Below are 57,671 nucleotides of genomic sequence, written 5' to 3'. Positions count from 1 at the left end.
TGATGATGAGACATTATACTCAATATTAAAGGTCTCAGACTTGGCAATATTACCCAGTAGGTATGAACCCTTTGGAATAACGATACTCGAGGCCATGGCTACCGAATTAGCCGTAATAACCACAAGGATTGGTGGGCCTGATGAGATTGTACGCGATTGGTATAACGGCGTTAAAGTAACGCCCAACAATGTTGATGAGATAATTAATGTAGCCAAGATCTTGCTTAGTAATGATGAATTGAGGAGAAGCATAGCAAGGAACGCAAGGGAATCCGTACTTAAGTGGTACACCTGGGATAGGATTGCCCGCTGGACAAAGAAGGTTTACCAAGACGTGCTTGAGGAGTATGAAAATGCGAAGTGGGTATCAATGTGGTGATGATTTGTCAGGAAGGAAGACTTTGGTCGAAATATCTATTAAGGGCTTGAGTTATCCCAAAGACCCCTATTCCTCAGTATGGTTGTGGCGTCTTTATACGTGGTTGGGTCGGAAACCGTTGGTCCACTGGCCACGGTCCTCAAGACCCAGACCCTTAATAGGTACCTCAACGAGGACAGAACTGCCACCACTCTAATTCTGAAATTAATGAGAACTGTGAATCTTTAAACTTACATGGTGGATCCTGGGCGGGCAGTTTAGGTTCGCCATTGCTTTTGTTATCGCCTTCGCCCTCTTTTACACCCCAACCAGGAAATGAATACACACAACAATAACGCCCAGGCCCACCAAACTTACACTGCATAGGAGCCCTTTAAAACCACTAAAAGTACCCAACACAGAACAAAAGCCATCGAACCCCATCACTAAGAAACAAAGCAATAAGCAATTATGTAAAGATATGAATAAGCGCCTATATTATTCAATAAGAAATCAACAACTCTTCACGTATCATAAAACGATTCTTACATCACGGCTCAGCCCTGGCCACATTAATCATCGCAAGCAGTAAATCAGTAAGTCCCTTATAAGGTTTTATGGCTCACCACGACGAAGGAAAAATCTTTATAAGGGATGCGTTAAGCCCATGACTGTGCCAAAGGAGATTAAGGCAAGGGCGCACACGTGGTATGAGGTTGATTATGAGAAGGGTACCATAAAGTTTCTTAGGAGGATTTGTCCAAGGTGCGGTTCAGTAATGGCTTATCACAAGGTCCCAGTGCCGAGATGGACCTGCGGTAAATGTGGATACACAATATTCGAGCAAGCCAGGGCTCGATAAAAACTAACAAATCATATTTATTAAGTTGTTTATACCTTCATTAGGCGTGAAGATTAGGGAGGTTAGGGTTGGGGTTTTTAGGGCTGGTCTTGAGATCCCAGACTTCGGGTCTGCCAATGACATGGTTGTCGTTAAAGTTATTGGTGAGGATGGTAGTGAAGGGATTGGTTATGTGACCGATTATCATCACATCAAGGAGGGCGTATACTTCTCAGACCTACTTGCAGAGTTCATTAGGAGGGTTATTGCAAGGTTTGTTGTTGGTAGGGATACCACGGAGTATGAGGCAATTTGGGATGAGTTGTTCCAGAGGTTGACTAGGTGGGGTAGGAGGGGTTTCGTGATCCATGCAATTAGTGGTGTTGACATAGCCATCTGGGACTTACTGGCTAAGGAGGCTAATAAGCCACTTTGGAGATTGCTCGGTGGTTATAGGAGTGAGGTGACTACATACGCAAACACGGCCCATCAACTACCGCCTAAGGAGCTTGCGGCTAAGGCCCTTGAGTATGTTAAGCAAGGCTTTGATGCTGTTAAGATTAGGGGTTCGTTAACGGCCGTCAGTCCTGAGGAGGCTACTGAGCGTATTAAGGCCGTTAGGGAGGCTGTCGGGCCTGATGTTAAGTTAATGGTTGATCTGAACGGAACCTATGACCTAAACCTGGCAATGAGAATGTGTAGGGGATGGGAGAAGTATGAGCTGTTCTGGATTGAGGAGCCTGTGCACCCTGACAATCTCGAGGGCTATAAAAGATTGAAGAGGGTTTGCGGTATACCAATTGCTGCCGGTGAGCAGCACCACACAATTTACGACTTCAAGCTACTACTCGAGAGTGAGGCCGTGGATATAGTCCAGCCCGACGTAGGCCATGTCGGTGGAATTACTGAGTGGCTCAGGGTTTGGGCCCTCGCCAGGGCTTATGGGATACCTGTCTCACCACACCTAATGCCAATAGTCAGTGCCCACCTCGTTGCCGCTAAGCCAGGTACCATGTGGATTGAGTACACGGCACCCGATAACCCACTTAGGAGCGCCATATTTGATGTGTTTGACGAGCCTAAATCAATAATGTATGCAAAGAATGGTAAGGTCTACGTACCGGAGACACCGGGCATAGGCATAAAACTAAAACCACAACATCAATTCTGAATAGCGCGGTAAAATTATTTTACTAAAAGCCTTAGCGTTAAATTAATGGACTTAAGGAAATACATAGCTGACTTAAGGAGCGCAGGTATGTTAAAACTCATTAACGAGGAATTAAGTATTAACTATGAAATACCTTACGTAATCACGAAGTTCGACAAAGGACCTGCCCTAGAATTTACTAATGTGCGTGAGTTCAGGACTGCCCATGTTGTAGGTAATGTCGTTAATACTAGGGATAAGATATACAGGGCTCTCAATGTGAAAAGTGACGTTGAATTTTATAAGAAACTTCTTTGGGCCGAGGAGGTTGCTTCTTCGTATAAGACCATGGAAACAAACAACGTGGTTTATGAACCATTACCCAATGTTGATTTAACGAGGATACCCATACCTAGGTACTTTGAGTTAGAGCCAGGGCCTTGCTTAACGAGTGCCGTTGTTGTTGGAATGGATGTCAAAGACGGCATTTTAAACGCAAGCATTCATAGACTTACCCCAATAGGGCCTGATAAGTTTGTTATTAGGCTTGTACCTAGGCATTTATACAGAATATACGTGAGGAATAGGGAGCTTGGTAAGGACACGCCCATATCAATTTCATGGGGTTTACACCCAGCCCTACTACTTGCTGCTGCATCATCACCACCCTTTGGAATCTTCGAATTAAATATTGCGAATGCATTGCTAGACGGTTCACTCAGGATCAAGGTCTTAGATAATGGAGTACCTGCGCCTGCGTATGCTGAGGTCGTTATGGAGGGCTACATATCAGCTAGGGAAACAACTAAGGAGGGCCCCTGTATGGACGTACTCGGTACTTATGATGAAGTTAGGGAACAACCTGTTGTTAGAATAACAAGAATCTATATAAGGAGAGACAGCCCATTAATCGCACAGGCATTGGTGGCTGGTTATTCTGAGCATAAACTCTTAATGGGAATTGAGAAGGAGGCAAAGATTTGGCAGTTCGTTAGTAATGTTGTGCCTGAGGTTAAGGCTGTTAGGCTGACCGATGGTGGATGCGGATGGTTACACGCAGTTGTGGCCATTAGGAAGCAGAGCGATGGTGATCCTAAGAACGCAATTATGGCAGCCTTTACTGCGCATCCAAGCCTTAAGCATGTCGTAATTGTTGATGAAGACATAAATGTAGATGACCTAAATGAGATTGAGTGGGCGATTGCAACGAGATTCAGGGCTGATGAGGACTTAGTACTCATTAAGTACGCTAGGGGGTCTACCCTCGATCCTGTGGCTCTTGATCCCGTACAGGGCATAACCACTAAGATGGGTATTGATGCCACAAGACCTCTCAATTCCGATATTAATAGATTTAAGAGAGGCATTATTCCTGCTTCTATTGATTTAAATAAAATAAAATTGGAGTAGGTATACGTTTACTTTACGTATATATCTTATCATTTAATGCATCAATTATTAGTTAGGCTAAATTAATAAAACAGTATTTATTCGCATCACTCCTGTGGACATAGGAATTATTAGGCCTTACGAGGTTGAGTATAACCCTGAAGATGTGGTTGATCTAGAGGATGCCATTAGGTCGTTGGGTCATAGGATTAAGAGGATATACATTGATATGGTTGGGGTTGGTTTTGGTAAAGGTCGTATTAATTATTACCAATTAATTGGTAGGTCTAATTATGAGGAGTTGAACGTATCAGGCGCAATACTTAGGCATATAGGCATAATTAGGGATTTTGAGCAATTCGTGCATAGGCTATGGGTTGTTAGGGCCTTTGAACTTAATGGTGTTTATGTAATGAATCCAGTGATGAATTGGATGATGGCCAGTGATAAGTTCATATCACTAATGCTATTGGCTAAGCATGGCTTACCAGTCCCTGATACCGTGGTTAGTGAGAACATGTTCGTCGCCTATAATACAGTTAAGGAGTTCGGCAGATCCGTTATCAAGCAGATTAGGGGTGCTATGGGTTTCGGTGTTTTTCAGATCGATGATGCTGATGTAGCCATGCACATATTTAGCTATCTAACTAACCTGAATAAGCCAATGTATGTACAGAGGTTTCTTGATAAGGTTGGTAATGGTGATTATAGAGTCGTGGTTGTTGGCAATGAGGTAATAGGTGCTGAATTCAGGAGGGGAATTTCATGGAAGAGCAATATTGCCCAAGGTGCTAATCCCGAGCCAGCTAAGGTTACTGATGAATTAAGTGAGTTGGCGTTGAGGACGATTGAAGTTCTTGGGCTTGATTATGGTGGCGTTGATATTGCGGAAACAAGGAATGGCTACTTCATTTTTGAGGTTAATCCAACCATGTCCTGGCAGGGATTTAAGAAAGCCACAGGTATAAATCCAGCTAAATATATAGTGAATTACTTAATACGTAAGATAAAGGCCTAGGTTGCCCTTGAAGCTATTTTTATCACCTTTAATGCAACATCTATTGAATCTATACCAAACACGTAAGTGACGGGTTCCAGTGCATAGCCTCCAAGGTCTATAATAGCCTCTAATGTGGGATCTTTAACAATTGAGTCAACCACTGCGTTTATTACATCATCCTCATTAGAGCTTTCATGAGGCCCAACTTTAACATAGTGCATACTCAATTCCTTAAGTGCATACTCTACCTTATTATCATACTTAATACTGGCTACGGACCTATACCTCGGATTCACATTCATGCATTTAATGATTAATTTACCCAAGTGCTTACTACCGCCATAAATAGGTTTTGAGCCTATGATAACTCTTCCGTCATGGGCATCAATCCTACCAGGTACACCAACAACATCATCCTCAGTAACGGCACCTGGTTTAGCCTCAACAATGTTCATGAGAACCCTCGGTATTATGGCATGTATTTCAGGATGCATTTCAAGAATTGATAGCGCCCTTTCCATGTTCTTAATTATTGAATCCGTAATGCCGGTCGTTAATATAGAACATACATTGCAGATTGTTGGTAATGAGGGAACAAGTTTTCTGTGTGCATCGCATAGTCTTAAGGAGCCTAATTCCATCACTATCATGTTTGTCAGATATTCAAGTGCTTCATATTCCTTATTGTTCAGTATTAGTTCAACAATATTATTAACAATCCTAGTTACCCAATCCTTATTAATGCCGAGGGACTCTGCCCTGCTTATTAATTCACCGTAATCCTTACTAACGTACCTATTAACAGCTGGTTGCGTTATGCCCAGTATCTTAGCCACCTTAAGTTGGCTATACCCGTTTTCAAGAAGTTTCTTAGCCACTAGGCTTCTTATTATTGGTAATACATTCTCAGATACAAATTCAAGCCCTGTACTTATACTCACGAATTAATGATTAGTAATAGTAATTAATAATTCTTTATTTTTCATTTTATTAAATTAAATGCTCCTCATTTCATTAAGCATTTTCACCACAATATCAGTTGGGTTATCATTCAATGAGTACTTACTAATCACGTTACCACCCTTAGTTAACAAAACTAGGTACTTATTACCCGTAGATGCTTGTCCCTCATTAAGATGCGTCCTAATCAATAAGTACTTATCACCGTTCATCAGAGCTATTTCCAGGGGCATTGAAGGTATTCTGCACATACATGATGCATTTACTCGACCTCTATCCGCATAATTACGTAGAATACCGAGTATAGTCAGCACCACCCTAATACTCCCTGTACTTGTATACCCAGTATTAATGAATAATGTATCACCAACCCTGTATGGGCATATCAATGGGTAGTAATCAGAATAATTGGAATTGGGATCTCCTATTAATATGAAGGCGTTCCTAATTGTAACCCAATCATTGTACTTCCTAAGGTCAATACCACCCCTGCTGGGTATCCTAACCAGTGAATCCTCGCTTAATGTGTATGAGCCATACTTACTACCCATATCCATAGCCTTAATTATGTACTGTCCAAAGGATGCAATGGCAACATGACCCACTATCTGCCTCTCTACCTTAAGCTCATCAACTAACTCAATACCATTAATACTGCCCAGAGTCGTAATAGTACCGTCAATACTCCATACTGCTAATTCCTTACCTACTCGACCGATTACTAATACCGCGGGTGTCCTGGAGATTTTAAAGGTGTACATATGTATTTACCTATTTTAAAGCGATTTTTTGTTTTTAGTCCGGACCCTGTGATAAAGGAATATCAGTGCTAGAAATAGGCTAGCATTTTAATGCTTAAGGAGTGGCCCTTTAGTTTGCTAAGTATGTTAATACCATATGCGTCTGCATCAGAATAAGAATGTATTGGTAGAACTCCATTGATCATACCTTAAAGGTGGTGATCATTGATTGTTCCTTTTTAAATTAATTATTTAAGATTTATATAAGCACGCAATACCTTTCGTATGACATTAGCAGTAAATGACGATATGATAAGAAGATTAATAGGAGTGGTTGATGATAAATGGGTTAGCATTGATGAGATAGAGAATTTACTAAGTATAAAGATTGGTATTGATATGATTAATAAATTGAGTAGATCAGGGCTTTTCGAGGTAATGTACAGTACGTTGGATGGCACATTCTACATAAGGAGGAGGGTCATTAAGGATCTTATAATTAATAATTCTAATAATGATACAAATAATGGCAGGAACAAGCTAAATCTTCAGAGGCTTGTGGATAAGATAAGGAGTGAGATTCAGGGAATTATACCAAAGCCCCAATTTGAGGAGTGGCTTAGTAATAATGTTTCTGAGAATTGGCGGTTAGTCTATAATCAATTACTGAATGATGGCGTCATTGAGGAGGTTATTGTCTCGGGGATGGTTTTTGTTAAGGTTAATAAATGATAAAAATACTACGGTATCGCAATATACACATCACCTCTCTTCTTAAGCATTCCAGCAAATACACCCCATTCGGCCAGCAATATTTCGAGTAGATGCCTAATACCTGGTTCCCTAGCCTCTACGTATCCCTCGTCATTTAGTTCCTCGATGAGGTCATCGATGGTGAATGGTTTACGTAATCCCAAACTATAGGCCGTATGAAATGGTTCAAGGCTAAGTAATTTCTGTCGGAGTATTTTCTTTCTATCGCTAATCTTAGCATTCAGAAACTCCTTACCCTCATCCGTAATCTTAACATCACCACCCTTAACCTCAACAAAACCAAGGTAAACAGCTGCGTTTAGGGCTGGCATTAAATCATCAATGTCAGATTCCATTTCCTTGGCAATCATGAATATGTCGGCCTGTCCCTTAAACTCATTGGCAAGCGTGTCTATAAGTCCCAATACATCGGCAAATCTTGCATCTAATGGCATAAATGGTAAACCAGGCATAAAACCTATTCCATAAGTAGATTCTTTAGTGATTAATAAACATTATTTTCGAGTGAAATCTCGACGTATAATTACTGCCTATGAGAGGATTAATTTATGGGAAACCACTTTACACCTTTCGCAAACCTCGACATACTCATTAACCCATGTTCTCCATCTACGTGAATAATACCTAGAGGAGTACATTATTGTCATGGGTAAGCCGCAGTTAGGGCATGTACTACCCATTAATGCCACATTACTGGCCTCCCTATAGAAGTTTGTTATTACAAGGTTAATACCATCCTCTAAATCTTCCTCTAATCTATCAATATTTATTGCGTATACCTTTATATTCAATTCCTTATTAAACCAATAACGAATCCTGGATAAATTATTAACAACGTAATCACTTATAACGTAGGGTCTCTCAGAAACAACAAATAATGCATTAATATCATTAAGTTCTAATTCATCCACCATATCAAGTAGATTTGACCACCATGGGAAATAATCACTTGGGGTAATCCAAACTCTAACCCTGAGCTTATTAAGGTCTGCCTTAATCGAATCATCATGAATAACCTTGATCCTAAACCCCCTGTTCCTAAATTCCTCAATAATCTTATTAATAATCTTCATGATAAATTCCTCGATTTAGATAACCTATCAATGGGTTAATAAATTATTTATTACTAAAGGAAATAAGATTAATGATGAGGACCGGAGATATGAACAATGAAGAGACCACGCAGGACTGATTATTCTCTCTAATCTAATTGAAATAATGATAATGTGTTCTCAACGATTATATGACTTAATTCCCCTAGGTTAGTATTAAGTATTTTCGATAATTCTGCCAATACGATCTTAATATGAATAGGTCTCGATTCCTCACCAGGCCTAGGCCCTAACTCGGGTGTGTCGCTTTCGAGGAGTAACCGATTAAGCGGAACCATTGTCGCCAGGTCTCTTTTTTGTTGCGATCTAACTATGGTTGGCGGTATAGAAAAGTAACATCCTAAATCCAGTAATTTAGTTACCTGGTTTCTATTACCGCTGAATGCGTGCATTACGCATTTAACGGGTCCGTACTTACTTAGTATTTCTATAATATCATTTTCAGCATCCCTAGAATGAATAATGAGTGGTAGATTAAGGTCCTTAGCAAATAATACCCACTTAGTGAATATGTGTCGTGAAATTTCCCTAAGCACCTTATCCCTAACCTTACTATAGTCTAAACCAACCTCACCAATACCAACGAGTAAATCCCTCTTTTCATTAATAGCTCTCATGATTTCCTGGACCTCCTTAATATCGAAACCACTATAATCATATCCCAATGCAGTATAGACAAAACCTCTATACTTATTTACGAGACTTAATGCATTCCGTACTTCATTAAGTCTCATTGTTACATTGATAATACCAAGTAATCCCTCCTTATGAGCCTCACTTATCAATTCATCTGCATAGCCATACACATCTGACCTACTTAAGTGCGCATGCGTATCTATCAAGGTTCTTTCATGAATTCATAGTGAGCACCCTTAAATTAATTTACTGAGTTGTTAATATCAGAATTTATGTTTAGGTATAGATTTTTAAAGCGCGGTTATTATGCAACTCGATGTCAACACTTAATATAAACCCATTAATATACAGGTTCGTTAGGTATTGCCTAAATAGGGCTTATCTGGAGATAGATGACTCTAAATTATCGGCTGATGAGAGGTATAGCCTAGAAACGATACTATCAATTATTAGGCAGGCTGAGGATAATTGGGAGAACATCAATGATGTTGTGAAATTCATAAGTGAGGAATTACCAAAGATTTATGGGGAAGCCCTTGAGAGACTTCCCGATAAGATGGTTGATGACTTATTCGAGAGGGTATTAAATAATTGTAAGGAGCTTGATGAAGTTAAGTCAGATTCTAAGGTACTCAATGCAATTAATAATGCCCTTGAGAGTATGAAGGGTATAAAGAAGAAGTTCCTTGAAGGTTCTAAGACGAGGATTTACGAACCATCAGCATGATCAAAACCTCCTTATAGTACCTAATTAATTGAATTGAGCATTCTCTATTGAATGGATATTACTGATTACGTATATTCACTATTGAGGGAGAGGGACATAGTATTGCTAAATGCATATCCAGGTTTTGGTAAATCAAGAATTGCAGTGACCATAGCCAGTAAATGGATTAATGAGGACGGCCAGGTGCTCATAATAACAAGGTCTAGGGCCGAGGCATTACAGCTTTGCGAATTCACGAAGCAGGTTGGTATTAGGGATAAAACATCAATCTTCCTCGGTAGAGAATCACTATGTCCATTTAACGCGCATAATTCTAAGCAATGCTTCCTATACAGATTAAGTGGTAGGTGTAGGGTCAGTAAGACTGAGGTACCATTGCCAATTCTAACGTGCAATCCCCCTGAGTTACTCAGTGATGGCTTGTGCCCATATGAAGTGAATGAAGCCCTGGCATACCAGTTACCTATAGTTATATCAACACATGCATATTTATCTAGTCCTGAACTTTACAGTAGATTAATTAATATAATTGATAATTGGAATAAACCCCTTGCAATAATTGATGAATTTCATAATGTCGCCGCAGGTCTTGAGGAGTCAATTAGTATTAGTATTGATGAGTTACGACAATGGGCATTAAACGGTAATGACCTGGCCAATAAATTATTTAATAAGATAAAGAATTACGTACCGCAAAGAGAAACTGTGGTGTTAAGGAGGTTTGATGTTGATGATTTATTAAAGGGGTCCGAGACATTTGACGATAGGGTTATTGAGATGCTTACTCACTTTGGTAATGATCTTTGTGCATTCACGTATGATGGTAAATCAATTAGATTAAGGTGTCTTTCAATTAAGCCTATTTATGATTTAATAACAAAGTCACAAAAGGTCCTTCTTTTAACGGCATCCATTAGTAGGAGGTTCTCGTACATTATAGACGTTTTTTCCAAGTCGTCGTATTACATAGCGATAGACTCCTTACCTAAGGAATATCAAGAGAATCTCGTGGTTTTTTCGGTAATTGATGTCGAGTTTACGCATCGTAATAGGTTACTGAAGGAGTACCTAGATATTGTTAATAAAAGTATTAAAGTGTTTATTCGGTCATCACCACCGGCAGGTGGCTTAGCAGTTTTCTTCCCGAGCATTGAGTACATGAATTCATACATTAATTATTATACACCGCCGGTTTGGGGAATACCAACATTCATACTTAGGGATGGTTCTGAGGCCGTAAGGGTCATTGAGCCATTTAAGGAGAGTGCCAGGGTTACTAAGTCATTAATAATAACGTATGCCCAGAACCCAATTGGTGAAGGCATAAACTTTCTCGAGCAGGAGTTAATCGGCGTTATGATTATTGGATTTCCACTTCCTCAATATAGTCAATGGAGTTTCTTAAAATCCCATTATTATAAGAGATTGGGAATTAGTGGGTTTGCAACCACCTATCTATTTCCAGCGGTATCAACCACCACCCAAATAATCGGTAGGTTATTAAGGGATTTAGATAGGCATAGGAAGGTTGCCGTGTTATTGGACAGCAGGTTTTATCGTTATAGAAAGTATATGCCTAAATGGCTCTCATTGAGGATGAGGCCCATGGGCATTTCTCAATTCTTGAATGCATCATTATGGTAATGCACGTTTAAACGAAGTAGAAATTAAGTGCCTTATAAATTCCAATGGGAATTTCTTTATGATGCATATGGACGTACTAAGCATTGGTGCCATTGCCATACCTGCATCAATAGCCGTGGCATCACTAATGAGAGATTTCTCAACTGATAGTGTTACAGTAGGCACGCGCTTTATATTACCTTACAAAGTACCACTCGATAGGCATTTATGTGTACTCGGTCCCACTAGAGGTGGTAAATCATCTCTTGTTAAGGCTATGATTAAGGGTCTTCGTCGAAAATATGTTGTTACAGTACTTGATTGGCACGGTGAATACACAGGTGTATTACCAACACTACCGACGTCTGCAATAACCATAGATCTTGAGAAAATACCACCAAAGTTATTGACTGAAATATTGGGGTTTGGCTTAGGACTTAATGAACCAAGCATGTACATGCTATATAGAATGATTCGTGACGGGAATTATACCAATTTTAATGACTTAATAAATAAGATAGATAATTACCTGGTCAATACTAGGACGGAGGCTGAGATGAAGGCGGCTATTCTAAGGAGGCTTGAGTATTCGGCTATGAATATTGGTAAGGGTATTGTAGGCATTGATGCACTTATGGAGGGTGATGCTGTTATAGATCTTAGTGACTTAACGATTATTGAAGAAAAGAGACTTGTTTCATCATTAATATTAGCAGCCCTTTACATGCATTATATGAAGATGGGTTTGATAGAAAAGGGTGTTAAGCACGTATTAATAGTTGAGGAGGCTCAGAATCTACTGGATATAAATGGCCCTAGTTATTCCATAGTCGACCATATAATAATGGAATTAGCGAAGTATGGATTAAGGGCAGTCCTAGTTAGTAATGCTGTCCCAAAGTCATCAATACTTAAGCATTGTAATATAGTACTGTTTAAGATAAGTCCTGAAATCCTAGATGGCGAAGTCACGCTTTCCAGGGATTTAATTAATAAAATGAATGAGATATCAATGGAGGAAGCCATAGTGATAACTAATAGGGGTGTTACTAAAATAAGACCATTAAGGGCAATTATTGAGCCCTCGCATGTGGTTATTAGGAGGTTTAATGATGTAAAGAACGAATCTCAGCAGGATATTAATGTACCAGTAAATAATGGGTTCACTGAGAGGATTAGCAATGAAAATAAGTTAAGCATTAATGATAAATTAATCGCAAATGCTAAAACAAGTGAGGACCTAGGTAATAATAGCGATAGAGCGTCGATGAGATTGGTAAATTCCATTAATGATAGTAAGGCCGTATCATCAAGCGGCACGAGATCCAGTGATGATTCCATATTTAGAAAGCAAATAATGGAATTGGAGAGGGAGGTCGTTAATTTACGTGATAAGGTTAGTGAGATAGAACGAATACTAGACGCTGATGAAAAAATCATTGAAAGAATACTAGAGCTTGATGGTAAATTGAAAAATAATATACACAGTTGATTATAAAGAGATTTCATGAAACTCTGACGTTTATTTACTTCAAGAGTGTCTCTAATTCTTAATTTATTTATTTAAGCGGATATATACGAGAACCCTGGTGCCCTAATGACAGCCTCGGAAAATTTAATGATAGATACGAAGAAGGTGAAAATTCTAATACTCCAGATGCTGAAGGACCTTGTTATTAATGCCAAGGGTCAATTAATAACCTTTAGACCTGCAAAGGTTGCCCAGGACATATCCATATGGACTAGGAAAAGCCCACGCTCAGAGTCAGTCATAGTTAGGAATTTCCTTGAGGAGCTTGTGGAGCTTGGGCTCATTAAGGTCATTAAGAGGAGTGCGAGGGGTAAGGTTTACGGTATAATAAGGAATACGGAGTTCTGGTTAATACTTGAGCATAATAATGTTCACGAAATATTGTCTTTCATTGATGGTTATAAATCTACGAAGAGAGGTAATACAAGTATAAATATGTTAAGGGAATTAGCTAATGCCCAAAAAATAAACCTGGCACAGACAGCCACGAATGGTGGGAATAAAAATATATCAAGTAATCCGTGATCTAATAAAAGATCCTCAGTCCCTAATTAATTACGTAGAGAACTATCTGTTAAAAGTTGCTGATTCGTCATATGTGGCTAAGGAGATTGATGATAATACTACGAAATTAATAGTATATGATGACTATGGAAACGCTGAATTAAGTGTTAATCATGAAGTAAGGATAAAAGGTAACGGTAAGATGAGGAACCTACTAAATGCCTTAGTTCTGAGGTACTTAGGTACGGATGGCACGCGCAAAATAACAATACTACTCCTGCAAAGGAATAATAGGATTTATAGGGTTAATGATTTACCGAGGGTTCAATCATTACCCATCGGTTTAATAGGACTTATGTTAATATCAATAATAGCACTATCAATAATCATTGCGGTCTTAAGGATTATAAATATAATACCATCAATACACCTAATAATAATATTACTATTATCACCACTTATCATACCAATAATATACTCATACATCCTTCAGTTAAGGATAAGGCATGGGGATTTGAGGAATTCGCGCATCATAAAGTTCGTACTAGAATATGGGGATCTTGAGGAACAGAAATTTAATGATGCTCTACGGCTTTTATCCAGAATTGAGAATAGTAAATCATTAAATGAAATAAGGAGATTCGTATTATCATTAGTTAATGATATAAGGACAAAGCCCCAGAACTTTTATGAGGAGTATATAGATATTGAGTCAGTAATTAGTAACTCGGGAATTAAGAATTACGGTATTTACCTGGTAAATGTGAATCAATGCAATGCAGCATCCATTGGCTTACCCGGTATTAATTATGTAATTTTAACATCGAGACTTGTTTCCTGCTTAAATAGTAATGAATTAACTGCAGTGGTTATGCATGAAATTGGTCATATAGTTCATGGCGATTCAGCGAAAACATTATTCTTAATATCGCTGGCTCAATTAGATAATATTGCGTTGATAACGTACATAATTCCATTAATGAGCTTACCTGCAATACCTATACTTATTACGGCATTATTTCTTGAATTGTTTGGTATTATCTCGGTTATGAAACTGAGTGAGTACTCAGCGGATAAGTATGCAATGAGGTTCATATCTAGGAAGGACTTGGCAATGGCGTTGATTAAGGTTACCTGGAAGGAGCTACATAGTGAATTAATGAGTAGGAGGTTAAGGATTTTTACATCGCATCCATCAGTATCGAGTAGGTTGGTTAAGATAATACGGTAATTTTGTATTTCGTTAATTATTTAGTGGTTAGTTTAATTTTTGCTTTAAGCCCTGGTGTATACATGGACTTGATTGAAAAAATGAGCGAATTAAGGATATTGATAAGTAGATTGGAGACTAAGTATCCCGAGTTATCGGAATTATCATCGTTAATAAATGACATAATAACTAAATGCGTATCCCTTTCTGATGTGTTACTAAATATATACTCAATCGCAGATTCTGCAATTCATGAATTAATATTTGAAAAAGATCCAATATCAATAAATTTAAATTCAATATTAATAAGGAAATACTTAGATATAATTAACAGTTCTGATGATTTAAATGACGCATTAGCTAGAGTAACGCCTCAGGAGAGACAATTATTAATTGATGCAATTAAGGTTCTTAAGAAGAGGGGTGCAATTGATCTTGATATTAATTATGATAATGAGGGACTCAAGGTAAAAATAATAAATAAGATCAGTAATGAGAATTCGTGAGTGATTTTGATGATTATTATGAAAATGCGCTAGAGAAGGATATTTATAGCCCCAATTTCTTTCCGTATTTCAATATGCCTTACGACGTCCCGTTTGTACCCACACCAGAGATTGTGGTTAGGAGGATGCTTCAATTGGCTAATGTTAAAAGGGATGAGGTTCTTTATGATTTAGGTTGTGGTGATGGAAGGATAGTGATAATGGCCGCTAGGGAATTTGGCGCCCAAGCCGCTTGCATTGAAATTAGGAAGGACCTATACGAACAAACGCTTAGAAGGGTTAAGGATTTAGGGCTTGAGGATAAGATCCGTGTGATTTACGGTAACTTCTTTGAGGAGAACATATCAGAGGCTGATGTGGTTACAATGTACCTACTCACCAGCGTTAACGAAAGAATAAAGCCTAAACTTGAGCGTGAATTAAGACCTAGCACTAGGGTTGTGTCTCATGATTTTGAAGTTCCTGGTTGGAAACCCTTAATTGTGGAAGATCTCTATGAGGAGTGGAGAAGTCATAAGATTTACTTGTATAAAATACCTGGTCTTGAAATACCGATACCCGTTGATGGAATAGAGGAAAAATTAAGGAATATACAACTTAACGAGAAGTACCTAGAAGTTCTGGAATTAATAGATGGTAATAGATCCGTTGAGGATATATCGAATAAGACACAATTAACAATAAGGAGTGTTAGAGGAGTAATAAATGAACTAATGAAGCAAGGCCTAATTAAGGAGGTCAGGATTGTTAAGTGAAGTTAAATAAACATTAAAAATAATAACTTAATATCAGTTTTGATGAATGATTCACCATTCCTGTCGGGTGAGGTTTCTGATCTAGACGTTGGTATAAATACCATTGACGACTTGATAGAGGCTTATAAACGAATTGGTGGTTTTCAAGGTAGGTACATGGCAGATGCAGCGGAGGTTCTCTTAAGCATGTATAACGATTTAAACACGACTGTTTTTCTATCGTTTACTGGTAATTTAATTTCAACAGGTCTTCGGGGCTTAATAGCTAGGTTCATTGAGAGTGGTTTTGTCGATGTTATAATAACTACAGCAGGTACTTTAGACCATGACATTGCCAAATCAATGGGTGGTAAGTATTACCAGAGCTATTTTGATGTTGATGATATTGAGATGAGCAAGGCGGGTATTCATAGGATTGGTAATGTTGCGGTTAGGAAGGAGCATTATGGGCCGTTAATCGAGAAGTTTGTACATTCGTCGCTGGAGGATCTATCAAAAACAAGGGAGGAGTGGGGCGTTAGGGAGTTGCTTTGGGAGTTAGGTAAGAGGATTGATGATGATTATTCAATACTAAGGGCAGTGTCTAAGGCTAAGGTGCCAATTTATGTTCCTGGGTTTGTGGATGGCGCCTTTGGTACGGCAATACTCACGTATAATGAAATGCAGAGAACGAGGACTGGAGGTAAGCAGGTGAGAATTGATTTACTTAGGGATGAGCATGAGTTGATGGATATCGTCTATTCGAGTAAGTCCCTAGGTGCATTAATAATTGGTGGTGGTATTTCTAAGCACCATGTGATATGGTGGAGTCAATTTGCTGGTGGACTTGATTACGTGGTTTATATTACAATGGCGATTGAGTGGGATGGTTCGCTTAGTGGTGCTCGACCAAAGGAGGCTATCACTTGGGGTAAGGTGAAACCAACGGCAAGGCAGGCCTTTGTTCTTGAAGATGCAACGGTAGTACTACCGATATTAATACCCTATATAATTAAGAAGATTGGTTTTAGGAAAGGTGTTAGGGTCATTAACTAGGTGTAGTGCCTTATATATAAAATTGAGTTATTAATAGTGATGAGCATAAAAATAAGGAGAAGGAGGGGGGATATATTCATTGAGGAAGTTTTACTTATAGCAATATCAATGGCAGTGCTTGTAGCCCTGGTATCATTAATTAGTGGATTGTTCGGCAATGCCGTGACAGGTATAACTCATTTACAGGGCTCCGTTAATAATGCACTAAGTGGGTTTGTAAATGATCTTCAGAGGGTGGTTTCGAATGCTTTCAATTTCACAAGCTAAGGACATAAAGAGCATTGTGAATGAATTACGGAGCAAGGGCTTCAGTAAACTAGACATATATTTAATATTAAGGACCCTAAAGCCGGATACAAAGCTTGAGTATTTATTATCACCCACCGAATTAGACTTAATTAATAGAATGAATAAGCTAAGGACTGATCTCTATAAAATGAGAACTGAGTTATATGATTTAGAGAGGAAAGTAAGGAGGAGGCATGAAATAATAACGGGGGTTTATGAGGAATTAACGAAAAATAAGAAGTAGTAATCTATTCAGTATAAAAGAAAGTATTAAATATTAAGCTGTACCGTGCTTATTATGACGACAAAGTACATCTTTGTAACTGGTGGCGTATTATCAGGTTTAGGTAAGGGTATCACAACGGCATCAATTGGAAAAATCCTACAAGCAAGGGGCTATCATGTAACTGCAATCAAAATAGATCCATACTTAAATGTTGATGCTGGAACAATGAATCCATTTCAACACGGCGAGGTCTTTGTGACGTTCGATGGCGGTGAGACAGACCTTGACCTAGGTCATTATGAACGATTCCTAGACATAGAGGTTCCGAAATATCACAACATAACCAGCGGCCAGGTGTATTATACTGTTATAAGGAGGGAGCGTAAGGGTAAGTATCTTGGTCAAACTGTTCAATTAATACCACACGTTATCGAGGAGATTAAGAGAAGAATACTTCTTGTAACAAAAAGGGAAAAGCCAGATATTGTTTTAATAGAGATTGGAGGTACGGTGGGCGATTACGAGGGATTACCATTCCTTGAAGCCGCCAGGCAAATGAGACTTGAAATGCCTAGTGATGTGCTATTCGTTCATGTTGCCTTAGTTCCCATATTATCAACTACCGGTGAACTTAAGACAAAGCCGTTACAGCATAGTGTTGCTGAACTCAGGAGGGTTGGTATTCAACCTGATATAATAATTGCTAGGTCACCTAGGTCATTGGATGAGCAGACAAGAAGGAAGATTTCGTTGTTTACGAACGTACCTATTAACGCGGTTTTCACGTCATATGATGTAGATACTATATATAAAGTACCATTAATTCTTGAAGAACAAGGTTTAGGAAAATACTTATTGAGTAAACTTGGATTAACGCAGGTAGAACCTAAGCTTGGTGATTGGATAACCTTTGTTAATGCCCTTGAAAATAGTGAGGAGGTTATTAATATCTATATGTGCGGTAAATACGTTAAGCTTCATGATTCTTATATAAGCATTGTTGAGGCTATTAAACATGCGGCCGCTAAGTTAAGGCTTAAGCCAAACATTATTTGGTGCGATACTGAGGATATAGAGAAGGATCATGTTAAGATTGCCGAGCTTAACAATGCGGATGCAGTAATTGTATTGCCAGGATTTGGTGCCAGGGGTGTTGAGGGTAAGATTGAGGCTATAAGGTATGTACGTGAGAATAACATTCCATTTCTAGGCATATGCTATGGTATGCAGCTTGCCGTTGTAGAATTTGCAAGGAATGTTGCTGGTCTTAAGGGTGCTCACACGACAGAGGTTGATCCAAATACTCCATACCCAGTCATTGACATAACGCCAGAGGAGAAAAATGTTGAGGAGTTGGGTGGTACCATGATACTTGGTAATAGGAGGATAAACATTATTAAGGATACAATAGCCTACGCTATTTATGGTACTACGGAAATTACGGAAAGACATAGGCATAGGTATGAGGTTAATCCCAAATTCTTTGATTTACTTAAGGAGAAGGGTCTAGTATTTTCTGCATGGAGAGCTGATGTGCCCAGGGTGGAAATTATAGAAATACCTAGTCATTACTTCTTCGTGGCTACACAATTCCACCCAGAATTCAGAAGTAGACCTCTTAGACCTCATCCATTATTCGCCGCACTACTAAATGCTGCCTATAGTAGGAAACGTGGAATGCCATCTCCATATAGTATAAATACTACGGTATACGCATAATCAGTTTTCGAAGGCTCTGTCATTCAATCCACTGCGAACTGCATCATCATTAACTTGGTTATTTTACGAGATTGTATTATTTATAATCCCTTCTTATCTGTCACCGTGATAGGGCGCATATTTTGGATAATGATTATTGGAGTATTCATGGTACTTCCTATGTTGACTTATGCGCAGGTAACTATTAATTATATAAATATGAGTATTTATTACGGTAATCAATCAATTACCAATGTAATTAACATAACAAGTGACCAATTAGTAATACCGATCTATCAGTATTGTTCACAGGAAAGTAATGTACTATTTAATGCATACCTAGATCCACTTTCGAATTTAGGCATAGTGTCTGTATCTTTAGTACTATATAATGGGTCTTTCATAAGTATTCCGGTCATTGACTATAGCCCTAAGTACATTAGCATGGAAGTTAACTGTTCATTACCAATATATGGTGTTTACCTCAGTATAGGTTCATATGATCCATACCCACTTGAGGCCTTGGTAATACCTAGTTCTAACATTACATACACATTAACTCAAGGTTCTATTAATGCATCAATACCATTAATTCCAGGTCTTAATTACATATTCGCAATAGTTAAGATAATATCAATATCACCTGCCGAAGCCAGTATTAGTAATTATTTAACAGCGGAATTAAGTACGGAATACTCAAGCATTAACATTGGTTACTTAAATACGTATGCTGAAATAACGACATACATTACGTATTCAAGTAATATTGAAATTACGGCTAATGGAACCACGTATATTATAATAACGCCGTATTACTACGTACCAATAGGTAATAATATAGAGAACCTAGTATTATCTGGTTCTTCAAAGCCCATGGTAATGCTAACGGGTGCGCCATGGGTTAAATACTCCTATGATAACTGCACGGTAATTAATCCAGGTATTCCAGGGATTACTCCATGGACCACATACCTATCATACACACCTTACTGTATCATTAACTCCTCCATTAATCCCATTACGATTAACTTCATTGGTGAATCGCTACAGGAATTAAAATGTAATAATGTCTTCGTTACCACACAAAGTGGTTCGATATTGAGCTTAACCGGTAATTTAACAATCAACCCAACGCTAAGTAGAGTATTATACGTTACCATTAGTGGCATAAGGACTATAGGCATTTACCTTAACTCAATACCTACATCAACAGTTACGGTGCACATCCCCTTGATTTCGCGATCAAGCCTATCAGTAACAGACGAACTTGGTAATCCCATAAATGCATTAATTTATTTAAATGTTAATGGTACCTTATTACCATTTATGAACGGCACTTGTGTATATCCAGGTATATATGATATATATGCCTTAGTGAATGGTGAGTTAATGGATTTAGGTACAAGCAGTATTATCCAGGACAACACATTGAAAATCCCAATCTTTTCAAACTACACTCTAAATATTGCGATTCCTCAGAAATGCCCTGACCTAAACCTTGAATTATTGATTAAGTATGGCAATAATCAATATGTCTTTCCACTAAGCAATATCCAACAGCAAATAGATATACCAAACGTCGTAATTGGTGATCATATTCAAATGGCATTACTGGGTAATGGATCAGTACTTTATCAACGTGAATTAATAGTAAATGAAAGCAATCCGGAGAGCTTAGTACTTAGTCCTCGTGTAATAAATTTTATACCCATGGACCTTCTTAATAATGAACTGTCAACTGCAGTACTAAATATTGGTAATCTATATTACATAGGTCCTGGTAGGTATTGTGTACCTATTAACTCGTCAGTAGGTATGGTTATTTATGGAAATGACGTTTATGTAGTAAATATCACTAACAGTAATATCTATGTTAGGGTTTGGACACTTGGTGCATTGGGCATTAAATCATTACTGATAATACTAGGTTTGTTGACACTTCTCATAGTCATATCATCAATAGTTAAGGGATTAGGTGGTAGGTCAGGTGGTGGTAATAATGATTATGTGGTCATTAATTAATTGTTCATGATAACGCTTAATACCTTTATTCCATCCCTTATCAAGTTAATACCTATTGATCCAATACTAAGTCTAGCGGTGTTTGGTCTATTCTCATTTATGAAGAATTTATTTCCTGGAACAAACAATATACCTTGCTTAATACCTCTTCTCAGGAGATTCCAAGCATTCGCCTTAGTATTTATGAAGGCGTAGAACCCACAGGATGGTCTATACATTAACGCACTCGGTAAATACTCATCCAACGATTCAATAAGTTCCCTAAGCTTTCTAGGATATAATTCATGAGCCTTCTGAATAACATCATAGGCAACACCTCTTCTTAACAAGTCATAAACTAAGTACTGTGTTAATGTTGATGCGGCAAAGTCATGTTGTTCAATCTTCTCTAGATCATTCCTCAATTTACCGCTAGTTATCACAAACCCAATCCTTAAACCGGGGCCTAAAATCTTCGATAGAGTTCCAACATAAATGACATCATTGTTCATGGATTTAAGGGTTTGTCCAGTATTGGGGTATAGTGATGTATAGGGGTCATCCTCAATAATCTTTAATCCATGTTTCTCCGCAATCTCGAGTAGGTGCCTCTTTCTATCACTACTGAGTGAAACTCCAGTTGGGTTATGACAATTAGGCACTGTATAGACAATACCAGGTCCGTAGTTCCTAACTAGGTTCTCTAGTTTATGCGTATTCATGCCCTCATCATCCATTGGAATACCTATTAATCGGGCTCCCTGAAACTTCATTGGTGCAATGGTTTCAACAAATGTTGGATTTTCAACATACACTATTGTCCTCCTTCTCATTAATAATTGTGATAGTATTTTAATGGCATGTTGAGCTCCTGCAGTTATTATTATATTTCTCCAATCAACCCTTATATTAAGTGCTTTGTTAATGTACCTGGATAATTCAATTCTTAGTTCCCTCAAACCACCAGCACCTGGATAAGCTATTACTGCTGCTCCATACTTCTCATAAATTCTTTCGAAGGATCTCCTTATCTCATTTATCGGTAGTAAACCAGGATCTGGTGCACCACTAGCGAAATTATACCTAACGCCTCTTCTAGCCAACCTGCTGGCTAATTCAACTGGTGACCAATATAATCTCATCGAAATAATTAATTCCTCAAGCCTTATTTATGTTCTTCCTGCCAATGCCTTGTGAGTTCTCTCCGTGTTCTGTAATACTGTATCACTGAGAATATTATTAGGGCTAGAAATACTATGAATATTACGTAAGTAAACCAAATTAACGGTTGTGTTATTTGTGGTTTACCAAAGGTTATGAGTATTGGTATTGGAACTATTGGGAATATTATGACAGCACCACCAACACTGGTGGGCACTGTATACGTACTGGTTACCCCCATTGTAATGGCTATTATAACCGCTATAATTGGTATGAGTATGGCAAGGATTATCAATAGAATGCCAAGCTGATAAAGCCTCATCCTAATCACCTCATAGGATCCCAGGTAATAATGCGAGTACTATGAATAGTATGACAACTATTATGGTTAACACTATTGCCCATTTAATGATTGATGGATCATTACCAAACACTATTGGTATAGGCCCTATCAATACGACGCCACCAACACTCGACTTCCCCTTCTTCTCATCATCCTTATCCTCATCTTCCTTATGACTTCTCATCACATCAATTACTATAAGCACAATTCCCAATAGTGCCAATATTATTGATAGCATAATTGCCAAGCCTATTATATAGGTTATATTCATCACTCTATATTACTTTTTAAGGGGAATTAAAACCTAATTCCCTTCCAGCTTAAAATTTAAAAGGGTGATCGCTTGGTTCATAGTCGATGCCGTTTCAGAAGGGTGACTATGTACTGCTTGAGTATACGGTTATTGATAAGGATGATAATAAAGTCGTGGAAACCACGGTAGAGGATAAGGCTAAGGAGGCGGGTATTTATAGACCTGATGAAATTTATGAACCACGATTAATAATAATAGGTGAAACAAAGCTCTTTGAGCCTTTGGAGCAAGCGATAACAAATGTAAGTGAGGGGCAGGAAATAACGGTTGAGGTTCCTCCAGACAAGGCATTCGGCCAGAGAGACCCAAGTAAGGTTAGGGTAATATCTATTAGGGAGTTTTATAGGTATGGTAAGTTGCCTAAGGTTGGTGATATTGTTGAGGTTAATAATCAGCAGGGTAGAGTCGTCAGTATAACGGGTGGTAGGGTTACCCTAGACTTTAATCATCCATTGGCAGGTAGGACGTTAATCATCACGGCGAAGGTAGTTAAAAAGCTCGAAACAACTGAGGATAAGGTAAAGTACATAGTTAAGCAGTACATACCGAGGATTGAGATAGATAAGGTAAATGTCGAGCTTGGTGAAGGTGGTTCTATAATAACCATAAAGTTACCTATTGAGACGTTGTTCATGGAAAATATAGGCACGATAAAGGCTAGAATTGCGGATGATATAGGTAATAAATTCACGAATATAAATAAGGTTGTTTTCATTGATGAAATAGAGATTAAGAGGGAGGCGGAGGCTAAGGCTGAGATGAAGGCAGAGGAGAAGCAGGCGGAATCAAAACCTGAGTCCCAACAATCGTCTCAATAAATAGGGTATTAGGTTAAGATTTATTAATAAAGTAATTCTTAGTGAGGTTGATGATTAGCAATAATAATGAAAACCTTACCAGATTAATGACTGGAACAACCACGGTAGGTATAGTGATTAATGACGGTGTTGTGCTAGCCACGGATAGAAGAGTCACGGCAGGTTATTATATAGCCCATAGAAAGAAGGGCGTTAAGATTTGGAAAATAGATAATCATATAGCAGCAACGATGAGTGGTGGTGTTGCAGATCTGCAAAAGGTTCTTGATTCTCTAACAGCAACAGCCATACAGTATAAAGTGGATACTGGGAAACCCATATCAATAAGAGCTCTAGCCAATTATGCATCTCTCGTGGTATTCTCAAGTAGGCCATTTGTCTACTTAGTGCATATGATACTTGGTGGTTGGGATCCTGACGAAGGACCCGTGATATACATGCTGGACTTCTTCGGGACTCTAACCAAGGAGACTGAGTTCATGGCGACGGGCAGTGGTTCACCAACGGCATTTGGCGTTCTTGAGGATGGTTATAAGAGAGACATGAGCATTGAGGAAGCTGTTAGATTAGCCGTTAGAGCGGTCAGGTCAGCCATATATCATGATCCAGGAAGTGGTGAGGGTATTGATGTCGTGACAATAACCAAGGAAGGTTATAAGGAGGTTGACTCAACACCATACCTTAAGGAATTAATTCATTAAAACCATTAATTATCTTTCCCCCTGACATTACTAATATAATAAGTACAGACCTCTCTAAATCCACACATATCACACCTCGGGTTTCTAGCAATGCATATGTCTCTACCAAACTGAATAAGCTTAAGATGGATCTCTAAGTACCTGCTTGGGTCTGGCGTTAATATTCTCATCCAAGCCCTCTGTATCTCATGATAATTCCTCGATTTGGCAATGCCAAGCCTAATGGATATCCTAGTTATGTGAGTATCAACAGGGAATGCTAGCTTACCTAAATTAACGAGTATTACATCGGCAGTCTTCTCACCAACACCAGGAAGTTCAAGTAATGCCTTCCTAGCTTCATCGAGAGGTAGGTCCTTAATCCACGTTAAATCACCTCTATAGTTCTCAAGGATTACCCTAGATAACTCAATAATTTTCCTAGCCCTAATCCTATGCATACCAGCGGGTTTGATGGCATTAGCCAAGGCATCCTCGCCAATATTCACCAATTTCTCAGGTGTTATATCGCCAATAATCCTAACGAGGTTTTCGTAAGCCCTAAGTGCATTCTTATCATTCGTGTTTTGCGTCAGTATTGTCACAACGAGTGCCTTAAAGATATCATTACTATTTCTAAATACGTAGAGGGCTGCGAACTTCCTAGGCTCGATCTTAATATCAGCGAGAACCCTAAGTACCAACTCCTCAGTCAAAACCATATGAAATCACGCCTTAGCACCCTTCTTAAGCATGTATAGCGTTATAGCCAACGCCGACTTAGCATCCCTTATACTGCCATTAATAACCATGTTTACAGCATCTCTAAGATCAATAACAATCCTATCAATAACCTCATGGGGTTCAGGCCTCGGTTCGCCAAGTCTTCTAATACTGACGTAATAAATTACCATATATTCAGTGGAGTAGCCAGGTGTGGTGAAGCCCTCGAATAGCTTCCCAAAGTAATCGATTTCAGCGCCAATCTCCTCACTAAGTTCCCTGGTTAAGGCCTCTTCAGGGTTTTCACCCTCCTCAATAACGCCTGCTGGTATTTCAATTACGTAGTCATTAACAACGGGTCTGAATTGACGTAGCAATACGACCTTATTACCCTCATAAATCGGTAGTGCAGCTACGGCATGAGGAAAGACAATTTTCTCCAGGTTCATCTCACGACCATTTGGTAGTACGACCTTAGATACGTCCAGCATAACGCGCCTGCCCTTATAGACTATGACCATTAACCTAAGGCAAGCAAGAATTCACTTAAAAACTTCTCATTTTTGGGCCTTGGCGCTCTTCGTCTCCTTCCTTACCCAAGCCAGTTTCCTTGGGTCGCGGTTATACTTGATGGCGCTTACAAAGCACTTCCTACTGCAGAATCTAAGTACTGTGCCATCAGCCCTGACATACATTATCCCGGTGCCTGGTGGTATTGGTCTTCCACAGAAGGCGCATGTGTAAATTCTCATACAGCGTTCGTTCTCAGTAATGATTTTTAAAGTTTATGCAAATTAAATTCTCTTGAGGATTCTCCTAACCAGTGTCATAAACCTTCTACAATTAACTTCCCTATTGCCGTACATACCCTCCTCAAACAGTCTCACCATTTCCTCGACCGTTTGCCTTTCATTAACTCGGTCAATTATGTAATTACCTAATTCCCTATGCGTTATCCCTGGTTCCCTAATCCTCATCTTCTGCATGATCTTCATAATGCCGTATTCAAGGCAATCAGGGTATTTCATGCTCCTTCTCATGTACATGGTTGCTAATGAGACTGAAATCATGATAATTGTTACTATTATTACTATTAATGGATAATTAAGGTTCCAGGGCGCCTCATATTTCCTGCTTTCTCCCTTACCTCCTGCCTTAGTTAGGTTACCCATTGATGAGCTGGTGGTTAAATTATCCGCAGCATTTCCTAGGTTCTTCTTAATATTACCCCTTCCGTTTGTTTCATAGTATTGACTATATTGATTATTAATTACGCTTTGATTGGGCATCCTCTCAATACTAATTATGTAGATTAATGAGCTTCCTAAAAAGCCCGTAATTACGTAGGAGGTATTGTTAGGTAAGATAAGTAGTCCTGTGAAGGCTTTGTTTATTGATTCTGTACTAGGAGATACTATTATTACTATACCATTAGTTAATGACTTATTTACTGTAAGGGTTACATTGAGTATGGGCCATGCTATAGGCTCATAATTACCACTGTACAGGTAATTCAACTGAGTCGATGCTTCAATGCTTTGTGTATTTATTAATACCAGTAATTCAATGATTAGTGCAATGAGAATTAGGGAGTGCAAAAGAAATTTTTTAAGGTCCATTAAATCAAACAATTAATGAGCGCATTAATAATGCTTTTGCTGGGGGTAATGCTTGCGATTAGGCCTGCAGCATCAGGTTCATCAGTGACGTACTCAATATCAATAAGTGCTCCCTACTTCATAGTGGCCAGCACTAATAATGACTTCATAATTGAATTAATAGCTCAACAAAGCAATGTTAAGTATGCGGTAATGGTAATACCAAGGGCATCTGTTAAATTAATGAGTTCTAATGCCATTGAGGGGCAGGGAATATTTCCTGGAATTCTTGATTTTGCCAATGACTCGGATTATGCTGGTTTTTACGAGGGTTCAATAAACAGTACATCATTCATAGGTACCTTTACACCGATAATTGAGGTTGGTAAGCCAAGCACCTTGTCATACTCTGCCTTATCTAGCTTGGTAAATGTAAACCTCACGGTATACGTTAAGTCAGGAATACCCGTATTATTGAGGTATTTCACGTTCGATAATTATAACTCAACAGGTAATGAATTGATTAGTACGCAGAGTTCCGTTCCAGTGATTACGGATTATCCTCCAATAACGATAAGCCTTGCCGTTGGTACTGACTGTAATACATTCATTATTTACGAGAACTTCTCACAACCAATTGAGGTAATACCCATGCCATTCATCATCAATGTAGGTAAGTCATTAACGCTCATAGTCTCAAACATAACCCTAGTATCCGTTATGCCATTTACCGAGGTTAATGTACTTGAGCCTGGTGACTTATTAGCAAGTAAGGAGCCTATTGATGCTGCGGTTTTTAAGTTAATGATATGCCACGTATCCCAGGGCCTTAATTATACAGGTATTGAGGCGCTTTATGCCAGGGATTATGTGGAACCACTGGGTATTAACATATCGTGGGGGTTAATACCAATATCATTTAATGCAAGTGGGGTATTGGCGATTAAGGAATTATTGAGTTACCTAAATGGTGATCATTTCATGATATCCAATACAACATACCCCATTGATTATACCTTGGTTAATGGTACGGGAAGCTTTACGGACTATGCAGTGTTAACCATGGCTATACTTAGGTCATTGGGGATACCAACGAGGATAGCGTTGGGTTTTGCAGGTGAGTCCCTGGGTAATGACGCTTATGTATATCACTTAGATGGTAATGCCGTGATTTGGGTTGAGGCATTTACAAGCTTTGGTTGGGTGGCCTTTGAACCAATAAGTACTTCGCAGTTTCATGATTATTCACAATTGTTGTCAATAGTACTATATACGGCATTAGTCTCCTTCTTGTTAATGATTCCGTGGATAATAGGGTACTACATTTATTACTACTTAAGCAGGAGGTCTTAGCATTGTGTTATCCTTCATTAATTGGTTTGCGCATTCCAATAAAAGTAATTAAGTAATGTTAAGGGTTAGTGTGGGGCTTGAGGGATGGGCTCCATTACTAGGAATAATGCTGTCTTAATTATCTACGTAGTATTGGCATTACTAATGTACCTGGGGATTTACGCGAAAAATGAGGCACCATTACTAACTGGTATTGGTTTATTTCTAGTGTTCACATCGTACTTCCTAACGTGGGATCTAATAACCAGTATAGTCCTAAGGGCACTTAAGATTAGTTATGAGGTAATTCTCGCCAGGCAAAGTGTCATACTAAGTATTACTGCGGCATCGCCATTACGTTTAAAAATACCTGCCCACGTATCCCTAATATGCTCTCCCCACTTATTATGCAATGATGATTATTACGTAGTAATAAATGGGCCTCAGGAGCAATTTAACGTAAGGGCTAGGTGGTTTGGTATTGCTGAGATCCTGAGTATTATTATCAGGATTTCCGACCCCCTCGGTATTATTGGGAATTCCCGTTTTATTAAAATTGAACGTACAATACCAATAGAACCTAGTAAATGGGTATTATTAGCAATGGGTGGTCAAAAAATGCCTGGTGATTACATGAGGAGTATAACATTAATGGAGTCAAGACTGGGCGATTTCATGTATCTAAGGGGGTATAATTTCCTGGAACCTGCCAGTAATATTCATTGGATAACCAGTGCTAGGGTTAATGACTTAATAAGCGTGGCGAGATCTGAGGCAGGTAATGTACCTAGGTTAGTAATCATGGAATACACACCTAGAATGCTTAAACCCTTGAATGATAATAGGCCAATCGATGAAGCATTAGTATACCTGAGTTATCTAAAGGGTTTGAATTTTATTCTCGTATTAATCGGTAATGGCTTAGTAAGGTTATTAACTATAACATCAAGTACTTCATTGGCTGATTTAGAGCTTAAGCTTAGGGAGATAGTAATAGGCATGGAAAATACCCAGGAATTAATTAATAGGGCCACGAGTATTCTTGGAAAGTACGTTAAGGAAGTAAGTACTGATGAATTAGCATTGTTCCTTTACCCGGTAAAGACTAATTACGGCTTATCAAGGGAGGATGTAAACATTATCAGCAAATACTTGAATAAGAATTCCTTATTATTAATAACCAAGGCTTCATTTAATGAATTAATTAAGGCTAACATTGACCTAAGTGACGTGAATGTGATAGTTCTCGGTGAATGAATTATGAGGTCCTTAAGATTACCGATAGCGATGGGGATCACGATCTTACTAATAGTTAATTTGCTAATTTACGGATTAGGATTAAGGATTCTCAGCATAATTGGCGTTGTTCTAATCCTGTTATCATATGTAATCGTTGCCTTAAATTCTCATTACTCATGGCATTTATTCATTATTATTGAAGCATACTCGGTAATTGAATTATTCCTGGTACCTAGGGCTGTGGGCGATGCATTGCTTCTTTCTTTATTAGTGATATCAGCTCTCATAATATTTCTATCCTTAAGTAAATTAATTGATATTCGTATCTTTCTAATATCATTAATTGTTCTCTCATTATCCGTAGTACTCACATACTATATATACTCATTGCTAGGTCATGTAATGACAATGTACATGATAATACTGGGTATTAACACTAATTATTTTACATTAATGCTTGCATCATCATTATCGATTTTCATTTTATTTCTAGTAATCCTATTATTAAAGAGAGTAATACCTGCATTTCTATGCTATGAAGAAAAATGATTTTTAAATCAAGCTCTCTCCATCACTCTAGATAATTATGAGTAAGGTTGATAATTCATTAATGGATTATAGACCACCGATTACCGTAGTAGTTGGTCATGTTGATGTTGGTAAGACATTATTACTCGATAAAATAAGAGGTACGTTTGTGGCCTATAGAGAGCCCGGGATGATTACACAACACATTGGTCTATCCTTCATACCATGGAATGCCATAGAGAGAATAGCTGATCCACTACTCATGAAATTTAGGCTTAAGGGCAAGGTTTGGATTAAGGGTTTCCTAATGGTTGATACGCCAGGTCATGCCGCCTTCTCCAACTTAAGGCGTAGAGGTGGCTCTGTGGCTGACTTGGCTGTTCTCGTCATAGACATTACCAGGGGATTTGAGGAACAGACCTACGAAAGCCTCACCCTAATTAAATCAAGGAATATACCCTTCGTGGTTGCGGCGAATAAGCTCGATAGAATATACGGTTGGGAACCTCATGAAAACGCACCGTTCCTTGACTCATATGAAAAGCAGAGGGAGGATGTCCAGGGTAGGGTTGAGGAGGCCATTGCAAGGATAATAGAGGAATTCAATAAATTAGGGATGGATGCTGATAGGTACGATAGGGTGAGGGATTTCGATGCCCAAGTGCCTATTGTACCCACAAGCGCAGTCACTGGAGAGGGCTTAGCCGACTTGCTCGTTGTCCTGGCGGGGTTAAGCCAGAGATTTAATAGGGATAAGTTAAGGATAACGTATGGACCTGGTAGGGGGGTCGTTATGGAGATTAGGGAGGAAAAAGGTTGGGGGGTCACGGCTGATGTTGTTCTATATGATGGAGTTATTAGAAAGGGTGATTTAATAGTTACGGCCGGCCTTGAGGGTTATGTGAGTACCAAGGTCAAGATGCTTGTGATGCCTAAGCCACTTAATGAGATGAGGGATCCTGAGGATAGGTACATGTTCATGGATGAGGTTAGGGCTGCGGCTGGTGTTAAGATAATTGCTGATGGTCTTGAGCAGGTTGTTCCAGGCGCACCGGTGTTTGTTGTTCCTCAGGGAGCTTCGCTGGATGAGTATGTTAAGTTGGTTAGAGAGGAGGTTTCGGAGGTTAAGATAGAGACTGATAAGGAAGGTGTTGTTGCTAAGGCAGATACTCTAGGTACTCTTGAGGCAATGGTTATTTACCTTAGAAGCCAGGGAATACCTGTTAGGAAGGCTGATGTTGGTAATGTAAGTAGGAGAGATGTTGTTGATGCTTCCATAGTTAGGAAGAAGAACCCGTTATATGGAGTTATCCTGGCTTTCAATGTTAAGGTTCCTCATGATATTGAGGTCGAGGCCATGCAGTATGGAGTTAAGATATTTAGAAATGAAATACTTTATAGGCTTGTTGAGGAGTTTACCCAGTGGTATAAGGAGCAGAAAACCAAGCTTATCGAGATGGAACTTGATAGATACATAAGGCCTGGAAAAATAAGGATTCTTCCTGGCTATGTATTCAGAAGAAGTAATCCAGTGATAGTCGGTGTTGCAGTAATTGAGGGATTGATAAAGCCTGGGTATCCATTAATGAGGGGGGATGGTAAGAGAATAGGTACAATAATGCAAATACAGGATAAGGGTAAGAACATTCAAGAGGCTAAGAAGGGCATGGAAGTGGCAATATCAATAGAGGGTAATTTAATGGTTGGTAGGCAGATTAAGGAGGGTGATGAGTTATACGTGGATGTGCCTGAGGAGCATGTAATAACCCTAATGACACAATTCAAGGATCAACTATCTGAGGATGAATTATCATTACTTAGAGAGATCCTGAAAATTAGGCGATCATCAAAGTAATTAGATAAATTCATTATTCTATTGAGGTTAAATTGTTTACGACATAAATATTGTCTTTATTATTACTCTAAATAATAGTAATTTATGTATGGCCAGATAATGCTTATAAAGAAAAAATAGGCAGGAAGACACGGTGGTAACTATCTGGGAATGGAAAAATATAGAATAGACCTTCCCGTAGATGAAATACCCACGCACTGGTACAACATACTCGCAGACCTACCAGAACCACTATCACCACCATACGACCCAGACAATGGCAAAAGGCTTGAGCTCCTGAAGCAAGTAATACCATCAGAGCCACTAAGGCTTGAATTCTCCACAGAGAGGTTCGTGAAAATACCTGAGGAGGTCCTAGAACGTTACTTACAAGTGGGTAGGCCAACACCATTGGTTAGGGCGAAGAGATTTGAGGAGTATCTAAATGCGCCAGTTAAGATATACCTAAAGATGGAGGGCTATACGTACACGGGTAGTCATAAGATAAACTCGGCACTTGCCTGGGTATATTATGCGCTTAAGGATGGTGCTAAGTTCGTGACCACGGAGACAGGCGCTGGACAGTGGGGTTCAGCGGTGGCGTTAGCAGCCGCGTTATTTAAGGTCAAGGCCTACGTATTCATGGTTAGAGCCAGCTACTACGCCAAGCCACTGAGGAGGTACTTAATGCAAATGTACGGTGCCGACGTCAATCCAAGCCCAAGTGACTTAACGGAGTTCGGTAGGAAATTACTACGTGAAAACCCGAATCACCCAGGCAGCCTGGGTATTGCAATAACTGAGTCTGCTGAATATGCGTTGAAGAATGGTGGTAAGTACGTGGTTGGTAGCGTAATAAATGCCGATATAATGTTTAAGACTATTGCAGGTCTTGAGGCCAAGAAGCAGATGGAATTGATTGGTGAGGATCCCGACGTAATGATTGGCGTAGTTGGTGGTGGATCTAATTGGGGTGGTGCATTTTATTCATTCATTGGAGATGAGTTGAGGAGTGGTAAGGTTAGGCGTAGGTATATAGCGGTTGGAGCATTGGAGGTGCCTAAAGTAACTAAGGGTGTCTATAAGTATGATGACCCTGACACAGGTAGGGTATTACCTCAATTGAAGATGTATACCATTGGTGCAGATTTCATACCGCCACCAATCTACGCAGGTGGTTTAAGATACCACGCCGTGGCACCAACACTATCTTACCTAATGAGTAAGGGATACGTTGAGGGTCGTGACTATGACCAAGAGGCGGTCTTTAAGATGGCCCAGATATTTGCCCAAGTTGAGGGCTATGTACCTGCACCGGAAACAGCCCATGTATTACCTGTTGTTAAGGAGATAGCCGATGAGGCTAGGAGGACTGGCGAGAGGAAGGTTATTCTGATCAGTTTCTCTGGGCATGGATTGCTTGATCTGAGCAATTACGCAGATGTGCTTGGCTTCGAGAAGGCATGAAATTCCTTAGACGTTGAGTTACCGATAAAAATATATGGGCAGGTATTACATCAATATACTCCGTTCTCCTTGGTATCGTTAGTGCCCTCTTCATCATACCTACCCTAATGCATATGCGCTCGTTTCTCCTTCCATACTTGACTTCATAACCCATGAAATTACTAAGCAAAAGAACATCAATTTGCCTTACTATTGACTGTTGTACGGTTTACCTAGTTAATCCTGGTTAGGTTGCGTCCTTATTATCCTGACCATTATTATTTCATCAAGTGCCTTAACGCCGACCAGAATGAGATCTCTCTATATGGGTGGGACTTATTCGGTGCACTTTAATCAATTTCCTAAGTCCTTAACCTCCCTATTCTCCATATTAGTATCAACGTGATTAAGTATGGTAATTAAAAGAATCCTACTTAGTAAGTCATCTGCCTAGGTCCATAAATAAAGTTTGAGGAAAATAGTTTCAGCGACGCTGTATTAACCGTTCATTTGAGAGTTATCTTTTATTTTCTTTGATTTTCTTTTATAACCACCCTTAGATTTATCACGGTCTCCACTGAAATTTAATAATAAGTATTTATTTTTTATCTTTATGAAATAATTCTTGGTTAAATTTTTATTTTACTCAATATTTTATTTATTAATTCTTCAGCCTCCTTATAATTATACTCTCTTAACATGCCTATTTTACTCGCTGCCTCAGAACCCTCAGCATGTATCATAGCCGTCAATAAATAACCCATTAAGTGGCTTGCACCTAACTCCCTAACTAGGCTCATTATTTTGTACCTTGTATCGCCATCAACAGCACCCCTAAGGTATTTCGAAATATACTGCCTTTCCTCTAGGTTTACATAATCATCATGTGAAGGCATTGTGGCTATTAGACCACCTGCAATGTCTATGAGTCCATGAACAACATCTATGAAGTGAGCATTGGCATATAGCTTACTCACGTTCGTGTAAACTGGGTTTGGTATGGCTATTCCCTCATCAATCCAGGGTTCTAGGGCGGCAGCCATGGCGCCCATACTCAGTATCTCCTTATACATAATCATTTGGACTAGCCAATCCCTGACATGCGGTGCATTCTCTATCCCATTAGCCCTAGCCGCATAAAGTGCTGCACCCAGGTATAAATTAGCCGTGGCTGCCCTGTAGGATATTGCCGTGAACCTGTGGTATGTCGCGAAAGTCCAAGCCAACTGCCCAGCCAGATCCCACTCTCTGAATAGGAATACTCTGTCCCACGGTACAAACACATGGTCAAAAACAATCAGTGCCTCTACTTCAAATCTACTCGCTGCATTAACGGCATTGGAGTTACCATCGTACTCAAGCACGGGTCTAACGATAAATTTAAGACCCTTGGTATTCGCTGGTATTGCAAAGGCAACTGCATAGTCCTTATCTTCCTCAACGAGGGCTCTATATGGCAGTACAATTATCTCGTTTGCCACCGGTCCCTGTGTCGTGTGTATCTTTGCTCCATTAACCACTATGCCATCATCACGCACCTCAATAACCCTCAGGTACATGTCCTTATCCTCCTGTTCATGGGGTCTCTTAGCCCTGTTACCCTTAACATCAGTCTGTGCAACAGCCATTGCGAGGTCATTTTTAACAGCATATTCGTAATACCTCATTACTCTATCATAATAATTAGTGCCGTACTTCCTATCAACTTTCTTGGCAATTATCATTAATGAGAAGAGTGCGTCACTACCAATGGCCTGTACTATGTTAAATAAACCATCGAATCTAAGCGTATCTTCGTAAATCAACTTATACCTATCAAGTAAATCATTCGTGTTCCTGGGTATCCTAAAGTATTTACTTACGAGACCGTAATTAGGATCTTCATACAATCTCTCCTTAACGCTAAACAAATCCGATGCATGCCTAACCGCTATACTAATCACTGGGTGTGTTGTTATATCATCAACTCTCTTACCCCTGTAGTAAACAACCCTGCCGTCTTTAACAGAGTTCATGTACTCAATTGGTGATCTAGGCATAGGTAAAGTTCCCAAGGGAGATTAATTAAATATAACTTATATATAGCATCAGTGAATATTGAACGTATAAGAAAATTATTTTAAATAGCCAAACCTATGGCTTCCACACGCCTCTTCTTAAGGCATCACTTATTGTTAGTAGGTTTATTTCGTTAGTTCCCTCATAAATTCTCGTAACCCTGTGATCCCTCCAATACCTCTCCACATCGAATTCCTCAAAGTATCCATAACCACCATGTATTTGTATGGCCTCGTCAACCACGTAATTAGCAACCTCAGTTCCATAAACCTTAGCGGCGCCTGCGATTGCCCCCATGGCTCTTGGGTCGATCTTAAACTTTAAGTAATCATCAACATAATACGCAGCTCTATATATTAATGACCTAGCTGCCTCAATTAGCATAGCCATTCTGGCTAACTTTTCCTGAATCATTTCAAAGTTTATTAGTGGTTGACCAAATTGATTTCTCTTTTGGGCATACTCAAGGGCCTTATCAAAGGCAGCTAATGCAATGCCAAGGCCTAAGGTTGCCACGCCGATTCTCGATACGTTAAAATACGCCAGTGTCCAGTAGAATCCCTGGTTCAAGCCCTTCTCCTCACCACCTAATACGTTTTCGGCAGGTACTTCAACATTGTCGAGGTAGATCTCACCAACCGGGATTGTCCTCTGTCCCATCTTTCCCGTTAATCTCCTAATGGTAATACCAGGCCAATCAGTGTGTATTATGAATAGTGTCTGACCCCTATGTCTCTTCTCGGGTTCTGTCTGTGCAAGGAGTAGGCCGTACTTTGCTGTTGGCGCGTTTGTTATGAAGGTCTTCATACCCCTAATTATGTACTTGTCACCTTTCTTCTCTGCAACCGTATTTAACTGGGTAATGTCGGTACCATGCTCAGGCTCGGTATATGCGCCAAAAAATGTATTCTCACCCCTATAAACAGGCGGTAGGTACTTCTTCCTCTGCTCCTCGGTGCCGAAGAAGTAAAGCATGTGAGATGTGAAGGGACCAGCCATTATTGCAAGTCCTAGTGTTGGTTCTGCCCTAACTAACTCCTCAGTAACGACTATATCGGCTATGTATGTTGTGAAACCACCACCGCCATAATCAGTGGGTATTGATGGAGCCAGTAAGCCGAGTTCACCAGCCTTCTTATAAAGATCCCATGGAAACTCCTCCTTCTTCTCATACTCCCTAGCAAGTTCAGGCGAGAAGTTCCTCTGGGCATATTCCCTAGCAGTTTTTCTTAACAATTTCAACTCCTCAGCGTACTGCGGAAACAAATCCAAAACATCAGTCATTAAGGACAACCTAAACCCTAGACAACTTAAACCTAGTTAATAAATATCCTATATATGTATCAACACCATTAATCAACATCAATGATACATAACCTAATAACGCTAAAACTATAGTACTTGCTCTTAGCTCTAACTTTATATAATATTTATCTTGATTTTCACTATAATTATTATCGTCATTTATCATTATTATCTTTTGTCTTTATTAAAATCCTATATAGAATTATATATTAATGATAAGGATTAAACCTAAGGGCCATACTATGTCATTAATTAGGATGTCTCTTGAAGAACTGGTAGAAAGAGCTACTGAATTTTATGACTACCCATTAACACTTACTAACCTAATAAAATGGGGTGCCGATACATTCCCTGAGCAGGAAATTATTTATGCGCCACCTGACGCACCTAAGTTAAGGCTCACATTTGCTCAGGTTTGGGATAGGGTTAGGAGACTCGCCGCAGCGCTTGAGCAGCTTGGTGTTAAGCCAGGTGATCCTAAGAAACTGGGTACCAGGGTTGGCGCATTAGAGTGGAATTCACATAGATATTTAGAGCTTTATTACGCTGTTCCAGGTCTTGGTGCAGTATTACACACGGTAAACATTAGATATTCACCAGAGGACTTGGTCTACACGATTAATCATGCTGGTGATGAAATACTATTTGTTAAGGATGAGTTCATACCGTTAATACAGGCAATAATGCCGAAGCTTAAGACCGTTAAGAAGGTGGTATTAATGACTGATATGCCAGTACCTCCTCAGGTAAAGCTTCCAGGTATTGAAGTTTATAACTATGAGGATTTAATAAAGAGTTCAAGTCCTTATGACTTTAAGGACCTTGATGAGAAAACAGTGGCCACGTTATTCTATACCTCAGGTACTACTGGACCGCCGAAGGGCGTATTCTTCACCCATAGGCAATTAGTGCTTCATGCAACGGCCATCGCGATCTCAACGGCTGCGCCACCCTATGAACTCAGTATTAGAGATGTTGTAATGCCCCTTGTACCAATGTATCATGTGCATGCATGGGGAGGTCCATATGCAATGTTCCTTGCTGGTCAAAAGTACGTCTTTACAGGGCGTATGGATTGGGGCTATATACTGAAGACGCTTAGTGAGGAAAAGGTTACGTATATTTATGGGGTTCCCGTAATACTATATCTACTCCTTACGCATCCTGATTCAACAAAGTACGATCTGAGGGGTCTTAAATACGGTAATGGAGGTTCAGCAATGCCTGAGGGTCTTTATAAGTTGGCTAGGTCTAGGGGTATAATTGTCATTAATGGTTATGGTTTATCGGAGACGGCGCCAGTGATTGCCCAGGCATTGTTTAAGCCACAATCCTTCAACTGGCCTGAGGATAAGAAAGAAACATACCTAATGAAGGGACTTAGGCAAATACCATTAACGTTCATAAGAGTTGTCGATGAGTACGGTAGGGATGTGCCTAAGGATGGTAAGACCATTGGTGAGATCGTGGTTAGATCACCCTGGCTAACACCAGCCTACTTCAAGGATCCTGAGAAGACTAGGGAGTTATGGCGCGGTGGTTGGCTACATACTGGCGATGTGGCCGTTTGGGATTCTGATGGCCATATATGGATTATGGATAGGCTTAAGGATGTGATTAAGAGTGGTGGTGAGTGGATCGTGAGTACGAAACTGGAGGACATAATTAGTACTCATCCAGCGGTTGGTGAGGTTGCCGTTATTGGTATTCCTCATCCAAAGTGGGGTGAGAGGCCGATAGCGGTCGTGGTTCCAAGACCTGGTCAGAGGGTTACGGAGGATGATATCAAGAACTACCTAATGAAGTTCGTGGAAAAGGGCGAAATACCAAAATGGTGGGTACCAGATAAGGTAATAATTAGTGAGAAGGAATTGCCTAAGACGAGTACTGCTAAGGCGGATAAGAAGGTTCTTAGGGAGCTTTATAAGAACGTGCTTATGACATGAAGTATATAGAGTATATATTAAATAGTATTTAAAAACACAGATACTATATGTATTCTATATGATAATTGATTTCCATGCATGTCCGTCCGTAGACTTATCCTTAATTAAGGATAGACTTTCATCAATTAAAGTTACAAGGGCTATTTTACAACCAATAGATGCCTTGCCATTATTTCATATATTACCTAATGATTTTCTCAAGAAATTATCAGCAGAAGATCAATACTCAGCATTGCTTTGGAGTAAATTCATCACTAAATTAACGAGTATGTGGTCATCGAGGATGTATGACAATGTAAAGTTATGGTATGAAGCGATGAGTAATTACAATGGTTTCTTCGTGCCATTAGCTAGCATTAATCCATCTTTAGGTATTAAGTATGTTTATGAGAAACTTAATGAATTAGAGGGACTTAATGTTAAAGGTATTGTAGTATCACCGACGCTTCAATTATTTGATCCAATAAAGACGAAAGCCTTTAAGGCAATCCTTGAATATGTCGAAAGAAATGATATATTACTCATAATGCACTTGGATCCATGTCCATATAGTGTGGATATATGCTTTGAAAGCCTTATGCCTGATATTCTCAATGATTTTCTCGAGAGATATAGCATTAAATTAGTATTGTCTGCTCTAGGCATATCTGAGGGTATGTCGTATCCGTGGCTTGAGAGAATAGTTAAGTTAATGAAGAGGTATGATAGGGTCTACATAGAGTCGACTGGTATTTCATGCATATTATTTAATACATTAATGGGTAGGAATTTTGTAAGATCAGTAGGTACGGATAGAATCATTTACGGTGGTGGTTATCCTTATTTAAGGTTTAAGCAGGTAATTATGAATCTAAGATGTGTAGAGTTGTCTGGATTACCGAGGCATGATTTAGAATCGATATTATTTGATAATGCTATTTACCTGCTAAAGGACATTGATGTAAATCCTGAAGATGAGGAAATAGAGAATGGGGTATGATAATTTTGATTCTGAGAAGGCGTTGGGCTTCATGGCGGTATTATACCAAGTGGCGGTGGTATTCCTAGTGATACTATGGCGCCAAGTATTAAGAATAATACGCCATCAATAATTGCTAGGAGACCTGAAGTCCAATGCAGCCTAGCGCTTGCTCTATAACCCGCTATTGCTGCTGTCAATACCTGGAACGCTAAGAGAAGGAGCGCTAATGCTAATAGTACTTGTCCCGTTAATCCAGCCAAGACTGTAACAAATAAAAAGTATATCCCTGAATAAAGTAATGCATGGTTCATGGCAAATAAATTGCTTTTACCCACCGTCGCTGCTATACCAATCATCCAAAGGATCGCATCGAAAACCGCCGTGGCCGCAGCAGACAATGCGCTGCCAGCAAGAACATCAAATAGCGTCCCTATTAACAGCATAATGGCGCCACTAATAAAAACTATGCCGAGATCTCTAGGTTCATTCTTCTTCCCAATATTCATATTAACACTGCCAACTGTTATTAACATGGCACCACCAACTATATACACAAGGTCTGTTGCCGCCAGAGCCATGCTAGAGATAGCACTCATACAAGACAATGAATAGTTAATACTTAGATTAGAGTATATGTTTTACTTTTTATATTTATACTATCTATAAACTAGAGATTAATATATATTAAACCATGGATAGCTCTTAAATAATAAAAAATTAATGCGATACTGCATAGTTCATCCCAATGAGAAGAAGTACTATTGCCATAATCATAATATTAGCAAGAATAATCTATAGCGTTTATTGGTTTTACCTGGCCCCGGCATTACCGATAATTAGCATTGAGCTTAGGGTAAGTAAGGCGCTACTTGGCTTAATTCCTCTAATGTTCATTGTTGGCGCTGCATCATTTCAAGTACCGGCGGGTATTATCGCGAGCTACATGGGCAATGCAAGGACGGCAGGTCTTGGTTTACTTATCATGTCTATAACAGGTTCATTAATACCATTCAGTAGCAATTTCTATGAGATACTGATCCTTAGATTAATTGCAGGAATTGGTGCTGCCCTCTTCTTTTCAACGGGTGCTGCCATCCTCTCATCAACGTATCCTGATAGAGTAGGTACATTGCTTGGCATTTATAATGCCGCCTTTGGTCTTGGTTCAGGAATAGGATTAGCATGGGGCGTTATGTACACCTTCCTTGGATGGAAATCATCCATACTATTGCTTAGTATTATTGGCATTCCACTGGCATTTATCGTATTTTTCATACAGGGTGGTTACATGCGTAGATTACGTATTAGGTTCAGCTATAATGCAGTAATAATTGGTATAGCAACCAGCGGCTTCTGGGGCGCTTATTACGCAGCCGGTAATTTACTACCAACGTACGCAGTTGCCAGGGGTTTACCTCTTTACTTGTCCTCATTGTTGACATCGATTATGCTATTTTCAAGCATATTTGGAGGGCTTTCAGGACGAATAATCGATGTCATTAGGAATAAGGTTTTGCTGATAGTTGCATTGACGGTGTTGGGTACAATACCCCTTATTTCTATACCTACGCTTAATATAGCAGCTATAATAATCGCTGGTGGATTAATGGGTTATACTAATGAGTTAACATTGACTGCAGCATACGTATTGGTTGCTAAACATGAGAATCCAGCATTATCACTGGCCACTTTGAATGCATTGAATATGGCTATAGGTATGTGGCTTAGTATATTATTTACTGAGGTTATGGTTATTTCGTACTTATTACCATGGATATTAATGATAATCATATCCCTGGTTCTCCTCCCATTACTTCTATTATTGAGATAATTTATTTGGTCATTCTATAATTATGGATTCCAGCCTTGAAAAATCTTCTTCGTGTTATTAATGCCTTTATCATTAGGTATGATATAATTATAACTAGACTAATGAAGTAGGGCATCAACTTAACAGGGTTTATACCTAGTGTGGATTCTATTGCCGTAAATATCGTTATTAATACCGCCGCAATAGACATGGCCTTATCTAAACCCCTCATGGTATCAACTCCATACAGTACAGCCTTCATTTTCATAGTCGCCGCTCTAAACAGGGCAAGATTAGATGATAGGTGAACTATTAGGTTAGCAAGCATTGATAAGAAACCAAGGAGTAAAAATGCGTTAAATGGACCAAGTAAGTAAGTTGTTATTAACGCAATAGTATCAAGCGATAGTGCACTAATTAATACGGAGATTGTGGGATTGCCCTTACTATTAACAAGTGATAATGCGCTTGGTAATTGATTATCATAAGCCATTGCGTAGAGAGTCCTTGATGCTGCTAATACATATGCGAGACCACCAAGTACACCATCATTTATCATTACGAAAATAATTATTGGGTCTAACAATATACCTAGGAAGTGATGTAGTATTATCACCACAGGTGATAAGCCCTTATCTGCTGCTTCATTTAGGAATTTCACGAACTCGTGAAGATTCATGTAAGATAATCCAGCAACAGCTGTTGAGTAAATGGCTAATGCAGCTAAGGCGCCCCCCGTGATTATTACTGCCTCAACAGCACGACTAATGGTTTCTCTCGCTTTCTTAACTTCACCACTCAGTGGCGCAATTGTTCCATATCCTGTAGGTATTGCTATTGCATAAACCACAGAAACCATTAATGTGGGTAATGATACTGAAGATACATAACTAAATGGATTAAAGAATACCCCGTGCGGAATTAATAATAGAACCACGGATATTAAAATAAGCGTTGTCATTTCTAATGAACCGGCGAAAATAGCGTACCTTGCCGATATCCTAACACCTAGGTAAGCTAATATTGTTATTATTACCAGCGATATGGGAAGACTTATCTGCCAGGGAATGCCTAAAATCCACTGGGAAATATACGACGCACCAATTACATAAGCGTCACCGTAAAGAATAGCATAGAATAGGTAATTCCAACCAATGAAGAAACCTGTCGGTGTACCACCAAGGTACTTAGTGGCGTATCTATAATAACCACCAGTTTCGGTAATTCTCTTACTTAACCGTGCAACTACAAAACCATTAATGAAGGCAACAATCGTACCAATTATTATTGCCACAGGCCCCGCTAAGCCAGCTATGGCTAAAACTACAGAGGCATAGGTCAAGTCACTGAGAAATGGTGATTGCCCACCTAGGCTTGCAAAGAATACGTCCCAAAATCCAAGCACTCTACGTAAACCTACCTCGCTCGTGCTATTACGTGCATTATTACTTGAATTATTATTCATATCTATGGCTTTAGTGATAACACGAAATGAAGTCTTTAAAAAACTAACTGTCTTTTACTAAAATGTTCGTTTAAAATGCCGTATATAAACGATACTTTAATTAATTGCTTTTAAAATTTTTCTATGTAGAATTATTAGAAACTGAAAGAATTCCTCTCAACTAATAATCTCCTCAATATAGATTGAGATTCACCAGGTCCTCTCACATAATGGTAAATCACATTGTCACAATTAAGGGTATTATCCTTACCAGTAATTACGTGAATCTCAGTCCCTAACCTACAGGGATCACTTATTAATTTCCTGAAGTACTTAATATACGTCTTCGTTAACCTAATAATCACGTAATCCCACCTACCATTAATTAATCGTTCCAGATCAGGATTACCATAAACCATCCACTTATTCAATACAGACTCATCAGCCTTCCCTAAATAAGCATCGTAAGGTATTATCCACCTCTCACCACTTATTACGCCATACCTAGCGGATAATATAAAGACATCAATGCGGCTCCTAAAACGCCTAAGAACACTGAACTCAGGTCCATCATACATGTCAATCGCTGGTCTCATTAAATCGCTCAACACCTTCCTATACTCATCTTCCCTCTCAAGATCAAAACCAGGCACCAAACCAAGTCTCTCCCTAACTAACTCCATCCTAACTGACTTCCTCTTACTACAATTAACAATAACGAGAACACTCTTACTCATTGAACACTCCTCGTAGATATGTACTTAAACAATAACCCCTTCCTATCAAGTAACCTATATCCTGCGCCAACTTTTAAAAGCTCAATAACTGAATGAGATTCCTTAACCAGGGAACTCCCAATAACGTCAATACCTAACTCATGAAGTACAGTAGGATATGCAGCAGCAGAAGGTCCGCTTAATACGGTGGTCGCCCCCTCCTTCTTCATGGCTAATAATTGATTAATTGTATTATTGATAATCGCGGAACCCGTTATCACTAATACGTCACACCTCGGTATTATGAACGGCGCATCAACATCTGGATAACTATCATGCCTCAAATCACTCCTTCTCTCAAGTTGATAAACGGTGCACTGACCTCTAAGCGTCTCGGCAACCGGTGTAATACTACCAACAAAGCAGGCAGTGCACAAGGGCCTAGCGTACTTTAAAATCTCTCTCTTCAAATCACCCTGGATAAGCCTAAGCCTCTCACGCACGACTAAGTAATGGGATATGGCGTTGACTAGTGCAATCCCTAAGGCCCTAACCAGGGAATCCAGGTTAACGACAAGTTCAGGGAGTTCCTCAACCCTTGGAACGACACCGACCTCGCCAGCCCTTAAATCCTCAAGTGGAGTATAGGCAATACCGAGGAACTTCCCAAGCCTGGTCCCTATGAGCACGTATGTGTAGTTGAGGCAGTTGCATTGGTCAAGGACCCTAACATCATCATTGCCGAGCAGTTTCAAGACGCCCTCAGCGACCTGCCTACTGAAGTTATTCACCATATCACTTCCCAATTAACTTCATGAACCTGATGGCATCATCGAGCATGTGCACGTTATTAAACATCACGTACACTGTGGATGACTCGGTATCATCAATGATGGCCTTAAGTCTCCCAAGGTCATCATCAGTGTACTTATATGAGTAATTAACCTCGCCCTTCCCAATCCCATGAAGCCTAAAGTAGGCTATACTGCGGGTAACTAGTGCCTCGTGCTTAAAGGGATCAACAACATGCACAATACCGGTCTCCTCAAATATCTTCTTTAGTAAGTTAACGTTATTATAACTAAGGCCCCTAGGCTCCCAACCAATCCTATCGCCATTACCTATCGTGCGGAAGAATTCAATAACATCCCTAACACTATCCTCAGTCACCTCCATGTAAGGCGGCGTCTGAAAGACATAAAACACCGGGTTAAGGGACCTGGTTACGTTGACAAATTCATCCCAAAGCTCGAGATTCTCCCTCGTGGGTCTCAATAATCCGTAATTACTCAGGTTACCCGTGAGTCTAGCTCTCTTTATCTTACGCCAAGTCGGTGAATCGCTGGTATGGGTCAATCCCTGAAGCACCTTAACTGCAAATTGAAAATCAGCGGGAGCCTCCCCCCTCAAACTACTCATCTTATCCTGTGTCGGCAGGTCATAAAAGGTCTCCTGTAACTCAACAACCCTAAACAACGAGTAATACCTAGACCGTGCCGTGGGGAATCCGCAAGTGCCCACCAAGATGTTTCTCATCATAAAGGTGAAATTAATGGTGTTTTTGTAATTTTCGCAATCTATTGAGGGTATGAGGATTAGGTATTAACCAGAATACTGTCCTCGTTATTGTCCCGACGATAATTAAAGTATATAGCACTATCAAAAGGTAATTAGTGTGGGGTCATCATTAACGTAATTTGATTGGCACTATCCTCGTCTGCCCGTAATATCGGGCGCCGCCATCCTTTACCTGCTTATTAGGGGCATTTATCATTGCCTTCATGCTTCAAGGAAGTTTCTCATCAATAATGATTAATGATTGATTTAAGGGGGTTTAAAGAGGGTTGGGGATTGATTGAGATTGGGGGTTTTGTTCTCAATCATCAGGTGCAGTATTGGGTTGTATAGAAGCCGTTGTTTGTTGTCCAGGAGTTCTCATTGTAGTAGTAGGCTGGCGGTGGTATGTATGCGCCATTACTGTAACTGCTCATAGCACCGTTTGAGTTAACCCAAACGTCCCAGTTAATGTCATAGACAATGTGCTCATGCTCCGTCCCTATGAGGTCACAACCACCAACACTCACGTCAACCGAGGCACCAGCAGGTATTGTATATGCCGAGGGTTGCGGATTATACGCAGGACCCATGTATGTATTGCCTTCACTCTCTGTCGCAAGATCATTAATATCTGTGTTTGTTGTAGTTGGTTGGTAAATCCACGTGGTATTAACAGCACCGCCTATCGGTGTCGAGTTACTGCCATCCCCAACAACATTTAAGGTAACCTGTGGACAGGAATACCCCTGGGTTATGGAGTTGCTCACAGTTATGCCTCCACTCGGACCTGTGGCTGATATAGAGAAGCCAGTCGCAAAAGAGACGGTGTAACTACCGCTTACTGAACACTGCTGAGCATGAGGACTAAACCCAGCCGTGCTAGTCCAGTAGCCTGGGTAGTAGCCGCCACCACTGCCCGCTATGTATGTGACATCCAGGGGTAATTGAGATGCACTGATCTCGCCATTCTCATACTCATAGACCATGTACGATGCATAGGCATCCTGGAAGGACTTCAAATAATTAATATAAGTCCCACTGTTCGGTTCATAGTAGATATAGTTATAAAGTTCGGCATAGCCGATTGAGTAACCGTTATACTGAGTATCAACTATCCCCGCCCAAGAGACGCAGAAATCAACTGTAGCTAAACCATACGAATCACTATAAGTCTGCTCACCATAGACAATGACGTATGCATTATTAACCTGGGCCGGTTGATTGGCCGGCACACCGTACTCCTGGATAACCTGCTCACATACATCATCACTAGGATCAATTGAAGGCTGCTTTGTTATTATTGGTGTCCATAGGTTGTTTGTTGTTTCCAGTGCTGATGATAGTGTGTGTGGTCCTATTATGAGGGCTTTCTCGTTTCCGTAGGCTACCACGTAGTTTAGGCCGTTTAGGTATTTCGGTACTGGCATTGCGACTATGCTCGTGTTGTATGCCCTAGACCACGCCAGGGCTAGGGCACGCTCAATAAGCAAGACATCACTGGCGTTTCCGTGGATTATCAGGAAATCACCACGCTCAATCAACAACACAATCAAACCAAACACCGTCGAGTTGGTATTGACAAAAACAACACCACTCTTATTAACAACGAGACTCGGACCAAGAACAGACCAATCAATGATTACTAAGCTATTGCTTGGTAGACTCGGTAATTCATTGATTGTTACTGGCTTGATTAGTGATTGGTTTATGCCGGCGTTGATGAGTTTCTGAACAAGCGTTGCCAGTCCGACTACGTAGATTGGCACGTTTATGCTTACTGGTGCTGGTGTGTTGACTGTTACTGGGCCTTCCTGACCGTTTGTATTGACGACCCTCACCAACGGCCTATGAATGACATGAATTGACAAGACGAGGCCTAGGACGACAGCAGCAACAACAATCGAGGCGGTTGCAACCAACCATTTACGGGAGGCGGTTTTCATGTTCATCGGGAATCATTAATTCACAGGACTTTTTTTACTTCGCCTATTCATAAAAAGTGATTCGAGCGGGGTTGAAAATTCCTAGGCCGTGCCTATCGAACCCGTCAGTAGGGCTTTTACCTGCCTTGTTAACGCATTGGTCATAGCCTCGATTCCCTTCTTAAAGCTTTCCAGCGAATCCCTTGGCTCAAGGAGTATCTCCGGCTTTATCGTATTTATTATATATGAATAATCATTCCTGAGAAGAACATGAGATAAGACCGTTTTTAATAATTAGAATAGGTTACTCCTGTTAATGATCATGGGCATGTATTAGTACCGTAAATCACGTTATATGTACCGCCATATGGGTAGTTAATTGATAATTGCTTAACAGTCCAGGGCGTGCCTGGTTGGTACTCAAGCACGAAGTATACAACGCTACTGAATGAGTTCTTGTAAGAGCCGTAGCACACCACACCTCTTTCCCAATAGACCGGCGAAACTGCGGTATTAAGTTTATTGGAACCCTGGACCAACGCCCACGCGCCACTATCAACCTCAAAACCCACTGGATACCAAGCTCCAGCGCTGGTTATTTGTGGTAGGCAGGTCCATTGATTAAGGAATGCGAACCACCAAACAATGTCGTTGAGCGCAACCGTGGGAGTCCATTGACTGTCCGTTATGAAGTTCCTATCGGTTGTACTTATGCCAGATGCCGTTGATTGGAACTGGAAGTTCAGCGTAACCCCCAATGGTAAGGGTACCGATATGCTAATGTAGCTTAATACGCCAGGCATGCAGGTTATTGTACCTGGCTCTATGCCTGTACCACCTGCGTACCCCATGTATGAATTGATGCCGTTGAGTACACCGTAATAGTCATTCCACGCAGTTGTCATATTAATGCCAGCCCTATAATAGGCAAAATAACCACCACTAAAACCAGGTTGATAAGTCATGAATCCAAGGTATTCAATGGGGATCTCGGGTATGGTTCCCGTACTCATGGAATTAGCAACTATAATACAATAATCGAATTGATACGTAGATTGCAATCCATTATAATACGCTTTTATAGATTGAAGACCTGTACTGAAGAACCAGCCGTACTGTCCGTTGAGTTGTCCACCATAGTTAGTCTGTATATAAAGACATGGATCCTGATTTGTGGAATCAAAGTTCGTACCAACTGTCATCGGTATTTTATGTGTCGTGCTGTACCAATATTCTATTTCCAATTTTAATCGTTGAGTTTGGTTGATGGGTATTACATTAATTATTAAACCTGCACTGCCAAAGCCAACTACATATGAGGGACCATTGACAGGGAATACCGGGAAGCCTATGACCTTACTGCGGTAATAGTTACCCCAGGCAACGGCTATTGTCTCCTCAAGCATTAAAACCTCGTTTGGGTTTTCGCTAATGATTACAATAAGGTCATTCCTACCCATTGAGTTCTCTAAAGCCTTCGCTAGTTCATCATAGTTCATGTGCAATGTCTTATTTACGTAGTTCCAATCAATAATTACTACAGAATCATTAAGTATCGATGGTAATTCATTGGGGGTGATAAGACTTATGGAGCTTGATGGTATGCCCATACTTGTCAAATTGTTAATCAATGATTTAGGACCTATCATAAATACATGGACATTGGAGGGTAGTGAGAAGTACGTTGATGGGTTCTCAATAGGTTTACCATGCCTGAGCACCAGGAAGTACTGGTTTGTGAGAAGAAGGGCTATTGCCATCACTAAGGCGAGTATTGATAAGGCTAGAGCCCATGGTTTAGATAAGCCCATACCAATCACCTATATCTACTAGTAGGCTTTTTTTGCTCTGGCTGTTCATAAAAGTTAATCGAGCAGGGCTAGGCCATCTTTACGATTGCTGCATTAATTGCTTTTCTTAATTTCGGTTTTATAGACAGTTATTTCTCATTATTTTCACGCCGTTGACTCTCAGCATTAATACATGAATTGTTATTTATTAATGATACTAAAATGCTGATGGGTATCTACATAAGGTTTAATCGCCTTTATGTCGTTATTTGCATATATGGGTTACGTTAAGGTTAGGGAGGTTATAGGTAATGTGGATGGGTTGATCGTTAAGGAGGTTGAATTCTTAGTCGACGCTGGCGCATTTTATACGGTAATAGGTCCAAGCCTTGCTAAGGACTTGGGAATTAAGCCGATAACAAGTATAAGATTAAGGTTAGCTGATGATGACCGTGAGGTCATTGCTGGTTTATCGCTAGCCTACATGAAGTTTCTCGATAGGGATGGCGTGTTTCCAGTGGTTATTATGGAATCGCCAGAACCATTACTTGGTGTCGTGACATTTGAGGGCCTTGGTCTCCGTGTTGACTCAACTACTGGCCGATTAGAGTACTCGAGGCAGTATGGATTGGCGGTTCTTTAGGTCATGATTGGCTTCTTCACGTCATTGATGTACTTCCTTACCTTATCAACCTCCTTCCTAAGTATCTCAAGGTCTATTATCCCATCGTAGAAAGTCATTTGGTGCAAATACCTCTCCCTGGTCCCATACCTATCCCTAAGACCAAGTCTTTCAACTTTTGACACCCCATTCTCCAGCCTCTCAAGGAGTTTCCTCCTTTCCCAATGATCAGCTGGTACGACATCCAGGTAATGAAGGATTAAGGCATTTGTGGCACTTACAATGGTGTTCCAAAGTTTCTTTGCAGCGTCACGGATCTTAAGTTGGTCATTAAGTCTAATATCCTCCTCAAGCTCGCGGAGTCCCTGGTAAGGAAGCTCTCGACATCATCAAGAATCATCTTTACCCTCTCAATCTTACCCGCAGCCATAGCTCTACTTTAAAGTCATGCAGTAAATCCTTAGTAATTTTGTCGATGCATTGTTAAGTCTAACAGAATTTACGTAATTATGAATTACGTGTTTAGCGGTATAGGAATCGGTGATTCATGCCATGTTTCCAACATGGCATGTGATTTAATCGCAGCGATTTTATTAAGGAAAGGTAATTAGCCTTTTTCAATGGTGTAGTCAAGCACTACCTCTTGACCGCACTCGCATATATTAACGGATTTAAGCCTTAACCTTGGTCCTTCCATCGTTGTTGGGTATCCCTCGCCTTCTATGAATGATGTACCTGCTCCGAACACGTATGGCGATATCGTAAGCCTAATCTCATCCGCAATCTCCTCCTTAATCAATTCCCAATTAAGGTGCCCACCACCCTCCACAAGTACTCTCTTAACGCCCTTCTCCGTGAATAGTTTCTCAAGGACGTCTCTAAGGTTAACGCGTTCCTTACCCATTACCCATACCTCAACGCCCATGTTCATTAATTGAGCGGTTTTATTACGGTCTGACTGTTCTGTAGTAACTATTATTGTTGGTGCCTCCTTATTAGTAATCACCTTAGCCGTTAGTGGTATTCTCAATTTCCCATCAATAATAACCCTTATGGGGTTCTTAATGGCCTTAACGTACCTGGGCGTTAGTGACGGATCATCATTAATCACTGTGTTTGCACCGACCATTATTGCATCAACGCTTGCCCTAACCTCATGGAGTCTCCTGAGGTCGAAGGGGCAGGAAAGCCTTGAATAACCAGTCTTACTGGCTATCCTACCGTCTATTGAGGCTGCTGAAACAATAATAACGTAAGGCTTAGGCATTACCTGGTCTCATCATTAAGAATAATTTAAACATGGCGAGTTTATACTCATCAACCACTGGTATGGCGATTAAGTAACCGGTATAGAGACCATACAGCACCAGGGAACCCTTCGGCGCCAGGAGCACGGCAGGTATAGCGAGCAAGTCTTCCTCACCATCAACTTGTATGAGCACTCTCGATCCACCCATTGCCTCTCTCATAGCTCCCCTTATGGCATTAATCACCTCAATACTTAGCGTGGCCGGTCTATTAATTATATTAATGACCTTATCAAAGCCCGTGATCTCCATACCCATGTCGATAGTCCTCCTGGTCTTTAAATCCATGAATGCCAGGTTGGGCACCCTCCAATACTTAATCGTGTTCATTGTGACCACATCACCAACCGTTATTAGGAAGGAACTCTCATACTCACTCCTTACCCTAACAATCGACTCAGGCGCCTCCCTACTAATCGCTATACCAAGTGGCCAAGCCATCATAGATCTAGCCCACTTACTGGCGAGTACATACACAGCAATGGCTTATTAACAAGCCATTAATAAGGAATATTGCGTGTTTGCCTATCTTGACTATCCCGAATGGCGCCGCTTGATTGAGGATTACACAACGTTAGATGAGTTACTGATGAGGAATATGAGGCAAGCCCTCTCGCTTGTTGTGATGGTTGGCGGTGGTTATGATGAGTCGATCAATAGCGTGTTTTTGAGGGTTTGGAATGGGTTGACGGGTAATGCCGGTTTTATTGAGGATGTTCATGCATTGGCTATTCAATATAGGAGGGGGTTGATTAGGGAGGCGAATTTTGCTGGGGAGTTGATTGATTTGCTTAGTAGGAGGAGTTTTTCCCTGGTTGATTTGATAATGATGAATAACTACCTCAAGCTTGTTAATGATATTAATGTCCTAGACCTTGGGCTTGCCGTATTCTACGAGAACCCTGAGTCGATATTAGCGGGTGTTAGGGAGCCGGCTGACCTTGTGCCGAATAAGTTGGTTAGTAGGGAGTTGACTATAGACCTGGAGGCTAAGTGTATGGTTGTTAAGAGGTCGTTCTCCGTCTACCTATCCAGGCAGTATGAGTCTAGTATTTATGTGGTTGATTGGTCTAACCCCGGCTTAATACCGTATAGTAAGTTCGCGTTACCTAGGGTTGAGGGTGTTGAGGTTTCGGACCCTGTCTTCTCGGCTATTGTCAGGTTTGGTGTTAGGGCTGTGAGTAGGGTTGTTGGTAAGGACTTCATACTAACCTTACCCAAGCCCATGGATGTTAAGACTGATGCTGATTACTGCGTTGGTAATGTATTCGTCTCCCTGCCCCAGAGTATGGGGCTTAGTGACTATCTATCCTTAATTGGTAAGTTAATGGGTATGGGATATAACGTGCGTAGGTCACCATTTACCCGCGTTGATGAGCTTATCGAGCATTGCCTATCGAGTCGTGAGCAGGAAGTGAAGTGAAAGTTTCAGTAAACTCTGTTACTTGCTATATACATAAGTCTGGAAGTAATTTATTAATCGCAGAGAGAGTATTTAGTTGATGAGTAGCTTCAGAAAACTTTCACTAATGAGGGTCAGGGAGTTAGTCATTGCCGTAACCGTAATAAACAATAAAAGGCATATCCTAGTAAACAATGAGACTTCTGAAATAGTTAGGGAGGTAAATAGGTTACTTGGGCTCAGGAGGTGCTCGATATGTGGTCGTTGGATTAAGCCTGAGGATTTTGGTTATGTGGAGATAGTGGGTAATAAGGTCATTAAAGTTGTATGCCAGGAATGCCTAAGTAATACTTACTCAGTTATTGCGGAGGTCGCGAATCAATGTCTTCTTAAATAATAAATTTCCTTGTACTACCTAGTCAATAAAAATGCCACTAGCATCAGAGGCCTGGTTAGATAGGTATATTGGAATGAATTACTACATTACTGACTGCGAGGGTATCGACGGTAAGGTGAAGCAGAACCTCGAGGATTTCATAGTTGAGGAGGTCTTAATTGATGGACAAGTCGTGCCCACCAGCATTACGGGTAAGCCACTACCCAGGATTGTTGGTAAGCCTGGTCCCTGGGTTTGGATGATTATTGAGAAGAGGGGCATTGACGCAATAACATTATCGTTAATACTAAGTAGGAAGCTTGGTGTTAGTCCTCGTGACATTAGTTTCGGTGGCTTTAAGGATGCGGTGGCCGTAACCTCGCAAATAGTCTCCGTGCGTGGGATCTCGATTAATGACGTACCTAGTGACTTTGGTAGGGATATTAAGGTGCTTAGTGCGGTGGGTATGGATAGGGCCTTCATTACGGGCAATATTTGGGGTAATGAATTCACCATTAGGGTTAGGAACATTGATATTTCCAAGAGGGATAGTATTAACTGCGTGGTTAATCAATTAATGGAGCGAGGTTTACCCACTTACTATGGTTATCAAAGATTTGGCTTAAAGAGGCCGAATTCCCACGTCATAGGTAGGCACATAATTCTCGGTGAGTTTGAGAGCGCTGTCAGCGAGTTATTGGCTCATGCATATCCAATGGAGCCTCCAAGGATAAGGGAAATCAGGGAGTTCATTGCGAGGACTGGTGATTACTCGAAGGCCCTTGAATTAATGCCCAGGGGATACAGATATTACCCAGAGAGGGCTGTGCTTAGGCAGTTATCCAGTAATCCCAGGGACTTCGTGAATGCTCTCAGGAAATTACCCCGTGAATTATTAATCCTTTATGTTGAATCCTATCAATCATACCTATTCAACTTAGCCCTGAGTGAGCGAATCGGTAGAGGTTTACCAATAAATAGGGCATTGCCTGGTGATATGATTGCACTACTTGATGAGCATGGATTACCAACTAAGCATGTTATTTACGTAAATGAGTCCATGGTTGATAAGGTGAATGAGCTAATCGTGAAGGGGCGTGCGATTCCTATTGGTCACCTGGTCGGTTATAATACCAAATTTCCACCTGGTCCTCAGAGTGATATAGAGATTGATGTGCTTAAGAGAGAAGGTGTTGATCTATCAATGTTTAGGGTTAAGTCAATACCTGAATTATCAATTAAGGGTAGCTATAGGTCACTATCCGTAAAACCCATCATCATTAATATTAACCTAGTTGGTAATGAATTAAACATAGTCTTCAGACTACCCCGTGGCAATTATGCCACGGCACTCCTTAGAGAATTAATGAAGAGTAAGCAACCTGAGATTGACTTCACGTAAATCATCTCATTACTAAGTCATATTTATGACTAAGAAATAATATTAAAGACAAAGTAGTGGCACAACAAGATGCAGCCAATATTATTGGGCGTTTTGGGGCTTGAGTACCAAGGGTTCATGGAGTGTGAGACTAACTTCCTACTATCACTAATGAACTCAATAGAGAGGGGTGTTACGGAGAATAGAAAACCGCAATACCCTAATAAGTCGTGGTGGTCTGTGTTAATGATGGAACCAGTAAAGGAGGAGCCGAACATAGACCCTACGCAGTCGCCACTTGTTAAGTTGACCAGAGCGTCACTAATAAACATACCAATTACGGACCCGACATACGGTAAGTATAGCATAAGGATGAACCAGGAGGTGGATCCAGCAACGGAGATAAACAATGTAATAAGCGCCATAATAGCCGAGGCTCAGACAAGGCCTGTGATAGCCTCAATTAATGCGCTTGACAGATTCCTACACACAAAGCCGCAACTTAAGTGTGAAATCTATAATCAACTCGATAATGCATTACGGGCTCTAATCATGAAGAGCGGCATAACGCACATAATACTATTCTCACCGTATGGAAGTCCTGAGGGGCCCGAGGAGGGAAGCCACTCAGATTATGGGATTTACGTAGCCACAGTAACAAGACCCAGACATGAGGACACAGTCAAGGTACATGAAATAGGCTACCTATTCAATCAAGCAGTTGAGGATGTAATGGCAAACCAGGAATTCTAAATCTAATAATCAAGTTTCATAAGTTATATTCACGGTATTATCAATCTTCTTGCCCTGACCAATGTACTTAAGTGCAGTACCTTCTGTCATCATTTAGGCGAGTACTTAAAAATCCTGGATTCCTAACCACAATATCTTCTTCATAATACTTCCAGTTTTCTTAGAAAGGCACTAAGTACTCTTTGGATAATTTCAGTTGCTCATTTTTATCATTTGTGATGATCACGTGATCATTATACTCTCTGGCAGCTCTTCAATACCTATTCAATATGAAGACACCTGAATCGTACAATACCCTTAATTATTTCTTCTCTGCGCAGGTAACGTACAATCTACAACTTAAAGATCTCTCAATTATTGAGATAATAATCATTGCTTTATCATAATTAAATAGCAATAGTCAGTTCCTATAAGAGACATCACGAAAAGCTTAAAACCCACGCAACATAACAAGTGTTTCGCCCCGGTAGCTCAGCCTGGTCGGAGCGCCCTGGGGCAGTAGCCCCGTGCAAGCCTCGTAAGCGGGAGGTCCCGTCAAGCTTAGCCCGGTCCAGCTGGGCTGAGCTTGGGATAAGGTTCAAATCCCGGCCGGGGCTCCAGTTCATTTACTGCGTAAATACTTTATGTTGAAAGGGTATTGGTTGTGGTTTTTCACCAGTATATCTCCGCTTAATGCGATGTACTTACATTGTGGGTAAAATACGAGGTTATTAATCAGTTATAGCATTTCTAGCTTTTCACGGTCTTTTCACGAGCGCTTCCTTAAATATATCTATTTCCTAATTCTATCCCAATGAGATCCCTAGTATTCCTCGTTATAGGAATTGCCCTATTGGCTATTATGGGTGTTGCTGTTTTGCATGCCCAGGGTGTTAATTCCTCCGTTAATTTTAATAGTGGTGTGAATGTAACGGGTCTTGTCGCATCTTATTACGTTCATTTATTCATAGCTGAGCATTGGATTGAGGCGTTAAATGCCAGTGGTATTAATTCTACGGCTTTAATTGAGTTAATTAACGAGGCTGAGTCCTATGCCAATATAGGTAATTACTTAAGTGCTATTATTACGTTGAATAACGCGATTAATCTGGCTGCTCATTTAATGACTAATGCGCACGTTAATTCAACGCAGACGGTAATTAATAATTACGTCTCATTAACATCAGCGGTAAATAATACTGTAATTAGTAATTTATTGAGTAATGAAAGCCTAGTGAACTTCACATTAAGGGCGTTATCAGTATTGAGTAAGAGTGATAATGCAACGTATATAATTAATATGAGCATGGCAATATTGGGTAATGAGGAGAAGAGTTTTCATCATTACGTGCCACCTAACGCTCTTATAGGTCTAAATACTACTATGAATATACTGAACATGACATACAACGCATTATTAAGCGCTGGTTATAACTCAACAGTTAGGCAGATAGTTATTATAAAGATCGAGGTAATAACAATCTCACTATTAACTCCTCCAGGACTGAGGACTTACGTGCTATCACGAGTACTCACGCCATACCTCATGACACTAAGTGAGAATGCTTCAAGGGCTATTAATCGGCTATCAATGTCATTAAACACGACCATTCCCACGCCACCGCAATTAATGGAATGCATGGGTAAAATAAATGAGACATTATTCTTATTGATGAGTAAGCCATTGAATGAACCTGAGGTTTATGTCATGGCTAACGATTTTATCAATAATTATACCACCTGCCTAGGGCAGATAAAGGCGTTAATTAATGAAACAAACACTACACAAGTCATAATTATTAAATTCATGAATATTACTAAGGAATTAAGTAATGTTGGGTTATCGAACTTAACACCCTACATTATCAATACGTATTCCCAATGCAAGTCCGAGTTAATCAATGCCTTCAATAGTGGTAATACGACTCTGATAATGCAGGTGCTAAATCAATGCAGTTATAAGGTTCATAATTATGAGGGCGAGGTGCATTACGCTATTTGGACTGTGAATATGACGAGGAATTACCTATCATACGTGAACTCTACTGTCCAGAACCTTGCAAGGCAACATGGGATTAGCGGAGTGACACCCATGTTATGCTATGTGGAACTTAATAATAGTATTATGAGTAATATAACCTCGATAATTAAGGCAGTGTTTAATGGTACGATAAGCCCCATGGAGGCTCAAACCCTAATAAATGAATATCTAAGCAGAGTCATTAATTCAACACCATCATTAGCCGCAGGTTGTTTAGGAATACCCGTAGCACCGCACTCCTATATACCAACATCCACCTGGATAACCACTACACCCAGCGCCACTGGTGAGTTATTAATTGGCACTAATGGAAGTGCTGAATTAACAATAAACATAACAAACCCAACCCAGGAAAACCTATACATAAATGGATTCAGCGTTGGAGGGTTAACATGCTCCTTCACAAAGGCTGTTGAAATAAGCGCAAATACCCAGGGCGCCCTTGAATTAGGCCTAGCTATTACCAATAATAGGATTACGAGTGTGTCGAGTTTAAGTGCATCAGGCAATGTTGAGGTTTCGCAGGGTACTACGGTAAATTGCAACGGGCATTTACCCATTACCTATATACCGGCGGTGTTAAACGGTAAGTTATACTTAAGCAATGATGAGCAATTAATGTTCTTTATAGTAACGGGTGCAGAAACCAGTACACTAATTAATTATGGTTGGTGATAATTTAGCCCCATTGAAATGACTGGTTTATTCCTCTCGACACTAAATAACCTGGCTATTAATGGGCACTTGGCTCTAAATAGGAATAGTACATTTTTAAGTATTGGGCTTTTTTCCATAAATGTCTCCAGGTTATCAAGACCCTTGGAGATAACGAGATCGTAATTCATCAATTCCCTAATTACTTCATCATACCAAAATGCCGAGTAATTACCTGGTAGCTCCCTAACCTCTGCGTTTCTCGCTTTATTAATAACGTAATCGTATGTAACATCAACCTCATATGGTTTATCTCTAGCGTATACCACGACATTAATACCTATCGAAGCCAGCTTTTCAATGAGTAATAAGTCGAATTGAAACTCACCAGCATTATCAACTAGATACGCGATTTTCCTAGCATGATTAAGCTCATTCCTTAGATCTATGGGATTTGTGCCTAACCAAGTTGGTTCCTCAAGTATGTTCTTCACGAAGTCATCAACACTAAAATCGTAACCTCTCATTGGTATGTCAACAGAGTTTGCCGAAGCTGCGAGCTTTACAT

The 57,671-nt window shown here is 40.0% G+C and carries 61 protein-coding genes and 1 tRNA gene (2 of these 62 running past the window's edge); 35 read left to right on the top strand and 27 right to left on the bottom strand.

All coding sequences use genetic code 11. The annotated features are described in order from the left end of the window. Positions 1–379 carry the final stretch of a glycosyltransferase family 4 protein gene (locus VMUT_RS03710; protein ID WP_013604092.1) on the top strand. 824 nt of this gene lie to the left of the window's left edge, so the window shows 379 of its 1,203 coding nt (coding positions 825–1,203); its start codon lies beyond the left edge, outside the window; the stop codon is at positions 377–379. Between the two features lie 38 nt (positions 380–417). Here VMUT_RS03710 and VMUT_RS12625 read toward each other — a convergent pair whose 3' ends face one another. After that, positions 418–567 carry a DUF4147 domain-containing protein gene (locus VMUT_RS12625; protein WP_237699709.1) on the bottom strand — a complete coding sequence of 50 codons (150 nt, stop codon included), beginning with the start codon at positions 565–567 and terminating at the stop codon, positions 418–420. A gap of 458 nt (positions 568–1,025) precedes the next feature. Between VMUT_RS12625 and VMUT_RS03705 the strand changes: the two genes are divergently transcribed. The 4 genes from VMUT_RS03705 to VMUT_RS03690 all read left to right on the top strand — a co-directional run bounded on the left by VMUT_RS03705 (position 1,026) and on the right by VMUT_RS03690 (position 4,756). Then, positions 1,026–1,220 (top strand): 30S ribosomal protein S27ae, encoded by a 195-nt coding sequence (locus VMUT_RS03705; protein ID WP_013604090.1) that lies wholly within the window; start codon positions 1,026–1,028, stop codon positions 1,218–1,220. Between the two features lie 46 nt (positions 1,221–1,266). Further along, positions 1,267–2,370, top strand: a complete 1,104-nt coding sequence (locus tag VMUT_RS03700) for a mandelate racemase/muconate lactonizing enzyme family protein (RefSeq protein ID WP_013604089.1) — start codon at positions 1,267–1,269, stop codon at positions 2,368–2,370. 45 nt (positions 2,371–2,415) lie between these two features. Continuing rightward, positions 2,416–3,759 (top strand): UbiD family decarboxylase, encoded by a 1,344-nt coding sequence (locus VMUT_RS03695; protein WP_013604088.1) that lies wholly within the window; start codon positions 2,416–2,418, stop codon positions 3,757–3,759. 94 nt (positions 3,760–3,853) lie between these two features. After that, entirely contained in the window at positions 3,854–4,756 is a 903-nt protein-coding gene (locus tag VMUT_RS03690) for an ATP-grasp domain-containing protein (protein ID WP_013604087.1), read from the top strand. Here the strand turns inward: VMUT_RS03690 and VMUT_RS03685 are convergent. Together VMUT_RS03685 and VMUT_RS03680 are read right to left on the bottom strand one after the other, a co-directional pair. Beyond that, entirely contained in the window at positions 4,753–5,679 is a 927-nt protein-coding gene (locus VMUT_RS03685) for a thiamine-phosphate synthase family protein (protein WP_013604086.1), read from the bottom strand. The genes VMUT_RS03690 and VMUT_RS03685 overlap by 4 nt on opposite strands. 54 nt (positions 5,680–5,733) lie before the next feature. Beyond that, positions 5,734–6,459 (bottom strand): hypothetical protein, encoded by a 726-nt coding sequence (locus tag VMUT_RS03680; protein ID WP_013604085.1) that lies wholly within the window; start codon positions 6,457–6,459, stop codon positions 5,734–5,736. Positions 6,460–6,723: 264 nt separating this feature from the next. On the opposite strand from VMUT_RS03680, the gene VMUT_RS03675 reads away from it, so the two are divergent. Further along, positions 6,724–7,170, top strand: coding sequence for a hypothetical protein (locus tag VMUT_RS03675; protein ID WP_013604084.1), 447 nt, complete (start codon positions 6,724–6,726; stop codon positions 7,168–7,170). 8 nt (positions 7,171–7,178) lie between these two features. Here the strand turns inward: VMUT_RS03675 and VMUT_RS03670 are convergent, their stop codons facing one another. The 3 genes from VMUT_RS03670 to VMUT_RS03660 form a co-directional block, all read right to left on the bottom strand. Continuing rightward, a complete protein-coding gene (locus tag VMUT_RS03670; protein WP_013604083.1) occupies positions 7,179–7,664 on the bottom strand; it encodes an AAA-associated domain-containing protein in 486 nt (161 codons plus the stop codon). Positions 7,665–7,742: 78 nt separating this feature from the next. Further along, positions 7,743–8,285 (bottom strand): hypothetical protein, encoded by a 543-nt coding sequence (locus tag VMUT_RS03665; protein WP_013604082.1) that lies wholly within the window; start codon positions 8,283–8,285, stop codon positions 7,743–7,745. Between the two features lie 128 nt (positions 8,286–8,413). Next, on the bottom strand, positions 8,414–9,166 hold the full coding sequence (locus tag VMUT_RS03660) for a TatD family hydrolase (protein ID WP_048056851.1): 753 nt from the start codon (positions 9,164–9,166) through the stop codon (positions 8,414–8,416). Between the two features lie 110 nt (positions 9,167–9,276). On the opposite strand from VMUT_RS03660, the gene VMUT_RS03655 reads away from it, so the two are divergent. From VMUT_RS03655 to VMUT_RS03600, 12 genes are all read left to right on the top strand, one after another. Further along, on the top strand, positions 9,277–9,687 hold the full coding sequence (locus tag VMUT_RS03655; protein WP_013604080.1) for a hypothetical protein: 411 nt from the start codon (positions 9,277–9,279) through the stop codon (positions 9,685–9,687). Between the two features lie 51 nt (positions 9,688–9,738). Beyond that, the gene (locus tag VMUT_RS03650; protein ID WP_013604079.1) at positions 9,739–11,331 is read left to right on the top strand and encodes a helicase C-terminal domain-containing protein; all 1,593 of its coding nucleotides are present in this window, start codon (positions 9,739–9,741) and stop codon (positions 11,329–11,331) included. A gap of 61 nt (positions 11,332–11,392) precedes the next feature. Further along, complete coding sequence (locus tag VMUT_RS03645; RefSeq protein ID WP_237699708.1) at positions 11,393–12,802, top strand: ATP-binding protein; 1,410 nt, start codon at positions 11,393–11,395, stop codon at positions 12,800–12,802. A gap of 105 nt (positions 12,803–12,907) precedes the next feature. Continuing rightward, complete coding sequence (locus VMUT_RS03640) at positions 12,908–13,366, top strand: hypothetical protein (RefSeq protein ID WP_048056850.1); 459 nt, start codon at positions 12,908–12,910, stop codon at positions 13,364–13,366. Then, positions 13,332–14,576, top strand: a complete 1,245-nt coding sequence (locus tag VMUT_RS03635; RefSeq protein WP_083805465.1) for a M48 family metalloprotease — start codon at positions 13,332–13,334, stop codon at positions 14,574–14,576. Before VMUT_RS03640 ends, VMUT_RS03635 begins: the two co-directional genes overlap by 35 nt. A 23-nt stretch (positions 14,577–14,599) precedes the next feature. Further along, positions 14,600–15,061 carry a hypothetical protein gene (locus tag VMUT_RS03630; protein ID WP_237699707.1) on the top strand — a complete coding sequence of 154 codons (462 nt, stop codon included), beginning with the start codon at positions 14,600–14,602 and terminating at the stop codon, positions 15,059–15,061. Between the two features lie 74 nt (positions 15,062–15,135). Next, the gene (locus VMUT_RS03625; protein ID WP_193387204.1) at positions 15,136–15,816 is read left to right on the top strand and encodes a class I SAM-dependent methyltransferase; all 681 of its coding nucleotides are present in this window, start codon (positions 15,136–15,138) and stop codon (positions 15,814–15,816) included. A gap of 42 nt (positions 15,817–15,858) precedes the next feature. Next, positions 15,859–16,851: a deoxyhypusine synthase gene (locus tag VMUT_RS03620; protein ID WP_013604073.1), complete on the top strand. Its 993-nt coding sequence runs from the start codon at positions 15,859–15,861 to the stop codon at positions 16,849–16,851. A 39-nt stretch (positions 16,852–16,890) separates the two neighbouring features. After that, on the top strand, positions 16,891–17,118 hold the full coding sequence (locus VMUT_RS03615) for a hypothetical protein (RefSeq protein ID WP_048056848.1): 228 nt from the start codon (positions 16,891–16,893) through the stop codon (positions 17,116–17,118). After that, complete coding sequence (locus VMUT_RS03610; RefSeq protein ID WP_048056847.1) at positions 17,096–17,383, top strand: hypothetical protein; 288 nt, start codon at positions 17,096–17,098, stop codon at positions 17,381–17,383. Before VMUT_RS03615 ends, VMUT_RS03610 begins: the two co-directional genes overlap by 23 nt. Before the next feature lie 54 nt (positions 17,384–17,437). Then, positions 17,438–19,084, top strand: a complete 1,647-nt coding sequence (gene pyrG, locus VMUT_RS03605) for a CTP synthase (protein ID WP_013604070.1) — start codon at positions 17,438–17,440, stop codon at positions 19,082–19,084. A gap of 129 nt (positions 19,085–19,213) precedes the next feature. Next, positions 19,214–21,085, top strand: a complete 1,872-nt coding sequence (locus VMUT_RS03600; protein ID WP_013604069.1) for a hypothetical protein — start codon at positions 19,214–19,216, stop codon at positions 21,083–21,085. Here VMUT_RS03600 and VMUT_RS03595 read toward each other — a convergent pair. The 3 genes from VMUT_RS03595 to VMUT_RS03585 are packed head-to-tail and all read right to left on the bottom strand — an operon-like array spanning position 21,082 to position 22,839. Then, the gene (locus tag VMUT_RS03595; protein WP_013604068.1) at positions 21,082–22,206 is read right to left on the bottom strand and encodes an aminotransferase-like domain-containing protein; all 1,125 of its coding nucleotides are present in this window, start codon (positions 22,204–22,206) and stop codon (positions 21,082–21,084) included. The genes VMUT_RS03600 and VMUT_RS03595 overlap by 4 nt on opposite strands. A 23-nt stretch (positions 22,207–22,229) precedes the next feature. After that, entirely contained in the window at positions 22,230–22,547 is a 318-nt protein-coding gene (locus VMUT_RS03590) for a hypothetical protein (protein WP_048057164.1), read from the bottom strand. Positions 22,548–22,557: 10 nt separating this feature from the next. Then, positions 22,558–22,839 carry a TIGR00304 family membrane protein gene (locus VMUT_RS03585; RefSeq protein WP_013604066.1) on the bottom strand — a complete coding sequence of 94 codons (282 nt, stop codon included), beginning with the start codon at positions 22,837–22,839 and terminating at the stop codon, positions 22,558–22,560. An 86-nt stretch (positions 22,840–22,925) separates the two neighbouring features. On the opposite strand from VMUT_RS03585, the gene VMUT_RS03580 reads away from it, so the two are divergent. After that, complete coding sequence (locus tag VMUT_RS03580) at positions 22,926–23,699, top strand: peptidylprolyl isomerase (RefSeq protein WP_013604065.1); 774 nt, start codon at positions 22,926–22,928, stop codon at positions 23,697–23,699. Positions 23,700–23,749: 50 nt separating this feature from the next. Further along, positions 23,750–24,400 carry an Ntn hydrolase family protein gene (locus tag VMUT_RS03575; protein WP_083805464.1) on the top strand — a complete coding sequence of 217 codons (651 nt, stop codon included), beginning with the start codon at positions 23,750–23,752 and terminating at the stop codon, positions 24,398–24,400. Positions 24,401–24,405: 5 nt separating this feature from the next. Here the strand turns inward: VMUT_RS03575 and VMUT_RS03570 are convergent, their stop codons facing one another. From VMUT_RS03570 to VMUT_RS03555, 4 genes are read right to left on the bottom strand one after another with little or no spacing between them, the layout of a single operon-like run. Continuing rightward, a complete protein-coding gene (locus tag VMUT_RS03570; RefSeq protein ID WP_013604063.1) occupies positions 24,406–25,101 on the bottom strand; it encodes an endonuclease III domain-containing protein in 696 nt (231 codons plus the stop codon). A gap of 6 nt (positions 25,102–25,107) precedes the next feature. Continuing rightward, the gene (locus VMUT_RS03565) at positions 25,108–25,623 is read right to left on the bottom strand and encodes an NUDIX hydrolase (protein WP_013604062.1); all 516 of its coding nucleotides are present in this window, start codon (positions 25,621–25,623) and stop codon (positions 25,108–25,110) included. A gap of 36 nt (positions 25,624–25,659) precedes the next feature. Then, positions 25,660–25,854: a 50S ribosomal protein L24e gene (locus tag VMUT_RS03560; RefSeq protein ID WP_013604061.1), complete on the bottom strand. Its 195-nt coding sequence runs from the start codon at positions 25,852–25,854 to the stop codon at positions 25,660–25,662. Positions 25,855–25,896: 42 nt separating this feature from the next. Further along, positions 25,897–26,721, bottom strand: coding sequence for a hypothetical protein (locus tag VMUT_RS03555; RefSeq protein ID WP_048056846.1), 825 nt, complete (start codon positions 26,719–26,721; stop codon positions 25,897–25,899). 15 nt (positions 26,722–26,736) lie between these two features. On the opposite strand from VMUT_RS03555, the gene VMUT_RS03550 reads away from it, so the two are divergent. From VMUT_RS03550 to VMUT_RS03530, 5 genes are all read left to right on the top strand, one after another. After that, the gene (locus tag VMUT_RS03550) at positions 26,737–28,053 is read left to right on the top strand and encodes a transglutaminase-like domain-containing protein (RefSeq protein ID WP_013604059.1); all 1,317 of its coding nucleotides are present in this window, start codon (positions 26,737–26,739) and stop codon (positions 28,051–28,053) included. 84 nt (positions 28,054–28,137) lie between these two features. After that, positions 28,138–29,289, top strand: coding sequence for a DUF58 domain-containing protein (locus tag VMUT_RS03545; RefSeq protein ID WP_013604058.1), 1,152 nt, complete (start codon positions 28,138–28,140; stop codon positions 29,287–29,289). A 3-nt stretch (positions 29,290–29,292) separates the two neighbouring features. Then, positions 29,293–29,820 carry a hypothetical protein gene (locus VMUT_RS03540; RefSeq protein ID WP_148224646.1) on the top strand — a complete coding sequence of 176 codons (528 nt, stop codon included), beginning with the start codon at positions 29,293–29,295 and terminating at the stop codon, positions 29,818–29,820. Positions 29,821–29,857: 37 nt separating this feature from the next. After that, a complete protein-coding gene (gene infB, locus VMUT_RS03535; protein ID WP_013604057.1) occupies positions 29,858–31,654 on the top strand; it encodes a translation initiation factor IF-2 in 1,797 nt (598 codons plus the stop codon). A 150-nt stretch (positions 31,655–31,804) separates the two neighbouring features. Then, positions 31,805–33,100: a TrpB-like pyridoxal phosphate-dependent enzyme gene (locus VMUT_RS03530; protein ID WP_013604056.1), complete on the top strand. Its 1,296-nt coding sequence runs from the start codon at positions 31,805–31,807 to the stop codon at positions 33,098–33,100. A gap of 608 nt (positions 33,101–33,708) precedes the next feature. On the opposite strand, the gene VMUT_RS03525 is transcribed toward VMUT_RS03530, so the two are convergent. Further along, on the bottom strand, positions 33,709–35,118 hold the full coding sequence (locus tag VMUT_RS03525) for a 4-hydroxyphenylacetate 3-hydroxylase N-terminal domain-containing protein (RefSeq protein WP_013604055.1): 1,410 nt from the start codon (positions 35,116–35,118) through the stop codon (positions 33,709–33,711). 94 nt (positions 35,119–35,212) lie between these two features. Further along, positions 35,213–36,421: an acyl-CoA dehydrogenase family protein gene (locus VMUT_RS03520; protein WP_013604054.1), complete on the bottom strand. Its 1,209-nt coding sequence runs from the start codon at positions 36,419–36,421 to the stop codon at positions 35,213–35,215. Between the two features lie 278 nt (positions 36,422–36,699). Between VMUT_RS03520 and VMUT_RS03515 the strand changes: the two genes are divergently transcribed. Together VMUT_RS03515 and VMUT_RS03510 are read left to right on the top strand one after the other, a co-directional pair. Beyond that, positions 36,700–38,388, top strand: a complete 1,689-nt coding sequence (locus VMUT_RS03515; protein WP_048057162.1) for a long-chain fatty acid--CoA ligase — start codon at positions 36,700–36,702, stop codon at positions 38,386–38,388. A 58-nt stretch (positions 38,389–38,446) separates the two neighbouring features. Then, entirely contained in the window at positions 38,447–39,367 is a 921-nt protein-coding gene (locus VMUT_RS03510) for an amidohydrolase family protein (protein ID WP_013604052.1), read from the top strand. Positions 39,368–39,396: 29 nt separating this feature from the next. Here the strand turns inward: VMUT_RS03510 and VMUT_RS03505 are convergent, their stop codons facing one another. Continuing rightward, positions 39,397–39,945, bottom strand: coding sequence for a hypothetical protein (locus VMUT_RS03505; RefSeq protein WP_148224645.1), 549 nt, complete (start codon positions 39,943–39,945; stop codon positions 39,397–39,399). Between the two features lie 149 nt (positions 39,946–40,094). Between VMUT_RS03505 and VMUT_RS03500 the strand changes: the two genes are divergently transcribed. Further along, complete coding sequence (locus VMUT_RS03500) at positions 40,095–41,180, top strand: MFS transporter (protein WP_013604050.1); 1,086 nt, start codon at positions 40,095–40,097, stop codon at positions 41,178–41,180. A 1-nt stretch (position 41,181) separates the two neighbouring features. Here the strand turns inward: VMUT_RS03500 and VMUT_RS03495 are convergent, their stop codons facing one another. From VMUT_RS03495 to VMUT_RS03470, 6 genes are all read right to left on the bottom strand, one after another. After that, positions 41,182–42,624, bottom strand: coding sequence for an APC family permease (locus tag VMUT_RS03495; protein WP_013604049.1), 1,443 nt, complete (start codon positions 42,622–42,624; stop codon positions 41,182–41,184). Positions 42,625–42,758: 134 nt separating this feature from the next. Then, complete coding sequence (locus VMUT_RS03490; protein WP_013604048.1) at positions 42,759–43,340, bottom strand: DUF6884 domain-containing protein; 582 nt, start codon at positions 43,338–43,340, stop codon at positions 42,759–42,761. Next, positions 43,337–44,113: a Rossmann-like domain-containing protein gene (locus tag VMUT_RS03485; RefSeq protein ID WP_013604047.1), complete on the bottom strand. Its 777-nt coding sequence runs from the start codon at positions 44,111–44,113 to the stop codon at positions 43,337–43,339. The genes VMUT_RS03490 and VMUT_RS03485 overlap by 4 nt, the downstream gene beginning before the upstream one ends. Position 44,114: 1 nt before the next feature. Continuing rightward, positions 44,115–44,840 (bottom strand): DUF72 domain-containing protein, encoded by a 726-nt coding sequence (locus VMUT_RS03480; RefSeq protein WP_013604046.1) that lies wholly within the window; start codon positions 44,838–44,840, stop codon positions 44,115–44,117. Between the two features lie 362 nt (positions 44,841–45,202). Further along, a complete protein-coding gene (locus VMUT_RS03475) occupies positions 45,203–46,825 on the bottom strand; it encodes a hypothetical protein (RefSeq protein ID WP_013604045.1) in 1,623 nt (540 codons plus the stop codon). Positions 46,826–47,118: 293 nt separating this feature from the next. Next, the gene (locus VMUT_RS03470) at positions 47,119–48,609 is read right to left on the bottom strand and encodes a hypothetical protein (RefSeq protein WP_148224644.1); all 1,491 of its coding nucleotides are present in this window, start codon (positions 48,607–48,609) and stop codon (positions 47,119–47,121) included. Between the two features lie 256 nt (positions 48,610–48,865). Between VMUT_RS03470 and VMUT_RS03460 the strand changes: the two genes are divergently transcribed. After that, entirely contained in the window at positions 48,866–49,231 is a 366-nt protein-coding gene (locus VMUT_RS03460; protein ID WP_048056840.1) for an aspartyl protease family protein, read from the top strand. On the opposite strand, the gene VMUT_RS13085 is transcribed toward VMUT_RS03460, so the two are convergent. The 4 genes from VMUT_RS13085 to VMUT_RS03445 form a co-directional block, all read right to left on the bottom strand. Next, entirely contained in the window at positions 49,228–49,395 is a 168-nt protein-coding gene (locus tag VMUT_RS13085; protein WP_013604041.1) for a hypothetical protein, read from the bottom strand. The genes VMUT_RS03460 and VMUT_RS13085 overlap by 4 nt on opposite strands. A gap of 92 nt (positions 49,396–49,487) precedes the next feature. Further along, positions 49,488–49,640, bottom strand: coding sequence for a hypothetical protein (locus VMUT_RS13080; protein WP_237699706.1), 153 nt, complete (start codon positions 49,638–49,640; stop codon positions 49,488–49,490). A gap of 177 nt (positions 49,641–49,817) precedes the next feature. Further along, entirely contained in the window at positions 49,818–50,477 is a 660-nt protein-coding gene (locus VMUT_RS03450; protein WP_013604040.1) for a 2,5-diamino-6-(ribosylamino)-4(3H)-pyrimidinone 5'-phosphate reductase, read from the bottom strand. Continuing rightward, the gene (locus tag VMUT_RS03445) at positions 50,470–50,994 is read right to left on the bottom strand and encodes a GTP-dependent dephospho-CoA kinase family protein (RefSeq protein WP_013604039.1); all 525 of its coding nucleotides are present in this window, start codon (positions 50,992–50,994) and stop codon (positions 50,470–50,472) included. The genes VMUT_RS03450 and VMUT_RS03445 overlap by 8 nt, the downstream gene beginning before the upstream one ends. Before the next feature lie 112 nt (positions 50,995–51,106). On the opposite strand from VMUT_RS03445, the gene VMUT_RS03440 reads away from it, so the two are divergent. From VMUT_RS03440 to VMUT_RS03420, 6 genes are all read left to right on the top strand, one after another. Beyond that, complete coding sequence (locus VMUT_RS03440) at positions 51,107–51,940, top strand: hypothetical protein (RefSeq protein ID WP_237699705.1); 834 nt, start codon at positions 51,107–51,109, stop codon at positions 51,938–51,940. Between the two features lie 79 nt (positions 51,941–52,019). Then, on the top strand, positions 52,020–52,316 hold the full coding sequence (locus tag VMUT_RS03435; RefSeq protein WP_148224642.1) for a hypothetical protein: 297 nt from the start codon (positions 52,020–52,022) through the stop codon (positions 52,314–52,316). A gap of 31 nt (positions 52,317–52,347) precedes the next feature. Then, the gene (gene truD / locus VMUT_RS03430; protein ID WP_013604036.1) at positions 52,348–53,697 is read left to right on the top strand and encodes a tRNA pseudouridine(13) synthase TruD; all 1,350 of its coding nucleotides are present in this window, start codon (positions 52,348–52,350) and stop codon (positions 53,695–53,697) included. Between the two features lie 69 nt (positions 53,698–53,766). Next, on the top strand, positions 53,767–54,429 hold the full coding sequence (locus VMUT_RS03425) for a hypothetical protein (protein ID WP_013604035.1): 663 nt from the start codon (positions 53,767–53,769) through the stop codon (positions 54,427–54,429). A 460-nt stretch (positions 54,430–54,889) separates the two neighbouring features. Next, positions 54,890–55,028: transfer RNA gene (locus tag VMUT_RS12610), tRNA-Thr, on the top strand. A 194-nt stretch (positions 55,029–55,222) separates the two neighbouring features. Beyond that, entirely contained in the window at positions 55,223–57,124 is a 1,902-nt protein-coding gene (locus tag VMUT_RS03420; protein WP_013604034.1) for a hypothetical protein, read from the top strand. On the opposite strand, the gene VMUT_RS03415 is transcribed toward VMUT_RS03420, so the two are convergent. Continuing rightward, positions 57,112–57,671, bottom strand: the 3' portion of a protein-coding gene (locus VMUT_RS03415) for an ARMT1-like domain-containing protein (RefSeq protein WP_013604033.1). 292 nt of this gene lie beyond the right edge of the window; 560 of the gene's 852 nt are visible here — the last part of the coding sequence; the start codon falls outside the window, past its right edge — the gene reads right to left on this strand; its stop codon occupies positions 57,112–57,114. The two genes, VMUT_RS03420 and VMUT_RS03415, sit on opposite strands and share 13 nt — an antisense overlap.

Source organism: Vulcanisaeta moutnovskia 768-28 (genome assembly GCF_000190315.1).
Taxonomy (GTDB): Archaea; Thermoproteota; Thermoprotei; order Thermoproteales; family Thermocladiaceae; genus Vulcanisaeta; species Vulcanisaeta moutnovskia.
This window is presented reverse-complemented; position numbering and strand designations above follow the sequence as displayed.

What these genes read in the sequence shown, in the direction of transcription:
- VMUT_RS03705 (WP_013604090.1), top strand. Translation starts at nt 1,026, where the DNA reads ATGACTGTGCCAAAGGAGATTAAGGCAAGGGCGCACACGTGGTATGAG.
- VMUT_RS03695 (WP_013604088.1), top strand. Translation starts at nt 2,416, where the DNA reads ATGGACTTAAGGAAATACATAGCTGACTTAAGGAGCGCAGGTATGTTA.
- VMUT_RS03680 (WP_013604085.1), bottom strand. Translation starts at nt 6,459, where the DNA reads ATGTACACCTTTAAAATCTCCAGGACACCCGCGGTATTAGTAATCGGT.
- VMUT_RS03675 (WP_013604084.1), top strand. Translation starts at nt 6,724, where the DNA reads ATGACATTAGCAGTAAATGACGATATGATAAGAAGATTAATAGGAGTG.
- VMUT_RS03670 (WP_013604083.1), bottom strand. Translation starts at nt 7,664, where the DNA reads ATGCCTGGTTTACCATTTATGCCATTAGATGCAAGATTTGCCGATGTA.
- VMUT_RS03665 (WP_013604082.1), bottom strand. Translation starts at nt 8,285, where the DNA reads ATGAAGATTATTAATAAGATTATTGAGGAATTTAGGAACAGGGGGTTT.
- VMUT_RS03655 (WP_013604080.1), top strand. Translation starts at nt 9,277, where the DNA reads ATGTCAACACTTAATATAAACCCATTAATATACAGGTTCGTTAGGTAT.
- VMUT_RS03650 (WP_013604079.1), top strand. Translation starts at nt 9,739, where the DNA reads ATGGATATTACTGATTACGTATATTCACTATTGAGGGAGAGGGACATA.
- VMUT_RS03645 (WP_237699708.1), top strand. Translation starts at nt 11,393, where the DNA reads ATGCATATGGACGTACTAAGCATTGGTGCCATTGCCATACCTGCATCA.
- VMUT_RS03640 (WP_048056850.1), top strand. Translation starts at nt 12,908, where the DNA reads ATGACAGCCTCGGAAAATTTAATGATAGATACGAAGAAGGTGAAAATT.
- VMUT_RS03635 (WP_083805465.1), top strand. Translation starts at nt 13,332, where the DNA reads ATGGTGGGAATAAAAATATATCAAGTAATCCGTGATCTAATAAAAGAT.
- VMUT_RS03625 (WP_193387204.1), top strand. Translation starts at nt 15,136, where the DNA reads ATGCCTTACGACGTCCCGTTTGTACCCACACCAGAGATTGTGGTTAGG.
- VMUT_RS03620 (WP_013604073.1), top strand. Translation starts at nt 15,859, where the DNA reads ATGAATGATTCACCATTCCTGTCGGGTGAGGTTTCTGATCTAGACGTT.
- VMUT_RS03615 (WP_048056848.1), top strand. Translation starts at nt 16,891, where the DNA reads ATGAGCATAAAAATAAGGAGAAGGAGGGGGGATATATTCATTGAGGAA.
- VMUT_RS03610 (WP_048056847.1), top strand. Translation starts at nt 17,096, where the DNA reads ATGCTTTCAATTTCACAAGCTAAGGACATAAAGAGCATTGTGAATGAA.
- pyrG (WP_013604070.1), top strand. Translation starts at nt 17,438, where the DNA reads ATGACGACAAAGTACATCTTTGTAACTGGTGGCGTATTATCAGGTTTA.
- VMUT_RS03600 (WP_013604069.1), top strand. Translation starts at nt 19,214, where the DNA reads ATGATTATTGGAGTATTCATGGTACTTCCTATGTTGACTTATGCGCAG.
- VMUT_RS03595 (WP_013604068.1), bottom strand. Translation starts at nt 22,206, where the DNA reads ATGAGATTATATTGGTCACCAGTTGAATTAGCCAGCAGGTTGGCTAGA.
- VMUT_RS03590 (WP_048057164.1), bottom strand. Translation starts at nt 22,547, where the DNA reads ATGAGGCTTTATCAGCTTGGCATTCTATTGATAATCCTTGCCATACTC.
- VMUT_RS03585 (WP_013604066.1), bottom strand. Translation starts at nt 22,839, where the DNA reads ATGAATATAACCTATATAATAGGCTTGGCAATTATGCTATCAATAATA.
- VMUT_RS03580 (WP_013604065.1), top strand. Translation starts at nt 22,926, where the DNA reads ATGCCGTTTCAGAAGGGTGACTATGTACTGCTTGAGTATACGGTTATT.
- VMUT_RS03575 (WP_083805464.1), top strand. Translation starts at nt 23,750, where the DNA reads ATGATTAGCAATAATAATGAAAACCTTACCAGATTAATGACTGGAACA.
- VMUT_RS03570 (WP_013604063.1), bottom strand. Translation starts at nt 25,101, where the DNA reads ATGGTTTTGACTGAGGAGTTGGTACTTAGGGTTCTCGCTGATATTAAG.
- VMUT_RS03565 (WP_013604062.1), bottom strand. Translation starts at nt 25,623, where the DNA reads ATGGTCATAGTCTATAAGGGCAGGCGCGTTATGCTGGACGTATCTAAG.
- VMUT_RS03560 (WP_013604061.1), bottom strand. Translation starts at nt 25,854, where the DNA reads ATGAGAATTTACACATGCGCCTTCTGTGGAAGACCAATACCACCAGGC.
- VMUT_RS03555 (WP_048056846.1), bottom strand. Translation starts at nt 26,721, where the DNA reads ATGGACCTTAAAAAATTTCTTTTGCACTCCCTAATTCTCATTGCACTA.
- VMUT_RS03550 (WP_013604059.1), top strand. Translation starts at nt 26,737, where the DNA reads ATGAGCGCATTAATAATGCTTTTGCTGGGGGTAATGCTTGCGATTAGG.
- VMUT_RS03545 (WP_013604058.1), top strand. Translation starts at nt 28,138, where the DNA reads ATGGGCTCCATTACTAGGAATAATGCTGTCTTAATTATCTACGTAGTA.
- VMUT_RS03540 (WP_148224646.1), top strand. Translation starts at nt 29,293, where the DNA reads ATGAGGTCCTTAAGATTACCGATAGCGATGGGGATCACGATCTTACTA.
- infB (WP_013604057.1), top strand. Translation starts at nt 29,858, where the DNA reads ATGAGTAAGGTTGATAATTCATTAATGGATTATAGACCACCGATTACC.
- VMUT_RS03530 (WP_013604056.1), top strand. Translation starts at nt 31,805, where the DNA reads ATGGAAAAATATAGAATAGACCTTCCCGTAGATGAAATACCCACGCAC.
- VMUT_RS03525 (WP_013604055.1), bottom strand. Translation starts at nt 35,118, where the DNA reads ATGCCTAGATCACCAATTGAGTACATGAACTCTGTTAAAGACGGCAGG.
- VMUT_RS03520 (WP_013604054.1), bottom strand. Translation starts at nt 36,421, where the DNA reads ATGACTGATGTTTTGGATTTGTTTCCGCAGTACGCTGAGGAGTTGAAA.
- VMUT_RS03515 (WP_048057162.1), top strand. Translation starts at nt 36,700, where the DNA reads ATGTCTCTTGAAGAACTGGTAGAAAGAGCTACTGAATTTTATGACTAC.
- VMUT_RS03510 (WP_013604052.1), top strand. Translation starts at nt 38,447, where the DNA reads ATGATAATTGATTTCCATGCATGTCCGTCCGTAGACTTATCCTTAATT.
- VMUT_RS03505 (WP_148224645.1), bottom strand. Translation starts at nt 39,945, where the DNA reads ATGAGTGCTATCTCTAGCATGGCTCTGGCGGCAACAGACCTTGTGTAT.
- VMUT_RS03500 (WP_013604050.1), top strand. Translation starts at nt 40,095, where the DNA reads ATGAGAAGAAGTACTATTGCCATAATCATAATATTAGCAAGAATAATC.
- VMUT_RS03495 (WP_013604049.1), bottom strand. Translation starts at nt 42,624, where the DNA reads ATGAATAATAATTCAAGTAATAATGCACGTAATAGCACGAGCGAGGTA.
- VMUT_RS03490 (WP_013604048.1), bottom strand. Translation starts at nt 43,340, where the DNA reads ATGAGTAAGAGTGTTCTCGTTATTGTTAATTGTAGTAAGAGGAAGTCA.
- VMUT_RS03485 (WP_013604047.1), bottom strand. Translation starts at nt 44,113, where the DNA reads ATGGTGAATAACTTCAGTAGGCAGGTCGCTGAGGGCGTCTTGAAACTG.
- VMUT_RS03475 (WP_013604045.1), bottom strand. Translation starts at nt 46,825, where the DNA reads ATGAACATGAAAACCGCCTCCCGTAAATGGTTGGTTGCAACCGCCTCG.
- VMUT_RS03470 (WP_148224644.1), bottom strand. Translation starts at nt 48,609, where the DNA reads ATGGGCTTATCTAAACCATGGGCTCTAGCCTTATCAATACTCGCCTTA.
- VMUT_RS03460 (WP_048056840.1), top strand. Translation starts at nt 48,866, where the DNA reads ATGGGTTACGTTAAGGTTAGGGAGGTTATAGGTAATGTGGATGGGTTG.
- VMUT_RS13080 (WP_237699706.1), bottom strand. Translation starts at nt 49,640, where the DNA reads ATGGCTGCGGGTAAGATTGAGAGGGTAAAGATGATTCTTGATGATGTC.
- VMUT_RS03450 (WP_013604040.1), bottom strand. Translation starts at nt 50,477, where the DNA reads ATGCCTAAGCCTTACGTTATTATTGTTTCAGCAGCCTCAATAGACGGT.
- VMUT_RS03440 (WP_237699705.1), top strand. Translation starts at nt 51,107, where the DNA reads ATGAGGAATATGAGGCAAGCCCTCTCGCTTGTTGTGATGGTTGGCGGT.
- VMUT_RS03435 (WP_148224642.1), top strand. Translation starts at nt 52,020, where the DNA reads ATGAGTAGCTTCAGAAAACTTTCACTAATGAGGGTCAGGGAGTTAGTC.
- truD (WP_013604036.1), top strand. Translation starts at nt 52,348, where the DNA reads ATGCCACTAGCATCAGAGGCCTGGTTAGATAGGTATATTGGAATGAAT.
- VMUT_RS03425 (WP_013604035.1), top strand. Translation starts at nt 53,767, where the DNA reads ATGCAGCCAATATTATTGGGCGTTTTGGGGCTTGAGTACCAAGGGTTC.
- VMUT_RS03420 (WP_013604034.1), top strand. Translation starts at nt 55,223, where the DNA reads ATGAGATCCCTAGTATTCCTCGTTATAGGAATTGCCCTATTGGCTATT.